Below are 57,671 nucleotides of genomic sequence, written 5' to 3' on the forward strand. Positions count from 1 at the left end.
CAAACGGGAACACTGAGTGAAGCCTGCCAAGCTCACTCTCATTAAAACTTTTGCGGTATTTTTCCAGAACATCAAATTCTGTGAAGCCCAAAGTTGGGTGAATTTCGGAAATATTTTGTATCTTAGCCATATCTTAGTCGGGGAATTTCCCCCGTTTTGGCCTTCAAACCTTATTTGCGGGGGAATACCTAAAGATACAAAAAAGCCAGCTAATTCGCAATATTTTGTGTATGAATTAGTTGGCTGATTTTATATTATTTACTGAATGTCCCTATTTACTGAATGTCCCTTTGCAGTCGGAAAGAAGGTGTGCCGGAATTCACCGCAGACTATACAGATTAGTACCGATTTTCTATCTCCGTAATCGGTTATTTAATTTCAGCCTGTGCTAATCTGTACTAATCTGTGCTGCTCTGTGTAATTCTGTGTGGTGAACTCTGATGCACTCCTTTCTGCTCGTGTTTACTTCTTTTTAAGTTGTTCGTTCATGGAAGCGGCAGCTTTCCGGCCGTCACCCATAGCGAGGATTACGGTTGCACCGCCGCGTACGATGTCGCCGCCTGCATAGATTGTCGGAATGGACGACTGCATGCTGTCGTTTACGGCAATCGTGCCTTTGCGTCCTAACTCCAAGCCTTCGATAGAGCTGGGAACGATAGGGTTCGGCGATACGCCTACGCTGACGATAGCAAGGTCTATGTCGATTGTTTCGGTGGCTCCCGGAATGGGGACGGGGCTGCGGCGTCCGGATGCGTCGGGTTCACCCAGCTTCATTTTCTGAAGGACTACCTGTTTTACTTTTCCCTGTTCGTCGGCAATGTACTCTATCGGGTTATGGAGTGTCAGGAATTCTACTCCTTCTTCTTTGGCGTGTTTCACTTCCTCGATACGGGCAGGTATTTCCTCTTCCGAACGGCGATAGATAATCATGGCGCGTTCTGCCCCCAGGCGGCGGGCTGTGCGGACAGAGTCCATAGCCGTGTTGCCGCCGCCGATAACGGCCACGCACTTGCCGAAAGGTACGGGGGTATCGGAATCTTCACTGGCGGCGTCCATGAGGTTGACACGTGTGAGGTACTCGTTGGAAGAGAGGATGTTGATAGAGTTCTCGCCGGGTATGTTCATAAAGTTCGGCAGTCCGGCGCCGGAAGCGACGAATATGCCTTTGAAGCCTTCTTCTTCCAGTTGCTTCACGCTTAATGTCTTGCCGATGATACAGTCTTTGATGAATTTCACACCCATTCGGACGAGGTTTTCAATCTCGACGTCCACCACTTTGTTGGGTAAACGGAATTCGGGAATACCGTATTTCAATACGCCGCCGATTTCGTGCAGCGCCTCGAATACAGTAACGTCGTATCCGTATTTCGCCATATCTCCGGCAAAAGACAGCCCGGCAGGACCCGAACCGATTACAGCAACTTTGATGCCGTTTTTCTCTTTGATTTCGGGAACGGAGATTTGTCCGCTTTCGCGTTCGTAATCTGCGGCAAAGCGTTCCAGGTAGCCGATAGCTACCGGCTTTTCGTTCATCTTCAGGTGGATACACTTGGATTCGCATTGTTTTTCCTGCGGGCAAACGCGGCCGCAAACAGCTGGTAGTGCACTGGTTTCTTTCAATGTCTTGGCAGCTTCCAGGAATTCGCCGCGTTCTATATTCTTGATGAAGCGGGGGATGTCTATACCTACGGGGCAACCTTCCGTACAACCCGGATTGGCACAGTCCAGGCAGCGTTTGGCTTCTGTGAGCGCCTGTTCTTCGGTCAGTCCCCGGTTCACTTCTTCTTTGCGGCTGTGCGAGCGGTATTCTGCATCCAGCTCGTTCATAACCACCCGTGGAATGGCGGCGCGTTCTTTGGCTTTCATGGATTTGCGCAGCTCTTGACGCCAAGCGGCATTGCGGCTCTTTTCGTCTGTTTGTTGGGTGTTTTCACCAGTTGCCTGGCAGGTTTGCGGTGTTTCCAGTTTATGCATTTCTTCGCGTTCGATGTTTTTGAATGCGCCCATGCGTTTCAGCATTTCATCGAAATCTACTTGATGTCCGTCGAATTCGGGGCCGTCTACGCATACGAATTTGGTTTTGCCGCCGATAGTGATACGGCAGGCGCCGCACATGCCTGTTCCGTCTACCATGATTGTATTCAGGGATACATCGGTGGGTATCTCGTATTTCTTTGTCAGCAGGCAAACGAATTTCATCATGATTGCCGGACCTATACAGAAGCATTTGTTTATTTTCTCGCGTTTGATAACTTCTTCTACCCCTTCCGTAACCAAGCCTTTGCGACCGTATGAGCCGTCGTCCGTCATGATAATGACTTCATCGGAGCTTTCCCGCATTTCTTTTTCGAGGATAATCAGTTCTTTGGTACGGCCTGCCAGTACCGTGATTACGCGGTTGCCGGCAGCTTTCAGTGCCTGTACGATAGGAAGCATCGGAGCTACGCCCACACCGCCGCCCGCACATACTACGGTTCCGAAATTCTCGATATGGGTAGCTTGTCCCAGCGGACCGACAACGTCGGTTATATAATCGCCTTCATTCAATTCGCACAAGCGGGTGGATGAGAGTCCCACTTCTTGTACGACCAAAGTGATAGTTCCTTTTACGGGGTCGGCAGAAGCGATAGTCAGCGGCATACGCTCGCCCTTTTCGCCTACACGTACTATTACAAAGTGCCCTGCCTTGCGTGATTTAGCAATTAACGGTGCTTCGATTACTAATTTGAAGACCTTTTCAGAGAAATGTTCTTTGCTAATGATTTTATTCATTATCTTATAATTTTGTTGGTATAATTACGTAATTTCTTTCAGATTGATAGATTTTGCAAAGATACGGCTTATTTGTTAATAACAAAGAATGTATCGGGAAAAAAGAGGGCAGGAGGAGGGGATAAGACGATTTTGAAGGTAGGGAATGGGGTTTGGAGGGAGGCTTTTTGGGGGGGGGGATAACTTTATGGGGTAAGGTTGTTTTTGAGAGGAGTAGCTTCTTAGGGTAAATTTGCTTTGAGGGAGAAAGTAACTTCTTGGAATAAATTTATTTTTGAGGGGAGCGGCTTTTTAGGTTAAATTTGTTTTGAGGGGGAGAGTAACTTCTTGAAATAAATTTGTTTTTGAGGGGAGTGGCTTCTTAGTGTAAATTTGCTTTGAGGGGGAGAGCAACTTCTTGAAACAATTTTGTTTTTGAGGGTAGTGGCTTCTTAGGTTAAATTTGTTTTGAGGGGGAGAGCAACTTCTTGGAACAAATTTGTTTTTGAGGGGAGCGGCTTCTTAGTGTAAATTTGCTTTGAGGGAGAGAGCAACTTCTTGGAATAAATTTGTTTTTTTGAGGGGAATGACTTTTGGGGTAAAATTGTTTTGGGAGAGAATAATTTTTTGAAGCAAGGTTATTTTGATAAAGAATAATTTTGGGGTAGTAAGGCTGAAAGCCTTATATCTTATAGCCCGGGGTAACACCCCGGGGAAACTATACATTTCCCATTTGCGCCCTGAAAGGGCATAAGCATTAACTCCATAGGTATTCTTCTTTATATTCAACTTGGTAACTTTTCAGGAATTCAACCAATTCTTCTTTAAAGTTTTTCTTTGTATGATGCTCTTTTTGGTTCCGGATGTAATTGGTGACGGTATCAACTTTTGATTGGCTGACTGAAAATGCGGCATAACCGCTTTGCCATGCAAAGTTGGAGTATTGGGGATATTTGCCTTTTATCCATTTGGAGGAACTTCTTTTGATTTCTTGTAATAGAATGGCAGTAGAAACTGTGCTTGTCAATTCACAGAGAATGTGTATGTGATTGGTAGTGCCACCTATGATGATGCTTTTGCATAGGTTTTGATTGATGATTCCCCCTATATAAGAGTGTATTTCATTCAGATTTTTTTCAGGTAATAGGTCTTCGCGATTTTTGGTGGAGAAGATGATGTGTATGTAGATTTTGTTTAAGGATTGTGACATGATGTGGGGTTTTGCCCTTTCAGGGCGTAAGAGGGGATAGGGGTGGATGATTACCCAGGGTGTTACCCTGGGCTGTAAGATATAAGGCTTTCAGCCTTCAGTTTTGCGTTTCATTCTTTAGCTTTGCATTTTAGTCTTTAGTTCAGTGTTTCAGCCTTCAGTTCTGCGTTTCAGTCTTCAACTTTGCATTTTGGTCTTCAACTCTGTGTTTCAGCTTTCGGTTCTGCGTTTCAGTCTTTAGCTTTGCATTTTGGTCTTCAGTTCAGTGTTTCAGCCTTCAGTTCAGTGTTTCAGCCTTCAGTTTTGCGTTTCATTCTTTAGCTTTGCATTTCGGTCTTCAGCTCTGTGTTTCAGCCTTCAGTTCTGCGTTTCAGTCTTCAACTTAGCATTTCGGTCTTTAGTTCAGTGTTTCAGCCTTCGGTTCTACGTTTTCAGTCTTAAACTTTGCATTTCCGTCTTCAGTTCTCTCTCTCAGCCTCCGATTCTGCATTTTCAGCCTTTAACTCTGTCTTTCAGCCTTCAGCTTTATATTCTTAGCCTTTAACCTCATAGCTTTTTGTTCTAATTTTCATGACTTTTATCTTTGTTGTTTTACATTTAAGCTCTTCAATCTTAGATTTTTATAAAAAAAGTGCATCAGAATACAAAATCCTTATTATTCTGATGCACCTTTTATTATTTTAGATAAGGAAGTGATTCCTTCCTTAATCAATCATCTCGAATCCTGTATACGGAATCAGGGCTTTCGGTATGCGGATACCTTCCGGGGTCTGGTTATTTTCCAATAAAGCGGCTACGATACGCGGTAGAGCCAGTGCGGAACCATTCAACGTATGGCAAAGCTCTGTTTTCTTTTCTGCCGTGCGGTAACGGCATTTCAAGCGATTGGCCTGATAGGTGTCGAAATTGGATACGGAGCTTACTTCCAGCCAGCGTTTCTGTGCTTCGGAATATACTTCGAAGTCAAAGCAGAGGGCGGCAGTAAAGCTCATGTCACCGCCACACAGACGGAGGATGCGGTAAGGCAATTCGAGCTTCTGAAGCAACCCTTCTACGTGGTTCAGCATTTCTTGGTGGGATTCTTGAGAATGTTCCGGCTTGTCGATGCGCACTAACTCTACTTTGGAGAATTCGTGCAGGCGGTTCAAGCCGCGCACATCTTTACCGTAAGAACCGGCTTCGCGGCGGAAACATTGTGTGTATGCACAGTTCTTGATAGGCAATTGCTTTTCGTCGAGGATTACATCGCGGTAGATATTGGTTACGGGAACTTCGGCAGTAGGAATCAGGTATAAATCGTCTACTTCGCAGTGGTACATCTGGCCTTCTTTGTCGGGCAACTGACCTGTGCCGTAGCCGGAAGCGGCGTTGACCACTGTCGGCGGCATTATTTCCGTATAGCCCGATTTGCGTGCTTCGTCCAGAAAGAAGTTGATGAGCGCACGTTGGAGTTGTGCACCTTTGCCTTTGTAGACCGGGAATCCTGCGCCTGTAATCTTAACACCCAGGTCGAAGTCTATCAGGTCGTATTTCTTTGCCAGTTCCCAATGGGGAAGCGCGTCTTTGGGAAGTTCGGTTTCCATGCCGCCCATTTTCTCGACTACGTTGTCGTCGGCGTTCACTCCTTCGGGTACGCTGTCGTAAGGGATATTGGGAATTGTATAAAGCAGATTTTGTAGGTCGGTTGCCGCCTGCTCCATTTCTTCCTGTAATGTTTTGTTGGCTTCTTTCAGTTCGGCTACGCGTTGTTTGGCGGTTTCCGCATCGTCTTTCTTGCCTTCTTTCATTAACAGCCCGATAGATTTGGAAAGGGTGTTGACTTCCGACAGGTTTTTATCTAAAATGGTTTGAGTGTTGCGTCGTTTGTTGTTGGTTGCCAGCACTTGTTCAATCGTTTCTTTGGCATTCTTGAAGTGCTTTTTCTCCAGGCCGCGTATTACCGCGTCGGTGTTGTCTGTAATTTGTTTAATGGTAAGCATATCTTATACTTGTTTTATGATATTCCGGGTTTGAGAGAGCAAAGATAGTGCAAATCGAAAGTAATACAAAAAAGATGCTTGCTTATTTTTACGTTTAAAAAGAAAGGGATGCAATCTGAAAAGATTGCATCCCTTTGCTTTATTTCTGTCGGAAACTTATGCTTCTGCGTTTTCAGCAGGAACGACAGAAACGAATCTTCTGTCTGCTTTACCTACTTTGAACTGTACAGTTCCGTCTATCAAAGCGAAAAGAGTGTGGTCTTTACCCATACCGATGTTGTTACCCGGGTGGAATTCAGTACCTCTTTGACGAACGATGATGTTACCTGCTTTGCAAGCTTCGCCACCAAATATCTTAACGCCTAATCTCTTACTCTGCGATTCGCGGCCGTTCTTAGAACTACCGACACCTTTTTTATGTGCCATTTCTTCTTACTTTTTTAATTGATTAAGCTACTACTTCCTTAATTGTTAACTCTGTAAATTGCTGACGGTGACCGTTCAGTTTGCGATATCCTTTTCTTCTTTTCTTGTGGAAAACAAGAACTTTGTCGCCTTTTACCAAACCGGAAACAACTTCGCAAACTACTTTTGCGCCTTCTACCGTAGGAGCGCCTACAGTGATGTTACCGTCTTTGTCTACCAAAAGAACTTTTTCAAATTCTACTGTCGCACCGGCTTCTGCATTTTGCATGTGGTGTACAAACAGCTTTTTGCCAGCTTCTGCTTTGAATTGCTGACCGTTGATTTCTACAATTGCGTACATTTCTTATATATAATGTATAAGTTAGCTCCGTCGGGTGGTTTCTAATCACTTAGAAAGCACTTGATTGAACCCGGTGCGGAATAATCGGGCACAAAATTACATCTTTTATTTGGAACGGGCAAATCTTTCTTTCTCTTTTTTAAGAGAATTGGTGTTTTATGCTTAAGCAAATTCTTCTCCATAGGCCGGAGTGTTCCGGAGGCGGCGCTAAGGGGTGGAGATGCGGATATTTATTCGTTCTACCGTGGGGAATATTTTGTTCCACCGTGAGGGAAGTTTTGTTCCACCACGGTGGAACGAAACTTTCTCCCTGGTGGAACGATTTAATTATAGCAAGGAATTTCCTTGAACGTTATATAAAGGTGAGGAGGCAAAAGAGGAGGGCGAGTGCAGCAAAAAGGACTGACAGAAGTACGATACGACGTACGCTTATCTTCTTCGGGGATGAGGCGGAGGGCAATGGCTCCCGTTCTAACAATTCTTCCAGGCTGCTCATTATTTTCTTGTGCGGATACTGTTGCAGTTCTTCGGCTGTTGTCATGCCATGCGTTATGCCGGCAAAATCGACCCCTGCTTTTTGTGCGGTCTCTGCATCTACCGTGCTGTCGCCGATATACAGTGTTTCGGCTTTGGTGGTGTGCAGTTGCTTGATTGCGAGCAGGAGCCCTTCGGGAGAGGGTTTAGGGGTTTTTACATCTTCACCGCCGATGATGATGTCCAGGAAGTCGTCGGGAAAATGTTGGTTCAGCAGTTCTTTGATACGGTAGCGGTATTTGGTGGAGATAATTCCGATGCGGGCGCCGGAGTCTTTCAATGCAACCAAAACCGATTTGGTTTCGAGAAAGAGTACTGTATTGACGGTCATATGCGTATCGGCCTCTTTTACGTATTCTTTTTTGAATTCGGCAAGTTGGCGGGCATCGGTGACGCCGGAAAGAATGGAGAAGGAATCTTCCAGGGTTTTACCGATAGTACGCTTTATGTCGTCGTCGGTGGGGCGGGTGTATCCGTGGCGGTTCAGGACGTTGCGAAAGCAGGTAACGATGCCTTGTGAGGAATCGGCAAGTGTGTAGTCGAAATCGAAGAGGTAGGTTGTGTAGTTCATTATGCCTTTTTGCGGCAAAGTTATGAATAAATCGGTATTTTATGTTCTATTTGTTTGCCGGATTTTACGGATGTGTTGGGAATAGTGTTTTTGGGGTTGGGTTGTGTGTCTTGCTTCTTTGTTATCCTCTTGCTTTTTGCTATTTCACCCTTCCGCCGCAGAGCCAGTGTTGTGTGTAGTATTTTTCTTTAAGGTTGCTTACAATGACTCCTCGGCTGGTGCTGGCGTGGATAAATTTACCGTCTTTTAGGTAGATGCCTACATGGGCTACTTTTTTGCGGGAGGTACGGCTGGTGAAGAATACCAAATCGCCTTCACGCAGGTTACGGCGGGATATTTTGTTGCTTTCTTTTAATTGGCTGCTCGTATTGCGCGACAAATGTATATGGTAGGTTTTCTTATAGATTTGGTACACCAGGCCGGAGCAGTCTGTTCCGTGTTTGCTGTTGCCTCCCGACCGGTAGGGAGTGCCTATCCATTGGGCGGCATTGATATAGAGTTTGTGGTTGTCTGTTAAACCGATGTCCATACCCAGGCGTACGGAGGCTTGTGCCAATGCTTTATAATCGAGGCGCGGGGCGGAGGTATGGCAGGAGCTTAGGCCGGATGCTAATCCGGCAAGGACGATTATATAAAAAAGGTAGTGTTTCATGCTTGTTCTTCTACGGTCGTTTCTTCGTCGGTGTTATTGTCTGTTTCCGGATTCTCGTCTACGCTGACATTGAAATAGGCTTCTAATTCTTTTTCTGCCGAGTTGTCTTCGTTTTGTATGTCACGGATAATGACTCCGTGTTCCAATAAGGCGATGCGCGGGCATACGCCTACCGTGTGGTTGAGGTTGTGGCTGGAGATGATGACGGTTGCCTTGTGTTCTTCGTTGTATTTTTTCAGCAGTTGTTTGATGATAGACTGCGAGCTCGGGTCGAGGAAGTTGAAGGGTTCGTCCAGTATCAATAGTTGCGGGTGATGCAACATGGCGGAGATAATGCCTATTTTTTGTTTGTTACCGGCGGAGAAATTGCGTATGAATTTCTTTTGTCCCATGACTTCGCCGTTCATGAAGCGTTCGAAAGGGGTGATACGCTCGTCTACTTCTTCTTTTTTCAATCCGTACATTTTGCCGATGAAGTAGAAGTATTCTTCCGGGGTGAGGTAGTCTATCAGGAAACCGTCGTCTATAAAAGCGCCGGTGAAGTTTTTCCAGTCTTCGCTTTTGCATACGTCTATATCGTTAATGGTAACGTTTCCGCGGTCTGCCTGCAACAAATCCAGTATTAACCGGAAAAGCGTTGTCTTACCGGCTCCGTTATTGCCTACCAAGCCTAACATGTCGCCTTGGTTGATGAAGTAGTTTTCGATATTTACGGCAATCTTTGTGCCGAAGTGTTTTTGTAGGTTGTTTATCCGAATCATATCTCTGTAAGTCTAAAATCTGAAATCATGAATTTGAAATCTATAAAATCTTATTGCCTGCTGTCCCTGAATCCTTCCATGTTCTTGTAACGCCGTTTCATAAAACGGTGGTATACGTTTTTCAGCCAGAAACGCGAGGTCAGTATAAATCCTGCACCGATAGCAATCAATATCCAGGCTGTAACTGTGGGGCCGAAGAAGGTGGTCAGCACAAAGTTTATGAGCAGGGGTACGCCGAATGCTGCTCCGGAAATCAGGTTCTGTAATCCGCTTCCCATATTTTGCCGGTTGGTCATTTTGGCATTCAAATCTACTGTTTTGTTATTATATACAGCCAGTTGGAACAGGCAGAAGTAAACGCCGCCGGCCACGAATATAGCCCAGGCGATACAGCTCAATACGGATAATTTTCCGGTTGCCATAGCGGGTATCATCAGGATTAGGGGTATGAGTATGGCAATGCTGTATAGGATATATTTGGCGCGGAGCAGTGTGTAGATAGACTCTTTGCGGCTCATCAATCCGTCGATGTAATTGCCTTCGTAACTCATCAGGCTGGATAGAAATAAGATACCGAAGATGACGAAGTTATAGACCATGATGAAGCTTTTCATACTTTGACCGTCGTATGCTTCGGTAAAGCTCAGGATGCAGGTAAAGGCGACGACTACCAGGAAAACTGTACGCAAGGCGGTTTTGCAGACTTTATTACGCAGCAGCATTTTCAGCTCCAACCGCATGTATTCGCCGATTTCTCCGTAACGGTCTAAGAACTTGTATTCTGACACATGTTTTACCTTGGTATCTTCTACTTTGTTGATTTCATTATAAATCAGTTTAATCATCAGTTTATGATTGATGAACCATAGCGATACAATCGCTATGAGAACTCCGGTAAAGGTGAGCGGATTTCCGGTAATGAATCCTTCTCCTAAGTCGATAGACCAATCGAATAGGGGACTGTCTTCCGGTATGAACAGGCCGGCAGCTATCCCTCCGTATATCGATACCGGTAGGGCTACCCACCAGATGCGTTCGTTCATCAGCGTACGGCATAGCAGGAACCAGTAATTGTTGAATACTATCAGCAGCCATATTCCGATGCTGTATGTCAGTACGCCCGTTATGCCGTAGAATTTGGTAATGGTAATGATAGCGAACGGGACGAAGAAAAATAACCATATCAGGTTGAAACCGTTCAGCCCGGAGCGTATCAATAGAAAATCGATAAGCCGGTTACGCTTTACCGGTAGGAGCAGGTAGGGTTTTACTTCTTGGGCGGGTGTTTTTTGAAAAGGAAAACGCATCAGGAAATCCATGGTAAGGACGAATATCAGTCCGCTATTGAGGACATGGTATGCTTCTGTTGCCCCATCACCGAAAGCAAAAGCGAAGGTTGTTCCGAAGAACATCAGATAGCCGGCCCAGAATACTGCCATGAAGTACATCCAGAATTTTCCGAACTTATTCTTCTCGTACATCGGATTTCGCTTGGCGGCCAACTTTCCGTGTTTGCGTAGTTCTATAAAGAGGTTCATAATGGATAGGTGGTGGTTAATGTATATGAAAAGGCTGCGCTGCTTTGCAGACAACGCAGCCTTTTGGATAAGCTCTGTTTTATTTCTTTTCAGGACTAATCATTGAAACAGTGATTTGATTTTTCTGTTTCAGCAGCTCGTCGGCAAATTGTTGGACTTCTTTTGCTGTGATGCTGTCGATGATTTGTTCGTAGTCTTTTATCGGATTGACGCCGGTATATAGGTATTCGTCTATGCTGTTCAGCCAGTAGGCATTTTCTTTCAGGTCTTCATTATGTTTTTTCAGCATGTATTCTTTTACTTTGTTCAGGCTGGCTTCATCGGGACCGTTCTTGGCAAAGGCTTCTGCTTCGGCATAGATAATCTTCATCAGTTTGTCTTGCTTTTCGGGAGCTGTGTTGAAGAAGATTTGAAGAACTGCTCTTTCTGTGGGGTATTTAACGAGTTGTCCTATCGGATATACACCGTAAGTTCCGCCTTCGTCTTCACGCACTTTCTCTGTATAAATCAGGTTGAGAAGCTGGTCGGTCATGCTCATTAGAATGTCGTTGCGGAGGCTGTATTGGCAAGTGCCGCTATAACAGATAAAGTTATTTACTTTCGGAGTTTCCTGCTGGCGGATGAACTCGTTTTTGTAAATGCCTTTGCGCATTGTTATATGGTTGTCTTTGAATGTTTCCTTGCGGTTGATAGAGGGTAATGAGCCTAGGTAGGATTCAATCAGCGGTTTTACTGTTTCTACATCGATGTTCCCTACGAAGATGAAGGTGAAGTCGCTGGCGTCTTTAAAGCGGTCTTGATACATGGACAGTATCTTGTCGTAATTCATCTTATCCACCATGTCGGCTTTCATTCTCAGGGTTCTGGGATGTTTCATGTAGAGAGTGGATGTGACGGAGTCGCTGAAAGATGAATTGGGATTCAGGTCCATATTCTGCAATTGGGCTTTGCTACGGTTTTTGTATGATGCAAAAGCTTCGTCGTCGCGTCTGGGGGAAGTGAAAGTGAGGTAGGTGAGTTGCATCATCGTTTCAAAGTCTTTAGGAGAGCAACTGCCGGTCACTGCTTCTGTTTTATCGCCGATGCCGTAGTTTACGGCTGCTTTTTTGCCTGCTAACACTTTTTCCAGTTCGATAGCGCTGAAATTGCCCAAACCGCCTACCGCTACGGCATCCAGCCCGTTGATATTGATTATCTCGGAGTCGGGGAAGAGTGAGCTACCGCCCATACTTACGCCTTTCATACGGATTTCATCGGCTTTGAAGTCGGTCTTTTTAATTATAACCTTGGCTCCGTTGGATAGTGTCAACATGGTAGTACCGAAAATATCGTCTTTCTTTTCAGAAACGATTTTGCCGCCTTTCGGGGCTTCTTTCATCAGAGGTTCGTTGGAGACTTTATCTACATACGGGGTCAGCTTTTCTGCCTTTACGTCTTTCAAAAGTTTCTTGACTGCGTCTTCGCTCGGCAGTTGCAGGCCTTCTTTTTCAGGACCGAAAATGGCTACTACCTGGTTGCTGTCTGTAACCAGCTCTTGCATCATCTGATTCAGGGCGTTTACCGGAATGGCGGGTGCTATCTGGTTGATAATAGTATATTCATTGGCGATTCCCGGAATAGGCTCGTTATCGAGGAAGTGGCGGACGTATTCTTTTACGTAATTTTCATTTTTACGTTTGTCGCGTTCCTGGAAAGCCGATTCCAACTGGCGCAGGTATTCTGCACGGGCACGGGTGTATTCTGTTTCGGTGAAACCGAATTGACGGGCGCGTTCTATCTCACGGAGAACGGTTGAGATGCCGTTTTCAATGTTATCTTCTTTGCAGACGACTATACCGGTGAAAGCGTCTTTTGTCTTGGCAACGAAGAAGTTATCGTCATATGCCGCTGCGTAGATATAGGGTGGGTTGGCTACTTGAACCAGTTCGTTCAAACGTGCATTCAGCATATTGGTAATCAGGGTAACTGCGTAGTCTTGCATCAGGTAACCTACGTTGTTCTTTTCTTCTCTGGGAGTGGTTTCGTGTTTGTTGAAGATAAAGGTTTGTACGTATGGTTGTTCCTTATCGCGTGCAATCAGTACGATAGGTTCTTTGTTGTCATTTACGGGGTAGTATTCGCGCTTGGCGCCGTTGGGTTGTGCCGGTATGTCGGCAAACATTTTTTTGATTTGAGCTTCGACAGCGTCTACGTCGATGTCGCCTACTACTATTACGCCTTGCAGGTCGGGACGATACCATTTCTCATAGTAATCTCTTAATGTTTGAGGTTTGAAGTTCATTACGACGTCCATTGTTCCGATAGGGAAGCAGTTGGCGTATTTGGTTCCGGCAAACATAACCGGAAGCATCTTTTCTTGAAAACGTTGCATGGCGCTCATGCGGGTACGCCATTCTTCGTTGATAACACCGCGTTCTTTGTCGATTTCTTTCGGGTCCAGAGTCAGGTCGTTACTCCAGTCGTGCAGAATCAACAGGCAGGAGTCGATAGCTCCCGGGGTGTTGACCGGTACGTTGGAGATGTTGTAAACCGTTTCGTCTACGGAAGTGTATGCGTTCAGGTTTTCACCGAATTTTACGCCGATGCGTTCCAGGTATTGTTTCAAGGCATCTCCGGGAAAATGGGTCGTTCCGTTGAAACACATGTGTTCGAGGAAGTGGGCAAGACCGCGCTGGTTATCTTCTTCTTGTATGGAACCTACTTTCTGGGCGATATAGAAGTCGGCACGGTTGGCGGGAAGGCTGTTTTTACGGATGTAATAGGTTAATCCGTTATCCAACTTACCGATACGGACGTCTTTGTCGATAGGGATGGGTGGTAGTTGTTGTGCAAATACCTGTTGGAAGTTACAGCATACGATGAGTGCAACAATCCATAAATTACGTAATAAGTGTTTCATCATTATTTGATTTTAAAATGTTTTTCCTTATCTGTCGAAGCAATAGATAATAAATCACATGGGGGCTACTTTTTTATTTAATTGCTTCCCGGATGCGTACTAATTTGGTTAGAAGATTTTCCAGCAGGTCTAATTTCAACATATTGGCGCCGTCGCTTTTGGCTACAGCCGGATTTTCGTGTGTCTCGATGAACAGGCCGTCTGCGCCTACGGCGATACCGGCTTTGGCTACGGTTTCAATCAGTTGCGGCATCCCGCCTGTAACGCCACTGGTTTGGTTGGGTTGTTGGAGGGAGTGGGTAACGTCCAGTATAACAGGAAAACCGAAAGTTTGCATTTCCGGTATTCCCCGATAATCCACTACCAAGTCTTGATAGCCGAAAGTTGTTCCGCGTTCTGTAATCATAACATTCTTATTGCCGGCTTCTACTACTTTATCTGCTGCAAAGCGCATGGCGAGCGGAGAGAGGAACTGTCCTTTCTTTATATTGATTATTTTACCGGTTTTGGCGGCAGCTACCAGTAAATCGGTTTGTCGGCAAAGGAAAGCGGGAATTTGCAGGATGTCCACATATTGGGCTGCCATGGTAGCTTCTTCTGCTGCATGGATATCCGTTACGGTAGGTACTCCGAATGTGTCGTGTACTTTTTTAAGGATTTTCAATGCTTTTTCATCGCCTATGCCCATAAATGAGTCCAGGCGCGAACGGTTGGCTTTACGGTAGGAGCCTTTGAATACGTAGGGTATTTGCAGTTTGTCGGTAATGGTAACTACACGTTCGGCAATGCGCATTGCCATTTCTTCTCCTTCAATGACGCAAGGACCTGCTAATAGGAAGAAATTCCCGGCAGGATTATTTTTCAGTTCAATCATATCTTTTTGAGTTATCGGTTATTCTTTGATTGCGGGTTATGGGTGATTGGTTATAAGATTTTGGCTCTGAATCGTTGGGAACGAATGGTTAAACCGTATTTTTCAGTTCGGTATAATCAGTGTTATCGCCTCATGCAGTACTCCGATGTCTAACGGGAAATGACGGGCAAGGATACGTCCGTCCAGGTCGACGGAGGCGTTTTGTGCACGTAATACTTTTATCTTTTGGGTACGGTAGGGCTTCACTACTTTGTGATTGAGGATTCTTCCTTCCATAAGCATCCATATTCCCGAGAAAAGCTGTAATAGTTCGGGGCGGTAGATAACCGAGACATCCAGCCAGCCATTGTAGGGTACTGCGCTGGGGGCTTGTCCATATCCCCATGCACTACCTATGCAGACGGTCATAATGCGTCCGCGTATGTGTTCTCCGTTTATTTTGAGGTGCATGCGGTATAGTTTCCGTTCGAAAATCAATGAGATGAATGCCATAAAATATGACAGGAATTTTACGCCCCAGAAACGTTTGCATTGGTCGGTGATTTTTACGATACTGGCTCCGAGCCCGATGTTAATGGCATTCAGGAAGTAACGGGTCAGGTGTTTCTCGCCGTCATAATAATAACAGGTTCCTACATCGATTTTACGGCGGCGATTATTTATGATGCAATCTACCGCTTCTTTGTATTCGGAGCTCATTTCCCAATATTTGGCAAAGTCGTTTCCTATGCCATTGGGGATAATGCCGATAGCGATATTTTCTTTATCTTCTGCGTTGGAATGCATAATGCCGTTGATTGCATCGTTCAGTGCACCGTCACCTCCTACAACGACGATAGTGCGATAGCCGTTATTAGCGAGAATGCCTGCCAAGCGTTCTACCGAACCGAATCCTTCGGACTGTACGTAGTCATAAGACACGCCTTTGCTGTCCATATATTCTTTGATTTCTTTCCACCGCTTTTGCACCTTGCGTGTTCCGGCTTTGGGGTTATAGATTACTCCCCATTTATCGGGTTCTACACTCATATGTACATTCCTTTTATTAAGTCTAACATTCTCTATGTATCGCTTTGCCAACGTTGCCGTCAAAGATACTAAATCTCTTTGAGTTTTGACTTTACAAAAGCTATCTTTTCTTGCATAGGACACCGGGCATCTATCCAGTGAATGGTAAAGCCTCGCCTTTCCATTCCCCGGAACCATGTCATTTGGCGTTTGGCGAACTGGTGGATAGCTATTTCCAATTGGCTGAACATTTCGTCGTAGGTCAGTTTTCCGATAATGTAAAGTGTCAGGTACTTGTATTCTAATCCGTAATAGATGAGGTCGTCCGGCTGGATACCTCGCTCTATCAACAGGCGTACTTCGTCTACCATTCCTTCATTCAGCCGTTGGCGTAGTCGGCGGGTAATTTTCTCGCGTCGTAATTCCCGGTCTATGTCTATACCGATGATGAGGCTGTTCAATTGTGGGAATGAACGCTCTTCTACCGGGGTATGGGCGTAAAATTCTTCGATTTCGATAGCACGGATAGCACGTTTCACCGTGTCTACATCTGTTATATTGTGCAGGCTTTTATAAGTTTTCAGTATCTCAGTCAGGGTTTCCAACGATTTATCTGACAGGCGGGTGCGTAATTCTTGGTTTTCGGGCACAGGGAGCAGTCTATACCCTTTCAGTACCGATTCCAGATACATTCCTGTTCCGCCACATACAATGGGTAGGCAGCCTTTTTGCCTGATACTTTCGTAAGCAGCCAAAAAATCGCGCTGATATTCGAATACATTGTATTTGTATCCCGGGTCGGCTATATCGATAAGGTGGTAAGGTATTTGTTTACCGTTTACGATGTAATCGGCAAGGTCTTTGCCTGTACCGAGAGTCATGTCCCGATAAATTTGCCGGGAATCGGCACTGATGATTTCTGTGTTGAGCTCTGCTGCTAATGCGGCGGCAAATGGGGTCTTGCCGGATGCTGTTGGACCTAATATGGCGATTAAATCATAGTCAGGCATATTGAGTATTCATTAATTTGAATACAAAGATAATGCAAACCGAGAGCAGAATAAAATGAACTTGTTCATTTTTTATGCCGAGGTGCAGCTTATCTTCGCTTTTCTTGCAAAGATAATGTAATTTGCGGGCAGAAAAAATGAAACGGTTTATTTTATGAATAAAAAGTGCCCTCCTTTCTATCTTTTTGAGATGTATTCTTGAAAAAGGAAGTAAAAAATAGAGTATCGCTTCTTAAAATGTGTTATAAAGCATATTTTTTCTCTTGAATAATTTGCAGAAATACCAGAAGTACGTACATTTGCAATGTGTTTTTCATAGTATTAGATTTAAGGTTAACAAAGGTTGGAGTACAGCGGTACTCCTTTTTTTATTTTATACTTTTCTCTACTCATCTGGGTTTTCCATATTTCTTTTTTGATAATAAAATATGTTGTTCTGTATAAGTTGTTGATATATAGAATTATATGTCACGATATGTTACATATAAGACAAAGAATGTAACGTGAAAAGGAAAGATGCAATATTAGCAAAGAAACGTGTAACATGATTTTTTTTAGCTGTACAGGTGTGTTTGTACATTTGTTGCGGATAAGCCAGTTCTGATATAAAGAATTATTCATATTATGAAATACATAGGTATGAAAACGCATTTCTTTATATGGCTCGGAAATATTTGTTAATTATAAAATCGAGTTTTGATGAATAGAAAGTCTTTTTTCGCAATTTTATCGGCTTTGTTGATTGCTGCCGGCATGGGAGTGTTATGTTCTTGCAGTTTATCCCGGGCAAATGAGAAAACACCTGTTATCAAGGATTCTACAGCTCTTTTCGATTACTTTACCTATAAAGGTGATGATGATTTTTATAAAGAGAATCCGTTACCCGACGATGAATCTTTTTATAATCCGATTTTACCGGGGTGGTATTCGGACCCCAGTATATGTACTAATGGTGAAGGCGATTATTTCTTGGTAACTTCTACTTTTACTTATTTCCCGGGTGTGCCTATTTTTCACAGTAGGGATTTAGTCAATTGGAAGCAGGTGGGATATGTTCTCAATCGCCCTTCGCAGTTGGTTAACATGAAGGGACAACATGTGAGTGGTGGTATTTTTGCACCGGCTATTTCTTATAATCCGCATAATAAGACTTATTATATGGTAACGACCAATGTGGGAGCGGGGAATTTCTTTGTAAAAACTCAAGACCCTTTCGGAGAATGGTCTGAACCTATCATGTTGCCTGAAGTGGGCGGAATAGACCCGTCTTTTTTCTTTGACGAAGACGGAAAAGCTTATATCGTGAATAATGATGATGCTCCGGATAATAAACCGGAATATAGCGGACATCGTACAATTCGTATACAAGAGTTCGACGTAAAGTCGGATAGAACGGTTGGTCTCCGTAAAATATTGGTGAATAAAGGTGTACATCCGGAAGAAAAGCCTATTTGGATAGAAGGTCCTCATATGTATAAGATTAATGGAAAGTATTTCCTTATGGATGCAGAAGGCGGTACGAGTAATTGGCACTCTGAGGTTATTTTCCATGGGGATTCTCCAATGGGAACTTTCGTTCCTTGGACGAAAAATCCGATTCTGACGCAAAGGCATCTCAGTGCGGAGCGCCCTAATCCGGTTACTTGCGCCGGACATGCGGATTTGGTGCAGACAAAAGAGGGGGATTGGTGGGTTGTGTTTTTGGCATGTCGCCCTATTAGTAATAAGTTTGAGAATTTGGGACGTGAAACTTTCTTGATGCCGGTAAGGTGGAGTGAAGACGGTTTCCCTTACATAACGCAGGGGGATGAAACTGTTCCTATGATTTTGAAACGGGCGGGCGTGAAGCGTAATCCCGATGTTACTTTTGGTAATTTCGAAGAGGTTGAGAATTTTGACGATACTTCTTTAGGCATGCAGTGGATGACGTTGCGTGCTCCTGCCACAGATTTGTATTCTTTGTCTGACGCTCCGGGTTTTTTAACGTTGAAGTGTGCGAATGTCAGTGCTACGGAAAAAGATACTCCTGCTTTAGTGTGTCGCCGTATGCAACACCATAAGTTTGAATCTGCTACCCGTATGTTGTTCAATCCTTCTAATGATAGGGAGACAGCCGGTATGCTGTTGTTTAAAGATGAGACACATCAATATTTCCTCGGTATGGGTAAGGAAGGGGAAGGCAAATCGGTTTTCCTGAAACGGATTGGGGAATCTGAACAGGTGTTGGCATCTGATACTATTCCTGGAGATATAAAGGATATTCATTTGAAAGTCGTATCCGAAGGTACGTATTACGATTTCTATTATTCTTTAAAGGGAGGAGAAGACTGGGTATTGCTGTGTAAGAATGTTGATGCCAATTATTTATCTACGGCCACTGCTGGCGGATTTACCGGCAGTATGATAGGGTTGTATGCTACTTGTAATTAATGAATTTTTAATTAATGTAATATAAAGAATACTTTTTGTTACATGTGAAAAAGGTATGTAACATCTATGTGTAGTATAGGAAATGCTCCTATAAATTATTTTGTGTTTCATTGAATATATTTGTAAAAACGAAGGCAAATATATATAACTGTTAGCATTTATTAATCTAATACTAATAAAAATGAAATGTATGTACGATGATAGCTGAAGCTATTGAAAAACGACTGATGATTAGAGAACAATGTAGTTAATTAACATCTTAAACTAATGGTAATGAAAAATGTAACAAAAAAAAATCAAAAGATTCCTTATCTGTTTCTGCTTATGCTGTTCAGTTGTCTGACGGTGTCGGCACAAAGAGGAACAACGGTAAGGGGAACTGTTTTCGACAGTAACGGTGAGACAATCATTGGAGCCTCGGTAGTTTTAAAAGGTAATAATTCAATAGGTACAATTTCAGATATAGATGGTAATTTTATGTTGACTGTGCCCAATGAAAACTCTACTCTTATCGTTTCGTTTGTGGGAATGAAGTCCAAAGAGGTGAAAGCGACAAAAGGATTAATCAGGGTGACATTGGAGGACGACTCCCAGCAGTTGGAAGAAGTAGTGGTAGTAGGTTACGGTCAGCAGAAGAAGGCATCGGTGGTAGGTGCTATTACACAGACTACGGGTAAAGTGTTGGAACGTGCAGCAGGTATCTCGGACATTGGTGCAGCTTTGACCGGTAATCTGCCAGGCGTTGTTACTACTCAAGGTACCGGTATGCCTGGTGAAGAAGAACCGAAAATAACCATTCGCGGTGCAAGTTCATGGAATGACAATGAAGACCCGTTGGTTTTGGTGGACGGTATCGAGCGTCCTATGAATTCTGTAGATATTAGTTCGGTACAATCTATTTCTGTTTTAAAGGATGCATCGGCAACTGCTGTTTACGGTGTAAAAGGAGCCAATGGCGTAATTCTGGTAACGACAAAACGCGGTACGGAGGGTAGTGCAAAAATAGATGTTGGTTTCAACGCTACGCTGAAATCTCCTTCTAAATTGCCCAATAAGTATGATTCTTATGATGCATTGATGTTCCGTAATACGGCTATTGAACACGAGTTGGCTTTACGGCCTGATTCATGGGAGTATATTCGCCCCCAATCCTTCATCGAGAACTACCGTAATCAGACTACTGTTGAACAGAGGGAGCGTTATCCTAACGTAGACTGGCAAAAAGCCTTGTTTAAAGACAACACGATGTCTTATAATGCCAATATAAACATTAGCGGCGGTACGAAGTTTGTGAAGTATTTCGCTTCGGCCGATTACGTGCACGAAGGAGACCTCTTTAGAATTTACGATAACGGGCGTGATTATAATTCGGGTTATGGATACGACCGTATCAACGTACGTAGTAACTTGGACTTCAATATAACAAAGACCACTGTGTTGAAGGTGAATTTAGCCGGTTCTAATGCCATTCGTAAGGCTCCGTGGAGTAATACTGTAAATTCGGAGTGGCAGATTGGCCAGCAATGGTCAGGTGCATACAATATTGCTCCGGACGTATTCCTTCCACAATATTCTGACGGTAGCTGGGGTATGTATCCGCTTGTTTCCAACACTACCAATTCGGCGGAAAATATTTCTTTGGGCGGTACGATGCAGCTTACAACGATCCGCATTAATACCGACTTTACGTTGGAGCAAGATTTGAAGTTTATCACCAAAGGCCTTTCTGCCCGGGCTACAGTTTCCTGGGATAATGTTTTTGTAGAAAATAACCGTGGTATAAATGACTTGTATAATAGTGCACAGCACAAATGGATAGACCCGGATACCGGTCAGGAAAGATATGAACAATCCTATGATACCAATAATGGTTTCGACTGGACACAGGGAGTCAATTGGACTACTTCTCCCGGTGCTGTGGACAACAGCCAAACTGTTCGTAACCTTTATTATCAAGCACAATTGAACTGGGTTCGTAGTTTTGGCAACCACAATGTAACAGCCATGGGATTGTTCAGCCGTCAGGAGAATGCCCGAGGAAGCGTGATGCCTACTTATCGTGAAGACTGGGCTTTCCGTACTACATATAATTATGCCGACCGTTATTTTATTGAATATAACGGCGCATACAACGGTTCTGAGAAATTCAGTCCGGAGAACCGTTTCGCTTTTTTCAATTCCGGAGCTATCGGCTGGATGATTAGCGAAGAACCTTTCATGAAATTCTTCCGCGAGAAAAAGATAATAGACATGTTGAAAGTGCGTGCTTCTTATGGTGAAATCGGTTCCGACCAATTAGGTCCCGACCCGTTTGATTCGAGCCGTCGTTGGCTCTATATGAACCAGTGGGCATATGGCGGACATACGACGATGGACCTCAATCATACGGAAAGTATCTATACATGGTATCGGGAATCTGCTATTGGCAATAAAGACATTCAATGGGAAGTTGTGAAAAAGTTGAATATAGGTATAGACTATTCGCTCCTTGAAGGATTGTTTGCCGGTAGCGTAGAGTTTTTCCGCGATGTACGTTCCAATATCTTTGTTTATGGTGGCGACCGTTCTATCCCTTCTTATTTTGGTGGAACGCCCCCGTCGGTTAATAAAGGTAAGATTCGCACAAGCGGATATGAGCTGGAATTGCGTGTCAATAAAACTTTTGCTAACAATTTACGTGTTTGGGGAAATTTCAGTATGACACATGCCAAGAATAAGGTGCTTGTGAAAGACGACCAGGCTCTGCGCCCTGCATATCAAAAAGCAGCCGGACATGGCGTCAATCAGTACACCTCTTATATCGATGCCGGTTTTATCCAGAATTATGACCAGTTGTACGGTGCACCCGCTCACGATGCCAATGATTCGCAGAAACTGGTAGGCGACTACTATATTGTCGACTTCAACGGTGACGGTGTGGTGGACAACAAAGACCAGGCGCCTTATGGCTATACCAGCTCTCCTGAGAATACGTTTAATGCGACGGTTGGATTCGAATGGAAAGGCTTCAGTGCTTTTGCACAATTCTACGGTGTAACGAACGTAACCCGTGATGTTGCCCTCAATAGTTTTGGAAGCAAATTAAATACCGTGTTCGATAATGGTACATGGTGGTCGAAAGCTACTCCCAATGCAGATGTAGTTGTACCCCGTTGGAATTCTACACCGAGTTATAATGACGGAACTCAGTTCTTGTATGACGGTTCCTACATTCGTTTGAAGAATGTAGAGTTGGCCTATACCTGGAACAAAGGCTGGATTAAAAAGCTCGGATTAAGTAATTTAAAGATTTATATCAACGGCAATAATCTATGGTTATGGACGCGTATGCCGGACGACCGTGAAGCAAATCTCTCCGGAGCCGGTTATCTGGGTGCTTACCCTACGGTGAAGCGTTATAATTTAGGTATCAAATTCACATTATAATAATGAACAAGATGAAATATAATACATATAAAACTCTTTTTTATGCAGGCCTCTTGTCTTTCTCGGTAGGATTCTGTATGACATCTTGCGAGGATTATCTGGACAAAAGTCCGGAATCGACAGTGTCCGAGGACGATGCGTTCAAGAATTTCCGTAACTTTCAAGGGTTCATAGAGGAAATATACAACTGTATACCTGACAAAGAAAAGTGCAATTACTGTACATCCTGGAATTGGGGCGATGATGAAGTTTTCAATTCTATGGGCGATGCGCACATGACACATCAAGCCGATTTAGGCAACTTCCGTGCTTGGCAAACCAATGGTCAGTGCTGGTTGTATAGAGACCCCAGTACTCCGTCGTCTACCGATAAGTTCCAGCATTCTTTATGGCCTCATTCCTGGTATTGTATCCGTAAGGCCAATGTAGGTCTTGCCAATTTGGATAAATTAGTCGGTACTCAGGAAGAAAAAGACCTGATTGCCGGTCAACTTTATTTTTTCCGTGCATGGTGGCACTTTGAGTTGATGACCTATTGGGGCGGTTTGCCTTATATCGATTCGGTGCTCGATGCTACTCAGGAGCTGACCTTGCCCCGATTGAGTTATCAGGAATGTGCAGATAAAGCTGCGGCTGATTTCCGTCAGGCCGCCGACTTGTTGCCGATTGATTGGGATAAGACATCCACAGGTAAAGCTACGGAAGGCAAGAACCAGTTGCGCATTAATAAAATTATGGCATTGGGTTACCTCGGCAAAAACTATTTGTGGGCAGGGAGTCCTTTGATGAAGAACGGCGCGCAACTCGGAGGCGCCAATACATACAATTATGATGAAGAATATTGTAAAAAGGCTGCGGAAGCATTCGGTGAATTGCTTGCACTGGTAGAGAGCGGACAAACGCAATATGCACTTGCCGAGTTCAACTATACGAATGTTTACGACCATGAGAAAGCAAGCGATGCCAAAACCTGTTATTCCGATATTTTCTATACACGCCGCCAAGGTTGGCTGATGCCCGGTTCGGTCGAGGCAATATTCCGTGGACCTTCCGCCGATTACAATGGCAGTAACTGGAATATGACGAAACTCTGGGGACCGAAAGTCGCAGGTCTTGTTGCCCATGATAAGATTATACATTTGCCTACAGCGAATCTTGTAGAAATGTATGGCATGGCAAATGGCCTTCCGATTGACGACCCGAATTCCGGTTTCGATAAGAGATTTCCGTTCAAAAACAGAGACCCGCGTTTTTATCATGACATTGTATTCGACGGCTTCCATTATGTACTGGCGGAAGACAAACTGTCTGATGCACAAAAGCCCTATGCTTACTGTGACCTTTCCACAGGTTCGGATATGCGCTCGATAGACCTCGGCAGCCGTACCGGTTATTTCTTCCAGAAACTTGTTCCCCACACTTGTAATGAAGGCGACAAGGAATACGACTGGGGCAGTAACTTACATACCTATTTGCCGTATATGCGTTTGGCAGATATTTATTTGATGTATGCTGAAAGTTGTGCAGCCATTGGCGGTGCATCTGCCAAGTCCGATAATTGCACGCTTACCGCTCTCGATGCAATCAATAAGATTCGTGAGCGCTGCGGTGCGGAAGGTGTTCATACTTCCTATATAGCAGACAATAATAAGTTCATGGATGAAATTCGTCGCGAGCGTGCAGTGGAACTCTCTATGGAGGGCTTCCGTTTCAATGACCTCCAACGCTGGCTGTTGCTTTCCGAATCTCCTTACACAGAGAAATATTCTGTAGAATTCGACCGTGTAGAGAGCCCGGAATTCTATAAAACAAACGACCCAGCAGATGCAGAAGTTGCCAACTACCGCCATGAACTGATTGTGAAGCGCGTGTTCGGTACGAAGCATTACTGGTTCCCCTTACCCGACGATGATGTTTATCTGTATCCGGAGTTCGAACAAAATCCCGGTTGGTAATCGTGGAAAGCTACAAAGTATGTTTAACAATAAATGAATAAACAATGAAATATATACAAGCAAGATTCATTCTCTGTGCCATGCTGGCTGCCTCTCCGGTGTTTGCCAGTGCTCAGGCTGCAGATTGGAATGAAACCGATTCATTGACAAACAAAGAAGACCGGATGGTACAGGTCGCTTTCCGCAAGGTGGCTCAGAAAGACCTCTTGGGCGGTGTCTCTGTGGTCGATGTAGAGGAACTTACGAAAAAGAATTATAACACCTACAGTTTGGACAATATGCAAGGATACATCGGCGGTTGGAATGGAAACTCACTGTGGGGCATGGACGGAGATAACGCCGGTTATCTGGTACTGGTCGATGGCGTACCCCGTGATGCGGATAATGTGATGCCTTCCGAGATAGCCCAGATTTCATTCTTGAAAGGTGCGCAGGCCGTAGTCCTTTACGGTAGCAAGGCTGCTAAAGGTGCGATAGTAATTACTACCAAACGCGGCAATGTGGAGGGGTTGAACGTGAGTGTCAGGGCCAATACCGGGGTTCATGTAGCTAAGGCATATCCTGAATATCTGGGCTCTGCCGAATATATGACCCTTTACAACGAGGCGCTTTTGAATGACGACCCTACTGCAAAGCCCCTTTATACGGCAGAGCAGATTTACAATCACGGTTCGGGATTGAATCCTTACCGTTATCCTAATATCAATTACTATTCTTCGGATTATGTAAAGAAAGTATATAACCGTTCGGAAGTAACGGCAGAGATTACCGGTGGCGGTAAACGTGCACGTTTTTACAGCAATGTGAGCTACTACCGCAATGGTGATTTCCTGAACTTCGGCGAGGCCAAAAATAATATGACAGACCGTTTCAACGTGCGCGGTAATGTAGATGTGGATATCAATAGCTTTATCAGCGCTTACATCAATGCTAATGCCACATTCTATAATTCGAAAAGCGCAAAGGGCGATTTCTGGAATGCTGCGGCAACGATGCGTCCTAACTTCCCGCAAAATGCGGCTCCGCTTATTCCGCTGGACATGGTTGACCCCAATGCTTCGGCTGCGTGGGATTTGTTGAGTACAACTTCCAATATCATCGACGGTAAGTACTTCTTATCCGGTAGCCAGGCCAATCCTACCAATGCGTTCGCTGACAGCTATGCAGCAGGAAGCAGTAAATGGACAAGCCGCCAGTTCCAATTCGATACGGGTGTGAATGTCAACCTGGACAAAGTTTTGAAAGGCCTTTCTTTCAATGCGATGTTTGCGGTAGACTATGCTACTTCCTATTCAACCTCTTTTGACAACAACTATGCGGTATTCATCCCTACATGGGCTAATTATGGTGGAAAAGATGTCATTGTAGCGCTTACCAAAGAAGGTAATGATGAAAAGCCGGGAACCCAGAACGTAGGCGGAAGCGCTGATAAGCAGACGATTGCATTCTCCGGACAATTCAATTATCAGAATACATTCAAGAAGCGTCATAACGTATCGGCTATGCTTATAGCCAATGGTTATCAGCAGACAATCTCCGCCCAATACCACCGTATCAGTAATGCTAATCTGGCATTACAGCTCGGATATAATTACCAACAGCGCTATTATGCGGATTTCGGTGCGGCATTGATTCATTCGGCAAAACTTGCCGAAGGACATCGCCAGGCTCTTTCCCCTTCGCTGACATTGGGGTGGCGTCTGAGTAGCGAGAGCTTCCTGAAAGACTCTCCCGTTGTTGATGATTTGTTGTTCAGCGTATCGGGTAGTATCCTCAATCAGGATATCGACTTGGTAATGGGCGAAAACGAGTTCTACCTTTACGAATCGGTGTGGACTCAAAATGACGGTTATTCGTGGTACGATGGTCCGTCGGGTAAATACACAATCTCCACCAGAGGGCAGAACGACGACCTTTCTTTTATCAAGCGCAAAGAGTTTTCTGCAAACTTGAGGACATCGCTTTGGAACAAGCTGATTACGGCGGACGCATCATTCTTCATTAACTCCACCGAGGGATACCTGATTAATCAGCCCACATTCTTCCCGTCTCATCTCAACACCGGTTATCCTGCAGCGTCATTCATGGCTATTATGAATTATAACAATAACCGCCGCATAGGATTTGATTTCAGTGTGAATGCCAACAAACGTTTCGGAGAGGTCGATTTGTCGCTTGGCGTATCGGGAACATACTATGACACTAAAATTACCAAACGCGATGAAATTTACGATGATGCTTACCGGTATCGCGAAGGCAAACCCGTTGACGGTATCTGGGGGCTTCAGAGTGCAGGATTGTTCCAAAGCAAAGAAGAAATCGCAGATAGCCCTGAACAAAAACTGGGTAGCACAGTCCAACCGGGCGATATTAAATATGTCGACCAGAACGGAGACGGTGTGATTGATGATAAAGACGAGGTTTATTTAGGCAAGGGAGGTTGGTACGGTTCACCCTTCACGCTCGGTATCAACTTTACGGCTAAGTGGAAGAACTTTACATTTTTTGCGTTGGGAACAGGCGGTTTCGGTGCTTACGGCATGAAGGACAGTTCTTATTATTGGGTGGATGGCGACGACAAATACTCGGCTGTGGTACGTAACCGTTGGACCGAGGCAACTGCCGCTACCGCAACTTATCCGCGTTTGTCGGCTAAAAGCTCCAGCAATAATTTCCGTACTTCGGACTATTGGATGTATAAAGCCAACCGTTTCGATTTGGCGAAGGTACAGATTACCTACGATTTGCCCAAACGCATATTGCGCAACACCTTCATCAGAGAATTCTCTGCTTACGTAAGCGGTGCAAACCTGCTTACAATCTCGAAGGAGCGCAAACATATGGAAATGAACGTGGGTAGTGCTCCACAAACCAGATTCTACAATATTGGTGTAAAAGCAGTATTTTAATTTAAAAAGACGGAACAAATGAAACTAAGAAATATCATATTATCTACAGTTCTATTGGCTACCCTTTCTGCTTGCGAGGACCTTTTCGAACCTGCCAAGGAGAACAACCGCGGTGTCGAGGAGATGCTTACGGACCCTAATTATGCAGCCGGTCTGTTAGGTTACGGCTATGCCATGCTGCCGTATGACAACTTCAGCGTGAGCGATGTAGCTACGGACGATGCGGTGACCAATGACAAGGAAAGCAGTTATTCCAAAATGGCTCTCGGTGCATGGGCTTCAAACAATAACCCTATGGAACAATGGCAGGCACGCAAAGCTGCCATACAATACCTCAATACATTTTTAGGAATTGTAGACCAGGTAAGTTGGGCAAAAAACGAGGTGACGAATAAGATGTTCATCGACAAACTCAGCGGAGAAGCTTATGCGCTCCGTGCCCTGAACTATTACTATCTGCTAATGGCACATGGCGGTTGGACGGAAGACGGCGAATTGCTGGGTGTACCGATACTTCTCGAACCCGAAAACACCAATTCCGACTTTAACCAGGCGCGTGCACCTTTCAGCGAATGCGTAGAACAAATATTCGAAGATTTGGAACTGGCCTCCGAACTTCTGCCGTTGGATTATGAAAATATCAACAGCGATGCGGAAGTGCCTGCCAAATACAAGGAAATCGGCGCCCAGTTGGGAAATTACAATCTTGTCTTCGGCACTTATCAGCGGGGACGTCTTACGGCAAGAATTGCCGAGGCTATCAAGGCACAGGTAGCATTGCTTGCAGCCAGCCCTGCTTACAGAGAAGGCTCTGGGGTTACCTCGGAAACCGCAGCGAACTATGCAGCTACGGTACTGAACCGTATTGGCGGAGTATCGGGACTCGACCCTGTTGGCAATACTTGGTACATGAATACGGCCGAACTCGACGGTTTGGGTTCGGGCGAAGTTACTGCCGAGATACTTTGGAGGGGAAACAAGAGTATCGGAACAGAGGACTGGGATATAGGTATCAAGCAGGAAAAAGACAATTTCCCCCCTACATTTTATGGCAGCGGGCGTATCAACCCCACCCAGAATCTGGTAGATGCTTTCCCTATGGTAAACGGTTACCCCATTGACGATAAAGCCAATAGCGGTTATTCGGCCAACGACCCTTACGTAGACCGTGACCCTCGCCTGGAGAAATACATCCTGTTCAACGGTTCCGAGTTTAAAGACAAGACCATTATTACCGGCCTTTATCCTGATGCGGACAATAAGCAGGATAACGGTCTGAACCAGTTGAGCACTTCCACACGTACAGGCTATTACATGCGTAAGTTGTTGCGCGAAGATTGCAATGCCAATCCCAGTTCGCTCAATGCCAAATATCATATTCCCGTCCGTATCCGCTACACGGAAATATTCCTGGCCTATGCCGAAGCAGCGAACGATGCTTGGGGGCCGACAGGTATAGGTGGCAATACGTATAGCGCTTACGATGTGATAAAAGCTATCCGTGCCCGTGGCGGAGTAGGAACAGGTAATGGAGATGCCTACTTGGAGAGCATCAAAGGAGACAAGGACAAAATGACCCAGCTTATCCGTAACGAACGCCGCATAGAACTTTGTTTCGAGAACAAGCGCTTTTGGGACATCCGTCGCTGGAAGATGCCTTTGGACGAGAAAGCCAAGGGCATGCAGATAGAGAAAACGGGTGAAAGTTTGAGCTACAAAGTGATTGATGTAGAAGAGAGAAACTACAAAGATTATATGTACTATGGTCCTATTCCTTACAATGAAGTATTGAAATGGAGCAATCTGCAACAAAATAAAGGCTGGTAATCTCATAATTATAAAATGCAAAAAACAATGGAAATGAAACTATATAAATTTTTATCTATAATGGCTTTGGGGAGCGTAGCATTTGCTTTTTCTTCATGCGAGAATGGCGACAGGTCTTTCCCCGACTACGAAGGCGGCACTTCAGTGTATTTCGCCTACCAGTATCCGGTACGTACGATAGTGCTTGGCAATGACGAAATTGTGGATAACTCCCTCGACCGCCAGCACAAATGCGCAATCTATGCTACCATGGGAGGAGCCTATGGCGGCAGGGATATTACGATAGACATTGCTGTGGACAATACGCTTTGCGACAACCTCTTTTTCGAAGACGGTTCGCCGGTATTGGCTATGCCTTCTACGCATTACACACTTGCCGGCGATAAAATCAATTACAATGGCGAACATTGGGGCAATGTAGAGGTACAACTCACAGATGCTTTCTTTGCCGATGAAAAATCGTTGGAGTGCAACTATGTTATTCCCGTAGTAATGAAGGGACAAACCGGGGCAGACCGTATCCTTACCGGTACTCCTCTGATTGAGAATGATGAGCCGGCACGTACCAATTCGGATTATTGGAGTGTGCTGCCTATGGATTACGTCCTTTATTGCGTGAAATATATGAATCCGTGGCATGCCTCCTATCTGCGCCGCGGAGTAGACAAGATTACAGAAAACGGAGAGGTGACAACCTCGGTACGTCATGCCGAATCGGTAGAAAAAGACGAAGTATGCAGTATTACTACCCGTTCATTGGATACGGCTGTATTCCCCGTCAGTACGACCGATGTTAACGGTACGACCGTGAGCTGCGATTTGTTGTTGACATTCAATGATAAGAATGAATGTACCATAACTTCGGGTACGACAGGAATTTCGGCCACAGGTTCCGGTAAGTTCGTGGAGGACGGCGAGAAGAAAGCATGGGGCAACAAAGACCGCGACGCTATCTACCTCGAGTACAACGTAGATTTCGGCATCAAGCAGGTTGTTACGAAAGACACATTGGTGCTGCAAACGCGCGGAACTAATAAGTTGGAGGTGTTTACCCCTAAGTATATAGCTAATTAAATTTTGGAGATATGATTATGAAAAATAGCATAAGTAAATATATAGGTTTGGTTTTGCTGTTTGTTTTAGCCTCTTGTGCCGACGATAAGTTTGTCGAATTTAAGACGGATAAACCGGAAAGCATTGCCCAATACGAATATCTCAATGCATACGATGCATTGAAAACATATATAGACCGCAGCACCCATCCCAACTTCAAGTTGGGAGCGGGTATCACGGCGAGCGAGTTCCTGAAAGGAGAAATGGTCCGTAGCATGGCCATTGCCAACTTCGATGAAATGGTGGCGGGCAATGCCATGAAATATGCGTCGTGCGTGGCAGATGACGGTACGCTGGACTTTTCAACGGTAACGAAATTTGTGGATGCAGCCAAAACGGCAGGTTTGACGGTTTACGGGCATACGCTTTGCTGGCACTCGCAACAGAACAATAAGTATCTGAATAGCCTGATTGCAGATGAGGAAATAGAAGTCGACCCGGATGCGAAAGAAGAAGTCGAAGATGCTTTTGTAGACTACTCAACTCTTACTAACTATACGTACTGGAGCCAAGGTACTGACAGGATTGGAATCGAAAACGGGGCATTGAGTGTGGTTAACAATTCGGTAAGGCCGAATTTCTATGAAGTACAATACCATATCGCTGACGGCGTTCCCACCGTAGAAGGAACAACCTATAAGATAACATTGAACATTAAGGGTACATCCGCAGCTCAGATTACTTTGGTCTTTGGAGATTGGAGCAACCAATCCAGCACGAAAATAAACATTACCGATGAATACCAGGAAGTCCCCGTCGAGTTAGTCGGCAAAAGCTCTTCGAGCTTCGTAATGTTACAGTCCGGCGATTTTGTAGGGACTATAGATATAAAAAGCGTGAAAGTATCCCATATGGAAGCAGTGGGAGGCGTGATGACAAATGTATATGTAGTAGAAGACGATTTCTCCAGCGATAATATGATTGGTTGGGGTAATAATTCCACCCGGGTGGTAAATAATGGAGTAATGGGACTGACGAATCCCTCTGCCGTAAATGCATGGGAGACACAGGCTGGTTATGATTTCTCGTCCGCGTTAACCGAAGGGACTACCTATTTCCTGAAAATGAAGATTAAAGGCAGTGTGGCAGGTAGCATCGGAGCGGCTTTCCAGAAAGTCGAAGGATATGAAGGGCGGGGAGACTTCCCTTCCATATCGATTACGACAGACTGGCAGGAAATTACGGTAAGTACAAACTGTACGGGTGATGCCGCTACCCGTTTCCTCTTCAACTATGGTACATATGTCGGTACTATCTATCTTGACGAATTGTCCATTTACTGGCAGAAATCAAGTAATAGTATTCCTTTGACTCCGGAAGAAAAGAAAGAAAACCTCACCAATGAACTCGAACGCTGGATTAAAGGCATGATGGAAGCCTGCGGCGGTTATGTAACCGCATGGGATGTCGTAAACGAGCCTGTCTCCGGCGGCGGAAACGACGGCAACGGCAATTATGCCCTCCAGTCGGCTACCAATCCGGACGACAACGGAGTAGGAGGAGAGAACTTCTACTGGCAAGATTTCTTGGGAGACGATTATGCCCGGATTCCGATTAAGTTCGCCCGTAAATATTTTGCGGAATACGGCGGCAATCCCGGAGACTTGAAACTCTTCGTCAATGATTATAATCTGGAGTCCTGGTGGGATGATAATAAGAAAGTAAAGAGCTTGATTAATTGGATTGAACGTTGGGAGTCCGACGGTGAAACCAAGATTGACGGTATCGGCACACAGATGCATGTCAGCTATATCCTGAACGAGGATGACCAGAAGAAGCAGGAAGAATCCATAGTCAAGATGTTCGAATTGCTGGCAGCAAGCGGCAAGCTGATTAAGATAACGGAACTGGATATGGGTATTGTAGAGAAAGCATTCGGCGAAGGTATCAAGACGGAACTTGTTACTTTTGAACAACAGTTGAAGATGTCCGAATTCTACAAATTCATTATTCAGAAATACTTTGAAATCATTCCGGTTGCACAGCAGTATGGCATTACACAGTGGTCTACCACGGATAGTCCTGCCGATTCAGGGTGGAGAAAGGGAGAACCTATCGGTCTTTGGGATGCAAACTATAACCGTAAGCCTACTTATGAAGGATTCTTGGAGGGACTCTCTGGAAAATAATCCGGTGTTCTTGCCATAGGTTACACGGATTTTCACAGATTATCTACTTTGACAATCGTAAATTGTATAAACAAAGAATGACATGAAAAACAGAAAGATACTATTGGTATTGCTGGTAAGCCTTGCCTTAAACTCCTGCACCTCCCGTGTTGCAACGGAGACGGAAGCCTCCTTGAAAGGCGTACTGGGCGACAAGTTCCTTATCGGCGCAGCCTTGAACACCCGCCAGTCGTCCGGCCTCGACACGGCCGCCGTACGGATTGTAAAGAGGCATTTCAACTCTATCGTTGCCGAGAACTGCATGAAGTGCCAGACTATTCATCCCGAGGAAGACCGTTATGACTTCCGCCAGGCCGACGAGTTCGTTAAGTTCGGCGAAGATAACGGGATGTACATCATCGGGCATTGCCTTATCTGGCATTCGCAGCTCGCCCCGTGGTTCTGTGTAGACAAGGAAGGCAAGAATGTTTCGCCCGAAGTCCTCAAACAACGGATGAAGGAGCACATCACGACTATCGTCAGCCGCTATAAAGGGCGCATCAAGGGTTGGGATGTCGTGAACGAGGCTATTCTGGACGACGGTTCTTACCGTAAGAGCAAGTTCTACGAAATATTGGGCGAGGATTTTATTCCCCTTGCTTTCCAGTACGCCCACGAAGCCGACCCCGATGCCGAGCTGTACTACAACGATTATAACATGCATTCCCCCGGCAAACGCGATGCTGTGGTGAAGCTGGTTAAGGATATGAAGTCTAAGGGGTTGCGTGTGGATGCAGTCGGTATGCAAGGTCATGTGGGTCTCGACTATCCTTCCATGAAAGATTTCGAGTCCAGCATGCTCGCTTTCGGTTCTACAGGTGTCAAGGTAATGATAACTGAGTGGGATATGAGTGCCCTTCCTACCTTGAACCGTACTGCCAATATCTCCGATACGGTGGCTTATAAGCAGATGCTCAACCCTTATCCCGATTCGTTGCCCGACAGTATTTCCCGGCAATGGAACGAGCGTATGTCGGGTTTTCTCAATCTCTTTATCAAGCATTCTGATATCGTGAGCCGTGTTACTGCCTGGGGTGTTAGCGACGGTGATTCCTGGAAGAACGATTTCCCTGTACGTGGTCGGAAAGATTACGCTTTGCTGTTCGACCGCGACTATCAGCCCAAGGACTTTATCAAAGATTTACTTAAGAAAGAAAAAACATTCAGTTCCGAGAAACTGGATTAATTTGTGCATTTTATAATGAGAATCCTGCATTTTCTGTGAAGAAAGTGCAGGAGCACAAAACAAAACTTCATATTTCCTCCCCGTAGATGCGGCTGCTATTATAATGACATGTGTAAGGCATCCGATACGTTTTCCTCGTTAACCCTACTTTCCGCCGGCATACGGCATTGCCTTGCATAGACTGTTTATACTTCCTTGTTTGCCGCCTTTGCACACAACCCTGTACAATCCTACTCTCTGCTGCAATAAAACCGGTATGTCCTTGTGATAAAACCGGTACACCCCATATCCCTCCCTGAAAAGCCGAAAGGCAAATACCGGCATGTACCGTTATTTTCTTTCTTTTAGCCCATATAAAATGTCGTTATGCTTATGGTAAAACCTCGTTTTGCAGTTGTGAACCCGAGGGGGCGCAACTGCAAAACGAAGTTTTGATACCGGTAAAAGCACGAAATATATGGGGTACGGTAAGGTTTACAACGGTCTGTTTCCCGTTTTTCCTCGTTTGCCGGCCGGAATAAGCTTGGGGAATGGTTGCCGGAACAGAGGGGACGTATCCGCTTATGAAGTGAACTTTAAAAGTTTTTTGTTTGACTTTTATGGTTCGCTTTACTTTCTCCCGCTCTGTTCTGCACATACCATGCAGGACAGGGGAGAGAATGCCTTAAAGATGTAACATAGGGAAAAGCATCTGTAACAAGTTTTGGGTAAGGATTGAGACAAGATGTTTTTCTTTGTAATACGATTTAACCAGTTTACGATTTAATCAGCTTATAGTATAGAAATGAAAAAGATTATTATCTTGTTCGGTATCCTTGTATGTATCGGTATGCATAGTTACAGTTTTAGATGAAAATGTTTTAGAGACACGGGCTTATCCGTTCTTATACGACGGTTACGGGCTTGTTTTAATCCGGAATAATAATTTAATGAGAATATATGAAAACACAGAAAACTCTTTTACTCTTATGCGGCCTGCTTTGTTACATGTTGCCGCTGGCGGCGCAGAAGCCCGCAACTAATCCGGTGATTTATGCCGATGTGCCGGACATGTCGATGCTGCGTGTGGGCGATACCTATTACATGAGCAGCACCACAATGCATATGTCTCCGGGCGTTCCTATCATGAAGTCGAAAGACCTGGTGAACTGGGAGATAGTGAATTATGCCTACGACACGCTTGCAGATATACCCGTGATGAACCTGGACAACGGCGAAAACACCTATGGCCGTGGTTCGTGGGCGAGCTGCCTCCGCTATCACAAAGGGCTTTATTACCTCTCCACATTTGCGCAAACCACGGGCAAGACGTATTTCTATACCACGGAAAACCTGGAGAAGGGGTCGTGGAAACGTACGGAGTTCTCGCCCGCCTACCATGACCACTCTTTCTTCTTCGATGACGACGGGCATATCTACATGATATACGGTAACGGAAAACTCTTTCTGGCGGAGCTGGAGCCGAACCTTTCGGGGGTGAAACCCGGTACGGAACGGGTGCTGATAGAGAATGCCAGTGCGCCGGCAGGAGATAATATCATGCTGGGAGCAGAGGGCTCGCAACTTTTCAAGGTGAACGGCAAGTATTACCTTTTCAATATTGCCTGGCCGCACGGCGGGGTGCGTACCGTGATTGTGCATCGCGCAGACAAGATAACGGGACCCTACGAGGGACGTGTCGTCTTTCAAGACCGCGGCATCGCGCAAGGCGGGCTGGTGGATACGCCGGACGGACGCTGGTTTGCCTACCTGTTCGAAGATTGCGGGTCGGTAGGGCGTATTCCTTACCTCGTTCCGGTGGAGTGGAAAGACGGCTGGCCGGTGCTTGGCGTAGAGGGGCTCGCCCCTGCCGGGTTGGAGTTGCCTGACAGCCGCGGGCTGATTCCGGGTATTGTAAACTCCGACGGTTTCAGCCGTAAGAAGGGCGAACGCGCGTTGCCTCTGGTATGGCAGTGGAATCATAATCCGGATAACTCCCTTTGGTCTCTTTCCGCCCGCAAGGGATATCTGCGGCTGACGACGGGACGGGTGGAGACTTCTTTGATGCAGGCCAGGAATACGCTGACGCAGCGCACTATCGGCCCAGTCTGTTCGGGTTCGGTAGGCATGGATGTTTCGGGGATGAAAGAGGGAGACTTTGCGGGTCTTGCCCTTTTCCAGCGTAAGTACGGTCAAGTCGGCGTCAAAGTTATCGAAGGCAAGAAGTATATCGTAATGGTGAATGGTGCGGCCGAGCAGCCGGTGGAAGTGGAGAAACTTCCGTTGGAGCAGCAGGTAGTGTACCTGAAAGCGGCCTGTGACTTCCGCGGGCGGGCGGATAAAGGTTACTTTTATTACAGCCTCGACGGAAAGGAGTGGAAGGCGATAGGCAATGTCCTGGGAATGGAATACACCCTTCCGCATTTCATGGGTTACCGTTTTGCCCTGTTCAACTACGCTACGAAGGAGACGGGCGGCTATGCGGACTTCGATTACTTCGAGATAACAGACCGGTTTCCGGAGCTTTCCGGAGCCTCGGAACTTCGGGCAGAATGCCGTGACAAGCAGCGGCTTATCGTCACTACCGACCTCGGAGGGACGGATCCCGACGATGTGCAGTCCATGATTCATCTGTTGCTCTGTTCTAATATGATTGATATAGAAGGGCTTATCAGTTCCCAGGTTTGGGTGGACAATTCGGATAAAACGGATAAGATAAGGAAAGTCGTTGAAACATTCGGGCAGGTACTGCCGCGTTTGAAGAAGCACGCAGACGGGTATCCGGATATCGATTACCTCAGGTCGGTTATCAGGAGGGGACAAGAGAAATCGAATATGTCGGGAGTGGGAGAGGGAAAAGATTCTCCCGGGTCGGAACTCATTATCGAGACGGTCGATAGGGAAAACGACGGACGTCCTGTCTGGATTGCAGCCTGGGGAGGGATGAACACCGTGGCGCAGGCGCTGTGGAAGGTAAGGAACTCGCGGAGCGGGCAGGCTTTCCGCAAGTTTGCCGGTAAGATACGTATCTACGATGTATTGGGACAGGATGACGCGGGTGCATGGATTGCCAAGGAGTTTCCGGAGATAATGTATATCCGTAATAAGGAAGTGTATGGCTGGGCGCCTTCCGACGAATGGATTAAGAGAAATATCCAGTCCTGCAAGCCTTTGGGTGAGGCGTATCCTGACCGGATGTGGGCTACGGAAGGAGATTCGCCTTCTTTCTTATATGTATATGCCAATGGTCTGAATGTTCCGGAGTATATAGACTACGGAGGCTGGGGAGGCCGGTTCTCTACGGAGAAGGCAAGCGGGGTACGCGGTATGGATTTCATTGTGAAAAGCGGGAAGGACGAAACGCAGTACGACCCGTATTATATGTATGCGAGTTCGGAAGAAGGCATCGGGGCTATAAACAGGTGGAAGCAACATATATGGAATAATTTTGCCGCCCGGATACTTTGGACTACCACCGATGATTATTCTGTCGTGAATCATCATCCTGTGGCGGCCGTTGACGGCGACCGGTCTTTGCAATGCATCTATAAGAGGGTAAAGGCGGGTAGCAGCTTCTGCCTGGATGCTTCGATGTCGGCAGACCCCGACGGAGATTCGTTGGATTATAATTGGTCTGTGTACCGTGAGCCGGGTACTTATAAAGGAACGGTGGGCATCGAAGGAAAGAGTACGCCCTTATGTAAGGTTACTGTCCCCTCGGACGCTTCGGGGAAGTCTTTCCATATCATCCTGGAACTGACGGATAAGGGTGTACCGGCTCTGACTGCATATAGGAGGATTGTGGTGGATGTGGATTAGTATTTCTGCTTTTATGAAAAACGCTTTTATTATATGAAAACGATAGGGAGACTGGTAATGGTTATGGCCCTGTGGTGTCTCTTTTTAAAAGGAGGCATTACCGCCGGAGCGGCTACGGGGCGGGAGACTGTTAATCTGAACCGTGAATGGGTGTATAAGATTGGCGATTGTGACAAGGCGGAACAGCCGCTATATGATGATACGTCATGGGAGCCGGTAGGGTTACCGCATTCGTTTAGCATCCCTTATTTTCTGTCCAAGGATTTTTATGTGGGATACGGTTGGTACCGGAGGCATCTGGAGCTGGACGAAGCCGATATGGATAAGCGGCTGTTTTTAGAGTTCGACGGGGTGTTTCAGGAAGCCGAAGTGTATGTCAACGGGCATTTGGCAGGAAAGCATGTAGGGGGATATACGGGGTTCAGTGTCGATTTTACGCCGTATGTTACAGAGGGCGATAATGTAGTGGCGGTAAGAGTCAATAACCTGTGGCGCCCTACGGTGGCTCCCAGAGGGGGCGAGCATGTTTTCAGCGGTGGGATATACCGCAATGTACGCTTGGTGAAGAAGCATCCGGTGCATTTGGACTGGTACGGTACGGCGATAACTACTCCTTCGCTGGAGAAGAACAGAGGAAAGGCGTCAGACGTGAGGGTGAAGGCTTGCGTGAAGAATACCGGCGGCAAAGGCGGTACTTATACATTGACGATAATGGTGAAAGACAGGTTCGGTCGTGTGGTGGCGGAAAGTTCCGGAACGGAAAGGATTAATGCGGGCGGTGCTTGTGTCTATGATTTGAGAACCGATGAAATCGGTTCTCCCGAGCTTTGGTCACCTCGAAGCCCGTCGCTTTACACGCTGGAGAGCAGGCTTTATGCGGGTAAGCATCTGCTGGATTCTGAAGAAATTACGTTCGGCTTCCGCTGGTTCGGGTGGACTGCCGACAAAGGTTTTTTCCTTAACGGAGAGCATTACTATTTTCGGGGAGCCAATGTATATCAGGACCAGGCGGGCTGGGGGGATGCCGTAACCGATGCAGCCGCACGCCGTGATGTATGCCAGATGAAAGAAGCCGGTTTTGATATGATTCGGGGGGCGCACTATCCCCATTCTCCGGCTTTCTCCGATGCTTGCGACCGTGAAGGCATGTTACTATGGTCGGAAACTCCTTTCTGGGGCACGGCAGGCCCGAAGGTAGACGGTGGATGGACTGCCGGGGCTTATCCGGTGATTGCCGCCGATACGGCGGCGTTCGAAGCGAATGTGCTGCAACAGTTGGAAGAGATGATACGTATCCACCGTAATCACCCCTCGGTGTTTGTGTGGAGCCTTTGCAATGAGCCCTTCTTTACCGAAAGTGCTTCGCTTCCCGGCGTGAAACGATTGTTGGGACGTATGGCAGACTTGGCGCATCGGCTGGACTCTACCCGCAGGGTGGCTGTCGGAGGTGCGCAACGCCCGTTGGGGGCCGAACGCATAGACCTGATAGGCGATGTGGCGGGGTATAACGGCGACGGGGCTAATATTGCTGATTTTCAGGAACCCGGTATTCCGTCGGTGGTGTCGGAGTATGGCAGTGTTACGTCTGACCGTCCGGGACAATATATGGCGGGTTGGGGCGACCTTGCCCGCAACGAAGGTTGGAAAGGCCGTGAATGGAGAAGCGGGCAGGCTATTTGGTGCGGCTTCGACCACGGCAGCATCTTTGGTAATGATATGGCAAAAATGGGGATTGTAGATTATTTCCGTTTGCCGAAACGTTCCTGGTACTGGTATCGCAATACATATGCAAAGACTGCTCCGCCCCGGTGGCCGGTGGAGGGAAAGGCCGCGCGCCTGCGGCTGGTTGCTTCGAAATCCGACGGGATAAAAGCGGACGGTACAGACGATACGCATCTTACGGTTATTGTGCTCGATGCGGATGGCCGTGAGCTGAGCAATAGCCCCGCTGTCGAGCTGCGTGTACTTTCGGGGCCGGGCGAGTTCCCTACAGGAAAGTCTATATTGTTTGCTCCGGGCAGCGACATCCGTATTCAAGACGGAAAGGCGGCTATAACCTTGCGCTCATATTATGCAGGGCATACATTGGTCGAGGCTTCTTCGCCGGGGCTTGAGTCGGCTCGCGTTACATTGGACTTTGTGGGTGCTCCTGTTTATAGAAAAGGCGAAAGCAGGGAAGTGGAAGCCCGTCCGTACATACGGTATGAGAATAGGGTGAGGAAGGATTCTTTGCAGACTTATGGCATTGACAATCCTACATTTGCTTCCAGCTCGTTGGAGGGGCATTCGCCCGGGCTGGCTGCCGACGGAGATAAGGACAGTTATTGGCAGCCTTCGGGCGATGACCGTTCGGTCTATTGGATGTTGGATACCGAGCGCGGATTGCGGTTGCATAGCATAACTGTGGAGTTTGCCGAGAGTGTCGGTTGTAGCTTTAGAGTCGAGGTTTCTGCCGACAAGACCGTATGGCAGACGGTTGGCAACTACGATTATATTGCCCGAAAACAGAGAATGGAGATTATCCCTGAACAGCCGTTGAAGATGCGTTTTGTGCGTTTCTCCTTTATGGACCGGATAGGATTGGCGACTCCGAAACTGGTGGAAGTCCGGGTAACGGGATGTCTGGTGGAGTGATGATACGCTACTGTGAGATTGTTATTGAAAATACACATTTAAAATAGAGATATATTATGAACACAAAACAATTTTCATTTGCCGGGCTTCTCTTCATTGGAAGTATGTTACCGGCGTTGTCATGTCATTTGTCGGCACAAAATCCGATTATACAAACTAAGTTTACGGCCGATCCGGCGCCGTTGGTGTATAACGATACGGTTTATCTTTATACCACGCATGATGATGATGAAGCGGTGGGATTTCTTATGAAAGAATGGCTGTTGTATACTTCTACCGATATGGTAAACTGGACGGACTGTGGTCCTGTGGCCTCCTTGAAGGATTTTATCTGGACAAAACGCGAAAATGGGGCATGGGCCCCCCAGGTTATTGAACGTGATGGCAAGTTTTACATGTATTGTCCGGTTCATGGGAACGGTATCGGGGTGTTGGTGTCTGATTCTCCTTACGGGCCATTTAAAGACCCGATAGGAAAGCCACTTGTATGGCAAAAGGAGCATTGGGAGGATATTGACCCCACTGTGTTTATCGACGACGACGGACAAGCTTACCTTTATTGGGGTAATCCAAATCTTTATTATGTGAAATTGAATAAGGATATGGTTTCTTATTCGGGCGATGTCGTAAAATGCGACGTAAAGCCGGAAGACTATCAGGAGGGGCCCTGGTTTTATAAGCGGGAGGGTAAATATTATATGGCTTATGCATCAACTTGTTGCCCTGAAGGAATAGGCTACGCCATGAGTGATTCTCCTACGGGGCCTTGGCGTAAGACCGGTACCATTATGGACCATAATCCCAGGAGTAACGGCAATCATCCGGGGATTATAGATTTTAAGGGGAAATCTTATCTTTTCGGTTTTAATTATGATATACACAAAGCACAGAGCGATATACATTGTGAACGCCGTTCTATCTGTGTAGCTGAATTCAAGTATAATACCGACGGAACTATAGATGAATTGGCCTTTTGGGACAAACAAAAAGTAACTCCTGTGACCCCACTGAACCCTTATCGCAGGGTGGAGGCAGAAACTATGGCATGGAGCGACGGGGTGAAAACTGCCAAGGATGAAAAGACAGGTGTCTATGTTACTGACATTCATAATACAGATTATATAAAAGTGCGGAGTGTGGATTTCGGAAAAGGAGCAAGCAGCTTTGAGGCTTGTGTGGCATCCATGTATAGGGAGGGAAGCATAGAGCTACGTCTGGATAGTCCTAAAGGAAAATTGATTGGTGTCTGCCAGGTGGGATGTACCGGAGGAAAAAAGAACTGGAAGCTAAAGACTTGTACTATAGAGGGGGCTACTGGTGTTCACGACCTTTATTTAATATTTGTCGGTAAAGGGAAATATCCTTTCTTCTATTTCGATTGGTGGCAATTCAAACAATAATACCAGATAATCCCGGCTTTATACAGCATGCCCCATGACAACCGATACATTGTTGTCATGGGGCAATTCATTTGTCTGTGTAGGATAACTACAACTTAACTTTTATTTTCTTTCCCGTATAGGTAACTGTCTTGCTGTTGCCGTCTATTGTTTTCACTGTAAAGCGGCGTTGTTCCAGCATGCCATTGTATGCTCCCTTCCGTGTACCGATAGTGAGGGTCTTGCTGGCATTGTTCCATGTCATCGGGATTTCGGTGTAAGCTCCCTTTTCGTAGTTGTAATTGTCTCCCTCGTCTTCGTAAAGGGTGAAGCTGCCGTTTTCGCCGGGATATATGCACAGGGTCAGGTTGTCCCATTTCTTTTCACCGGTGTACTGCACATCCGGGCCGAACGGAACGATGCTGCCGGCACGTACAAAGAGGGGGATACGGTTGAACGTGGTGGAAACAGTGAGTTTCTGTCCGCCCTCTACGGCTTCGTTCGTCCAGAAGTTATACCAGCGTGTGTCGGCGGGCAGGTAGACTTCCATGCTCTTGGGCTGGGTAAAGTCGGCAAGTACGGGCGTATCGACGGTCGCCTTATGGTCGCGGTTCCAACCTTCGTTTTCTTTCAGGCTCTTTTGCTGCACTTCCGGAGTGTATTGGGCATGGAGTACCGGCGCTACGAGGAATGATTTGCCGAACATGTATTCATTGTTTATATCCCATGTCTGCTTGTCGTTCAGGAAATCCATGAAAAGCGCACGCATAAAGGTGGAGCGGTTGTGCGTTACGTCCCATGAAGTGGAATAGATGTATGGCAACAGGGTATAGCGCAACTTGACTGCATCGACCAGGGCGTCGTACACGGGTTCGCCCGCTTTGCCGTACCAGTAGAATTCGCGCGGAACGTCGGCGCCGTGGCTGCGCATCATGGGGCAGAAAACACCGAACTGCAACCAGCGCACGTAGAGCTCCTGGTACATCGGGTTGCGGGTGGCGCTGTTGTCTGCCCAGCTCTTGTTGTACGAACCGGCGAAGAAGCCGCCGAGGTCAGTGTTCCAGTGGGGCATGCCGGTCAGCGAGAAGTTCAACCCTGCCGTTATCTGCTTGCGGAACATGTCCCAGGAGGATTGTACGTCGCCCGACCAGACGTTGGAACCGTAACGCTGCTGTCCCAGGAAGCCGGAACGGGTCAGGATGATAACACGCTTGTCTTGGGTCAACGCACGTTGATGTTCGGAAACACCGCCTACGCTAATGAGCGGATAGGCATTGCGCACGCTGCGGTAAGAGCCGAGGAAGGTCTGGCGGTCGAAGTCGCTTTCTTTATGATTGAAATGGTCCGGTTCCGTAGAGTCCATCCACCAGCCGTCCATACCGAGCTGGAAGATGCCTTTGTTGAGGTGTTCCCAATAAATGTCGCGGGCTTTGGGACTGTAAGCATCGTACACGCGTACTCCGGAGGGGTATTCCAGGTTGGGCGGCCAGCCTTCGACACCGGATTGCGGCCAGGTTTCGATGTCGAAAAGCAGTCCTTCCTTGTCCAGTGCCCTGTAAGGCTTGGTGGCAGGACCGAACGACGACCAAATGGAAATCATCATGCGGGCGTTCATGGCGTGTACTTCGTCAATCATTTCTTTGGGGCGGCTGAAGGCGGGATTCTGGAAGTCCATGGCATTCCAGAGATAGTTGTGTCCCCAGTATTGCCAGTCTTGAATGATGCAGTCCAGCGGAATGCCCAGTTCGCGGTATTTCTTCACTACTCCTACTGTTTCTTCCTGGCTTTTGTACCGTTCTTTGCTCTGCATGAATCCGTAGCTCCAAAGCGGCATCATCGGTACATCGCCGGTCAGTGCGCGTACTTCGGCTATGACTCCGTCGGCAGAGCCGCCGTACATGAAGTAGTAGTCTATGCAGTCGCCCACTTCGGAGCGGAAGGAGGTTTCCTGCTCGTTGTCGGTGTATGTGGTTCCCGAATAGTTGTCCCAGAACAGACCGTAGCCTTTGGTAGACTGGAAGAAGGGGGAAACATCCTCTACATTGCCCTGAACCAGATGTTTGGTCATATCGCGTTGCATCATCTGTCCGTTTTGTAATTGCCCGAGTCCGTAAATGCCTTCTTCTTTGTCGGTGGTGAAACCTTGATAAACGGCATAGGTGGCACGTCCGGCATCGCTGACGGGTGTAAAAGCTTTGCTGTTTTCCTGTTCGCTGAGCAATGTACCGCCGTTGGCTCCGGTATAGCTGATAATACCTGTTTGGGTATTGAGTGTTACCGTGAGCGACTGGCTTTTCATAACGATGCGGCCGTTTCCGGGAGTGGTGATTTTGATACTCGGATTTCCGGGTCGTGCAATGACGGACAGGCTTTTCTTGTCCACACTCTTGCCCTGGGGCGTTTTTAATACGCGGAGGGTACGGGGACCGAACCACTGGATTTCTACGTCGGTCTGCTTGCCGGGAATTGTGGTTTTAATGCCCGATGCGGTTTTTTGATACTCTTGTGCCCATGTCCATGAGGCGAGCAGGCACAAGGCCATGATTGCGATACTTCTTTTCATGTTGCTTAAAGTTTCTTTTCGTATGTATGTTATTTATCTGATTTCTTGAATTCCCACCAGTCCAGCATGAACAGGTTCTTCTTCTGTAACCGGTTGCCTTTGAATACGAAATACAGGTCGTGTATTCCTTCGATTTCTTTTATGCCGGTTTCGAATTCCTTTAATTTATCTTTAGTGTTGGCTATATGGACGGTTCCTATACATTCCCCTTCTTCCGAATCTATACGGATTTCGATGTAGCCGCCATAAAGGTGGCAGGCGGCGGATACTTTGAACCGGCTTGCTCCTTGTTTGAAGTCCACCCCTTTTACCATTAGATATTCGCCTTCGTCTATGCCGGTTACCAATTGGTTGCACCGGTCGCTGCCCCATACGTTCTTAGGAGTGGTTTTCAGCCCATATCCCCATGCCATGGTTTCGGCCTCTACTTTGCGGTAAGGGTTGAAGTGCTCGATTTGTTCCAGTTTGCAGTCAAGGAAGTAGGGGAGCTCGCGGATAGTTCCGTCCGGGTTGTATTGCATCTCGGCCACGGAAACCGAACGGCGTTCTGCGTGGCGGCTGGTTTCGAGGCGGAAAATGTCATAGTTCAGTCCGAAGCAGTAGGACTTGCCTTTATAGTCGATAATGCCGGGATGATTGCCGCGGGTGCTGGGGGTGTGGTCCATGATGTGGCCTTTGTATTGCCAGGGTCCCGTAGGGCTGTCGCTCATGGCATAACCGATACCTTCGGGGCAACAGGTCGAGGCGAATGCCATGTAGTAATGCTTACCGCGTTTGTAGAACCAGGGACCTTCCTGGTAGTCCTCAATCTTCGGAGTCTTTACGATGTTGCCCGTATAGGAAATCATGTCTTTGTTGAGTTTGACATAGTAGAGGTTCGGATTTCCCCAATACATATATGCTTGCCCGTCGTCGTCGATGAATACGGTAGGGTCGATGTCATCCCAATGCTCTTTTTGCCATACGAGCGGTTTGCCTATCGGGTCTTTGAAAGGCCCATAAGGGGAGTCTGCAACCAGTACGCCGATGCCGTTTCCATGAATGGGGCAGTACATATAAAACTTACCGTCGCGTTCGATGACCTGGGGAGCCCATGCTCCGTTATCGCCTTTGTACCATTCGAAGTCTTTGAGCGATGCCACGGCTCCGCGGTCTTGCCAATTCACCATGTCGGTGGAAGTGTATAACAGCCATTCCCGCATCTTGAAACCCTCTGCATCGTCCTCGTCGTGGGTTGTATAGAGATAAACCGTGTCGTTGTGTACTATCGGGGCCGGGTCGGCCGTGTACTTTGTCTGGATAACGGGCATGTTCAAGTCGGGGAGTATCCCTTCTGTGTTCTGTGCCGTTAACCAACCGGATATAAGAAGCGATATTCCGGCAATTCCTACTTTTGCATTTTTCATGATACTTTGTTCTTTTATGTTTGAATGATGTTGCAAAAGTAGTCTGAAACCGCTTGAATGCCGGTTACAAATGTTGCAGAAAGCAACACTCTCGTTGAAAAAGGGGAGTTTTTACCGCTTTTTCCATTGGTTTACGTATTGCGAAGGGCGCATGCCGAATTCCTCCTGGAAACACTTGCTCAGGTAGCTGGAAGTGCTGAACCCGACGAGGTCGGCTACTTCGGCTACGGTGTAACCTTCTTTCAAGAGCCGGGCTGCCCGTTTCAGACGAATGGAACGGATGAAGTTGGTGGGCGTTTTCCCCACTACCGAAATGAGTTTACGGTAAAGTCCCGTGCGGTCCATGCCCATGTCGCGGCTCAGAACTTCCACCGAATAGGCGGGATTGTCGAGGTTCTGCTCTACGTATTGCAGCACTTTACGGAGAAAAGCTTCATCGGCAGCCGATAAAAGGGAGTCGTCCGGCAGGGGTTTACGGGTGTTTTTTAACTGTTCTTTCCGCTTTTCCTGCTGTTCTAACAACTGGCGCATGTTAAGTAGCAGTTCTTCCTGTGTCCATTCGTTTTCGCCGGGCGACAGAGGAGACAATATACCTTCCGAAAGCTGCTCAACCAGCTCTTTCAGCGCTGCGGCATTGTTCCGGATTTCCTCGAGTTGCAGTTTGTCTTTTCCTTCGTCCGCATATTGCAGCAGGTTGTCCAAAGGGGCGATAATCCGGTCGACAGGCTCTTTCAGTTCCTCATTGACGTTTTGCAGGAAAACGGTTTTCATCTCGTCCAGTTTCTGTTTCTGTTCGCGCAGCAGTTTCCGGCGTTTGCGCCGTATATATATAAGGATAAGGAAGATGATGCTTCCTGTCGTGAACAGAGCGTAAAAGAGATAGGCATAGGGCGTTTTCCAGAACGGAGCCTTTATCGTGATGTTCATTTCCGCATATTTGTCCGGCCATACTTCGCTGTTATCGGCGGCCTGTACCCGGAATGTGTAGGTTCTGGGAGGCAGGTTGGTGTAGGTGGCGTACCCCTTGCCGGCAGAGGAACGGATTTCTCTCTCCGAATGGTCGATGCCTGTCAATCGATAACGGTAATATGTCTGTGTGGGGTTGATGTAATTCAAGGCGGAGAATTCTAAGGTAAAGAAATTCTGGTCGTGTTCCAGGACGATTTCTTTAGTCTGGGTGATAGGCCGGGACAGTATCCGGTTGCCGTTGTAGCTTTTACCGTTCTCCACCTGCTCTCCCAGCAATTCAAGGCCGGTGAACAGAGGGGGAGAGTATGCTTTATCCGTTACGGCGGGAGAGGTTCCGATTGTGTTGAAGCCGTTGATACCGCCCCAATACAATGTTCCGTCGGTTGCCGCGAAAGCGGAACGTTCGCAAAATTCATCTGTGATTACGCCGTCGTACCGGTTGAAGTTGGCGAATGAATAGGGTGTCTGCTCCTTGTTTCTGCCGGTCGTAATGCGTGTTATCCCGTTGGAGGTGGATACCCAGACAGTATTGTCCCCGGCCTGGATTATAGAGCGTATGGAATTGTTGACTAATCCGTCGGTGGTGTAGAATGTTTTCTGCTGTCCGGTATCGGGGTTCCATAGCAGTAATCCGTCTTCCAGGCCAACCCAGATTTGTTTCCGGTTGTCTACCATAATGGCGTTGCAGGTGTGGGAGGTGGGATTGAAGCGGTATTCTTTCTTTTGGCGGTTATAGATAAACCACCCTTTCCGCCCGATACCTGCCAGGCTGTCTTTTCCATAAGGAACCAGTTGGTAAACGGTGGAATTGTTTGTACCGGGTATTTCCGCTTCTTTTTCGAATTTCCCGGTTTCGGGGGTAAATGTTCCGAAGCCTTGCTTGTCGATACATACCTGGAATGTTCCGTCGGGCAGTTCCATAATGGAACGGATGTTGTATCCGGGCAACAGGTATTGTTCGGTCTTTCCGTTCGGCAGGATACAGAATAGGCCTTCTCCGGTGGTCCCCAGCCAGATTCGTTGCCGGCTGTCTTTGAATAAGGCGTTGCAGCAAGTGGCGGACAGTGCTTGCGAATACGGGGTTAAGCTGCCGCCGGAAGGAGTATAGTAGAACAATCCTTTCTTTGTACCTACCAATATATTCTCCTCTTTATCCGTGGCAAAGCAGGTAACAGACAGATTGGCGTTTTTGGAAACCGGGAATAAGCTGCTACCGATATTCTGGAAACGGAAACGGTTGGGGTGGTAATAGAGTATACCTCGGTTCAGGGTTCCTAACCATAGTCCTCCCTGATTATCGTTATAAAGAGTACTTACCTCCGTATGGATAGTGCGCCCGTCTACCAGTTTGAGGTTGGGTATGTGTTGCTTCTTTTCCAGTCCGGCGTCGATGTTCCATAAACCCATATGGCCGCTGACCCATATGCTGCCGTCTTTATCAACGGAAAGGCTGTTGAGCCATTGCCCGGTCTGGAGCACGATGTTCCACTTCCTTCTTGTTATGTCGTAGTTCAGCATCACCCCGCCTCTGTTGCCGTTGCGCAATTGATAGAAAGTGTCGTTGCCGGGTACTACGTAGGAGGTGTTTTCATATTTTCCTTCGGGAAGCTCATCGGGTAATTTCTGCCTGTAAATTTCGTTACGCGATTCAAGATTATAGCAAACCAGCAAGCCGGAACGGTAAAAAAGGTACAGGCGGTCTTTCACTACGCCGAGGTCGTACACCTGGTCGGCGGTATCGCCAGTCAGGGATATATGGGGCAGGAAAGTTTCTGCTTTCAGGCTTTCCCTGTCTATACGTACCAGTTCGTCTTTTTCGCTTATGACCCACAGGCTTTTAGTCCTGTCTATAAAGAAGTCCTTCATGGGCGAGCTGATACCCCATGAGGCAAGCAGGCTGTCCGGCCGCTCTACGAAACATTCGCGTCCTATGTCCACGACCATTAACTGGTGCTGGTTCTTAAGCCACATGTATCCGTGAGAATCTATGTATTCGTGATGAAAGCCCGAATAGGCCGACAGTGGGCAGATATGTTTCCGGTTGTAATGCAGGTAACTGAAATCGGTTCCGTCGTACAAGTTCAACAACCCCTCGGTAATAATCATCATGCGCCCGTCCGGTAATTGGGTAATGTTGCGCACCCTGTTTCCGGCCAGTCCGTCCGTTCCGTTAATCGGAGTGAATACACAGTATTTCTCCGCGGCGAGGGGTAATGAAAAAAGTAGAAATAGTAGATTGATTATGTATTTCATATGATATGTTTTTCATCGAAGACAAAATTATGGAAACTTTCGTTACGCCCGATGAATTCTGTGAAGTTTTTAATGAAATATGGTTCAATGATGATTTTGGAGGAAATAGGTGTATAAAAGAAACTAATTTGTAACATAGGCGAAAGTTTATGAAACGTGGTTTGAATGCAATTTGATAAAGGATGCTTTCCTTTGCAATATGTCGTTCACTAAGGAAAAGAAAATGAAAACACGCTTGTCTACTTATCGGTTTATGTTTTTTGCCTTGAAAGGATATTGTTATTTTAATGCGGAGGCCATTCGGAAAATTTTATTATGGGTGGCGGTATTGTTGCCGGCATCTTCTTTAAGAGCGGCTGATACGTTTGTAGCATTCGGTCCGCAGGATACCGGTTTTGCGTTGGTTACTCCGCAAAACAGGTCATTTGCCGTCTGGTGCGATAAGGCGGAACATAAGGGAGTATTGACTGCTGTCCGGAATTTGCAAACGGATTTTGAAAAAGTTACTGCCGTACGTCCGGAACTGGTACATGATGCCGGCAAAGGGATACGCATCATAGTCGGTTCTTATGATAAAAGCCCGTTGGTTCGCCGGCTGGTGAAAGCCGGTAAGCTGGATGCCGGGCTGCTGGAAGATAAAAACGAGAAGTTTATCATAACCACGCTTCATGCGCCGTTGGAAGGAGTGGAAGGAGATGTTTTGCTCATTGCCGGAAGTGACAAGCGGGGTACGATTTATGGCGTTTACGAGCTTTCGCGCCAGATAGGGATATCACCGTGGTATTGGTGGGCGGATGTTCCGGTAACGCGCCGGGATGCTGTTTATATAAAAGGCGGTATCTATACGGACGGAGAACCGGCAGTACGGTATCGCGGCATTTTTATCAATGACGAATGGCCGTGTATGGGAGGATGGACTACCGAAAAGTTCGGTGGATTCAACAGTAAGATGTACGTGCATGTGTATGAGCTTCTGCTTCGCCTGAAAGCAAATTTTTTGTGGCCTGCCATGTGGAGTGCGGCGTTCTATGCCGACGACTCGATGAATAGTCCCTTGGCCGACGAAATGGGAATCATAATCGGCACTTCGCATCACGAACCGATGGCAAGGAACCACCAGGAATATGCACGCAAGCGCAAGGAGTACGGCCCGTGGAATTATCAGACGAATAAGGAGAATATAGACCGTTTCTTCCGTGAGGGGATTGAACGTATGAAAGGCAAGGAAGAAGTAGTGACCATAGCCATGAGGGGCGACGGAGATGCTCCGATGGGCCCTGACACGGATACGCGGCTTCTGGAAAATATTGTAAAAGAACAGCGTAAAATCATTGCGGACGTTACCGGTAAGCCGGCTTCCGAAACTCCCCAGCTTTGGGCACTTTACAGCGAAGTGCTGGAGTATTATGATAAGGGAATGAAAATCCCGGATGATGTGATGATTTTGCTTTGCGATGACAATTGGGGCGATGTACGCCGTTTGCCGGATTTGAATGCCAAGCGGCATCCCGGCGGATACGGTATGTATTATCATGTAGACTTGCATGGTGCGCCGCGCGCTTATCAATGGCTGAACATGACACAGATTCAGCATATGTGGGAACAGTTGTACCTGACATATACTTATGGGGTGGATGAAATGTGGATTCTGAACGTGGGCGATTTGAAGCCGAATGAGTTCCCCACCGATTTCTTCTTGACTATGGCTTGGAATCCGGAACGGTTCACTGCCGGTAACTTGTCGGATTATACCCGTAACTTTTGCAGGCAGCAATTTGGAGACGAATATGCAGCAGAGGCCGCCCGCATCTTGAATCTGTATTGCAAATATGCCGCCCGGGTAACCGCCGAGATGCTCGACAGCCGGACGTATAATCTTTCCAATGGAGAGTTCAAGGCCGTAACGGATGAGTTTCTTGCCTTGGAGGCTTATGCTTATCGCCAGTTCCGGGTATTGCCCGACAAGCTGAAAGATGCTTATAAGGAACTGATACTTTTTCCGGTACAGGCCATGGCCAATCTTTATGAGCTATATTATGCCGTGGCTGTAAACCGCAAATATGCTGCCGACGGCGACCCGCGTGCCAATGAGTGGGCGGATAGGGCGGAATATTGTTTTAAGCGGGATGCAGAGCTCTGTTATGACTACAATCACAATATCGCAGGGGGAAAATGGAATCATTTAATGGACCAGACCCACATCGGATATACCAGTTGGGACGAGCCTAAAGAGGGAAATATAATGCCCGAAGTGAAACGGGTGGATGCCGATGCTTACCGGCCGGGAGGTTATGTGTACGAAGAGGCGAGAGGGGTAGTTGTTATGGAGGCCGAGCATTTTGTAGAAAGCACGCAAAGTGCCGACACCCGCTGGACGGTTATTCCAGATTTAGGCCGTACACTGTCGGGGTTGGCATTGATGCCGTATGATAAGCCGGTGGAGGGTGCTTCGCTGACATATCGGATGAAGCTTAAATCCGAATTGAAAGGAGTTCGCCTGCGGTTGATTCTGGATAGTACATTACCTTTTATTAAAGGCGGACATAGTTATGCCATTAGCCTGGACGGTGGAAAGGAACGGATTATCAACTATAATTCGGAGATGACCTGGGCTAATTGCTATACCAAGATGTATCCTGCCGGTGCAGCCCGGATTATAGAATCAGCGGTTTATTTTCCGGAGGTCGACTGGGGTAAGGGCGTACATACATTGACAATCCGTCCATTGGCGCCTGCTATGGTGTTGCATAAAATAATAGTGGATTGCGGCGGAGATGAGGCGAGCCGCCTGAATCTTGTGGAAAGCCCTTATCGGAAAGGCGACGGACTGTAAACTAAGAAGGTAATAAAATAAAAACGACAAAATAAATGTAATGAAATGAACATGAAAACCGCATTGAATTTATCGAGTATCAAGAAAGGTATAATGGGTGGAGTGGCTTTGCTGCTGGCCGGTGTCGTGCAGGGACAGAACCCGATAGTACAAACCTGTTATACTACCGACCCGGCTCCTATGGTGCACGACGGTACGCTGTATGTCTATACTGGGCATGACGAAGATAAAGCTGACTTCTTCTGGATGCAGGAGTGGCGCGTTTATTCCACAAAAGATATGGTAAACTGGACTGACCACGGTTCTCCGCTTGCTATCGAGTCGTTCGACTGGGCAGACGACCGTGCCTGGGCGGCGCAATGCATCGAGCGTAATGGAAAGTTCTATTGGTACGTTTGCCTGCATTCCAAGCTGACTAATGCCATGGCGATAGGCGTGGCGGTGGGAGATTCTCCGCTCGGCCCTTTTAAAGATGCTATCGGTAAGCCGCTTTACGACGGCAATTGGGATTTCATCGACCCTACCGTTTTCATCGATGATGACGGACAGGCCTATCTGTATTGGGGAAATCCCAACATCTATTATGCGGAACTGAACGAGGATATGGTTTCATTGAAGGGTGAAGTCCGTAAAATGGAACAGACTGTCGAAAGCTTCGGAGCTCCTAACCCGGACAAACGCGTGAAGGGTAAAAAATATAAGGATACCTATACGGAGGGACCGTGGCTTCACAAACGCAACGGGAAGTATTATTTGCTTTATGCTGCCGGAGGCGTACCCGAACATATTGCATATTCGATGGGAGACACCCCCCTGGGACCGTGGAAATATATGGGAGAGATTATGCCGTTGCAAGATACGGGCTCATTTACGAACCATTGCGGGGTGACGGATTATAAAGGAAATTCCTACTTCTTCTACCATACCGGGAAGCTGCCCGGCGGGGGCGGCTTCGGACGCAGTGTGGCGGTGGAACAGTTTACGTATAATGCAGACGGGACTTTTCCTATTATCAATGCCACGCGCGAGGGAGTGAAACCGGTTGGCAAGCTCAGCCCTTACGGAAGGATAGAGGCCGAAACCATCGCCTTCTCGGAAGGGGTAAAGTCGGAGCCTAATGCACAAACAGGCATATACATATCTGAAATCCATAATGGCGATTATATCAAAGTGCGTGAGGTAGACTTCGGCAACTGGTCGCCGAAACGGTTCTCCGCATCGGTTGCGAGCGCACTGCGCGGCGGGCGGATAGAAGTGCGTACCGACAGTATCGGCGGAGCCCTGATAGCGGAAATCGCAGTTCCCCATACCGGTGGCTGGGAGTGCTGGACAACGATGCAGGCTGCCGTAGCGAATCCGGTGACGGGAGTACACGATGTTTATTTCGTATTCAAAGGAAGGAAAGGATGCAAACTGTTTAATTTCGACTGGTGGAAATTCGATAAAGAAGATACGGTGGCACAGGACGTAAAAAACGCTACGCAGGCCGCATCCACCAATATTCCCGGTTATGAATATCCTCGCCTGGATGCCGACCGCTGTGCTTATTTCCGTTTCTATGCTCCGCAGGCAAGCAAGCTCCAGGTAGATTGCGGCGGAAAGAAATATGATATGCAGAAAGATGCGGAGGGTTTCTGGACAGTGAAAACCGACCCGCTCGTTGTGGGCTTCCATTATTACTTCCTGATAGCGGACGGCGTGTCCGTAGCTGCCCCGTCCAGTTACACATTCTTCGGATGTTGCCGTATGGCAAGCGGGATAGAAGTTCCCGAAGGAAAAGAAGGCGATTATTACCGCCCGCAGCAGGGAGTACCTCATGGGCAAGTACGTTCTTGCATCTACTATTCGGAAACGAAGAAAGAATTCCGCCGTTGCATGGTGTACACACCGGCGGAGTATGAAACCAACGTAAAGAAACGCTATCCGGTACTCTATCTGCAACACGGTATGGGAGAAGATGAAACGGGCTGGTCTACGCAGGGATGTATGCAGCACATTATGGACAACCTGATAGCTTCCGACCAATGCGAGCCGATGCTTGTCGTAATGGACAGCGGCGATGTGGAGGCTCCGTTCGTTCCCCGGAAAGGCAAAGATGTGAACGAGGAAAGGGCTCTGTACGGTGCGTCCTTCTATGGCGTGATGCTGAACGACCTGATACCGATGATTGATAAGAATTTCCGTACCTGCAAAGACCGCGAACACCGTGCCATGGCAGGGTTGTCATGGGGCGGACATCAGACTTTCAGCACAGCTTTGCCCAACCTGGATAAGTTCTCTTATATCGGCGCTTTCAGCGGTGCTATCTTCGGCTTGGATGTAAAGACGTGTTATGACGGCGTGTTTGCCGATGCCGGCAAATTCAATAAAAAAGTCCATTACTTATTCCTGGGATGCGGAACGGAAGAACAGTTCGGCACGAAACAACTTGCGGACTCTTTGCACGAACTCGGCATCGACGTTACCTATTACGAGTCGCAGGGTACGGGGCATGAATGGCTGACGTGGCGGCGTTGCCTGCGCGAATTCGTTCCCCACTTATTCAAAAAGTAAACACATTGCACACCTTAAGACCCACATACCATGACGAATATAAAAAAGATAAGAATAGCTTTGATTACTTTATTACTGACGCAGACGGCGGCTTTCGGGCAAACGGAGATACCTTTGGTTTACGACAGGGAATGTATGGGCGGTAACTATCCCGTTCCCGAAATGCCCCCGATAGATAAATTACCGGAGATAACCGCTCTTCCCGACCCATTTGCATGGGCCGACGGGAGCGGACGCTCGACCGCTTTCGAAGATTGGGAACGCCGCCGCTTCGAGATAGCCCGGCAACTGCAACACTATGAGTTGGGAATGAACCCCATTGTTTCGAAGGACAGCATAGAAGCGGTTTTGCACAACGATACGTTGCGGGTTACAGTGCACGAAAACGGTGAGACATTGCTATTGACGGCGCCTGTAAAATATCCCGGCGGTAACGGGCCGTTTCCTGCCATTATCGGGATAGGCAGGCCTACCGGTTCCCTTCCGCCCCAATTGTTCGACAAGAGAGGAATCGCACAGATTACGTTCGACTTTACGCAAGTCATGTCCCATACGCAGAAACGTGGCGCCGAGCCAATAAATCGCTTGTATCCCGGCCAGACGGAAATGGGCGCCTATTGTGCATGGTCGTGGGGAGTAAGCCGGCTGATTGACGGGCTGGAAAAAGTAGGGAAGAAATCGCACATCGACCTTTCCCGCCTGGCTATATCCGGTTGCTCATTTGCAGGTAAAATGGCGTTGTTTGCCGGTGCTTTCGATGAACGCATCGCATTGACCATTGCCCAGGAGCCCGGCGGGGGAGGCGTCGATGCCTGGCGTGTTTCCGAAACCCTGGGAAATGTAGAAACCTTGGGACGCACTAACTACGCCTGGTTCCTGGAGAGCATGCGGCAGTTTGCCGGTAAAAACGTGAGCCGCTTGCCGGTAGACCACCACGAACTGGCTGCCTTGATTGCTCCCCGCGCATTGCTGGTACTGGGAAATACCGATTACGAATGGTTGGCGGAAGAGTCGGACTACGTTTCCTGCCAGGCGGCGCGGACGGTATGGAAAGCTTTCAGTATAGAAGACCGCATGGGATTTTCCTTTCAGGGAGGCCATATGCACTGTATGCTTCCCGAGAGCCAGTACCCGGAAGTAGAGGCGTTTATCGACAAATTCCTGCTGGGTAAGGCGGATGTGAACACCGCGGTAACCAAAGCCGAGATGTTTGCGGATGTGGACTATTTGAAATGGATGCCGTGGGCAGACCCAGAACCGGAATACCCGGGCGAGAACGGACGGCCTTATACTAAAGGTGCTTTCGAAACGAGACACTACCGCAACCTCTTTGCAGAGCTGGGTTATAAGCAGGAAGATATAGACGCGAAATTGAAATCGGTGTTCGAGAGTGTTTTTTACGGACCACACAAAGTCTATTTCGAAGTGGGCGATTCGTTGGCCTACATCAGCGATATAAAGAACCATGATGTACGCACGGAAGGAATGTCCTACGGGTTGATGATTGCAGTCCAGTTCGACAGGAAAGATATCTTTGACCGTTTATGGCGGTGGGGAAAGAAATACATGCAACATCAGGAAGGTCCCCTGAAAGGATATTTTGCATGGAGTTGCAAGACCGACGGTACACGCAATGCACAGGGACCGGCTTCCGACGGGGAACTTTATTACGTAACGGCGCTTATCTTCGCCTCCAACCGCTGGGGCAACGATACGGGTATCGATTACCTTGCCGAGGCGCAGCATATCCTGGACTGCTCCATGCAGAAAGCAGGCATGGACAGGGTTGCTCCCCTTATCAACCTGGAGCATCGGCTGATAACATTCACCCCAGACCGTTTCGGAGGACGGTTTACAGACCCTTCTTACCATGTTCCCGCATTTTATGAAGTATGGGCACGGTGGGCGAAAGACGGAAGAAGCGAATTCTGGCGGGAGTGTGCCCGCAAGAGCCGCGAATACCTGCATAAAAGCATTCATCCCGTGACCGGGCTTAATCCGGACTACAACAACTATGACGGTACATTGCTCGGCAGCAACCGGATTATAGGAGATGCTTTCCGTTTCGACTCCTGGCGCGTACCCATGAACATAGCACTGGATTACTCGTGGGCGTGTGCAGACAGGAAGTGGCAGCAAGAGTACGGAAACAAGATACAAAACTTCTTTTACGCCCAAGGCATAGATACTTTTGTAGACCAGTATAACGTGGACGGTACGCCGGTGGCGGAACTGCTGGGAGCCGGAGGCTATAAAAAGTTGAGACATTCCCTGGGGCTGGTTGCCACTACGGCTGCGGTATCGTTGGTGTGTACGCACGACAAGAGCCGCGAATTTGTAGACCGTTTATGGAATGCGGAACACGTTCCTTACGACGACGGATATTTCGACGCCTATTACGACGGGCTTCTCCGTTTGTTCGCTTTCATGCACCTGAGCGGAAACTACCGGATTATATTTCCAGAAAACCATTAACTATTGCAAACTTAAAAATAAGAATGAAAAACAGGGTGATTAATTTGTTGCTGGGCTGCCTGCTCCTGGGAAGCTGCCCGGCTATGTATGCCCAGGATAAGAACTTTCATATTTACCTGGCTTTCGGACAGTCGAATATGGAAGGTAATGCACGTGTGGAGCCGCAGGACAGTGTAGGAATCAGCGGACGCTTCCTGATGATGTCCGCAGTGGGCTGCCCCGAGCGGGGAAGGGTGAAAGGCGAATGGTATAAGGCCGTTCCGCCGTTGTCCCGTTGCCATACGGGGCTGACCCCGTGCGACTATTTCGGGCGTACTATGGTAGATAATCTGCCGCAGGATATAAAGGTGGGAGTTATCAACGTAGCTATCGGCGGTTGCCGTATCGAACTGTTCGATAAGGAGAATTATGCGGCACATATCGTTTCCCAGCCCGACTGGTTGAAAAACATGGCGAAGTCTTACGATAACAATCCCTACGGCCGGTTGGTGGACTTGGCGAGGAAAGCACAGAAAGACGGAGTGATAAAAGGCATTCTGGTACACCAGGGAGAGTCGAATACAGGCGACAAAGAGTGGCCGCAAAAGCTAAAAGAAGTATATGAGAACTTGCTGGCAGATTTGAACCTGAAAGCCGAAGAAGTTCCTTTGCTGGCGGGAGAGGTGGTACATGCCGACCAGAAAGGCGTCTGCGCAAGCATGAATGAAATAATAGATACGCTGCCGCAAGTAATCCCTACGGCGCATGTCGTTTCTTCCGCAGGCTGTCCGGCAGCCGGAGACAATCTGCATTTTACTGCCCGCGGATACCGTATGCTCGGAGCCCGCTATGCCGAAACCATGTTGCAACTGCTGGGTTACAAAGCATTGGTGAACAAGCAGGAAGCAACCCGGATGAAGCTGTGGTATTCTACACCGGCACGCCGTTGGGTGGAAGCGCTTCCTGTGGGCAACTCCCACCTGGGAGCTATGGTTTACGGCGGTACGGACAAAGAGGAAATACAGCTCAATGAAGAAACCTTCTGGGCAGGCGGACCTTATAGCAATGACAATCCGAAAGGAAAAGAAGTCCTGGCAAAAGTGCGCGAACTTGTGTTCGCCAACCGCCCGGCGGAAGCCCAGAAACTGATAGATGAGAACTTCTTTACCGGACAACACGGCATGCGCTTCCTTACAATGGGTAGTCTGTTCATTGAGCAGCCGGGGCATGGAAATGCCGGAAACTACTACCGTGAACTGGAT

Annotated in this window: 30 protein-coding genes and 1 pseudogene (1 of these 31 running past the window's edge); 15 read left to right on the top strand and 16 right to left on the bottom strand. The window is 47.2% G+C overall.

The window, feature by feature from the left end:
- Positions 1 to 462 precede the first annotated feature (462 nt).
- From C233_RS0109370 to miaA, 13 genes and pseudogenes are all read right to left on the bottom strand, one after another.
- Positions 463 to 2,772 (bottom strand): bifunctional dihydroorotate dehydrogenase B NAD binding subunit/NADPH-dependent glutamate synthase, encoded by a 2,310-nt coding sequence (locus tag C233_RS0109370; protein WP_018667344.1) that lies wholly within the window; start codon positions 2,770 to 2,772, stop codon positions 463 to 465.
- A 736-nt stretch (positions 2,773 to 3,508) separates the two neighbouring features.
- A complete protein-coding gene (gene tnpA, locus C233_RS0109380) occupies positions 3,509 to 3,961 on the bottom strand; it encodes an IS200/IS605 family transposase (protein WP_018667345.1) in 453 nt (150 codons plus the stop codon).
- A gap of 704 nt (positions 3,962 to 4,665) precedes the next feature.
- Entirely contained in the window at positions 4,666 to 5,940 is a 1,275-nt protein-coding gene (gene serS, locus C233_RS0109390; RefSeq protein WP_018667346.1) for a serine--tRNA ligase, read from the bottom strand.
- Positions 5,941 to 6,096: 156 nt separating this feature from the next.
- A complete protein-coding gene (rpmA, locus tag C233_RS0109395) occupies positions 6,097 to 6,366 on the bottom strand; it encodes a 50S ribosomal protein L27 (protein WP_018667347.1) in 270 nt (89 codons plus the stop codon).
- A gap of 22 nt (positions 6,367 to 6,388) precedes the next feature.
- A complete protein-coding gene (rplU, locus tag C233_RS0109400; protein WP_009122535.1) occupies positions 6,389 to 6,706 on the bottom strand; it encodes a 50S ribosomal protein L21 in 318 nt (105 codons plus the stop codon).
- A gap of 394 nt (positions 6,707 to 7,100) precedes the next feature.
- Positions 7,101 to 7,811, bottom strand: a pseudogene (locus C233_RS0109405) (HAD family hydrolase); the annotation flags it as partial.
- Positions 7,812 to 7,950: 139 nt separating this feature from the next.
- On the bottom strand, positions 7,951 to 8,463 hold the full coding sequence (locus C233_RS0109410; protein WP_018667349.1) for a C40 family peptidase: 513 nt from the start codon (positions 8,461 to 8,463) through the stop codon (positions 7,951 to 7,953).
- Complete coding sequence (locus C233_RS0109415; protein WP_018667350.1) at positions 8,460 to 9,224, bottom strand: ABC transporter ATP-binding protein; 765 nt, start codon at positions 9,222 to 9,224, stop codon at positions 8,460 to 8,462. Before C233_RS0109415 ends, C233_RS0109410 begins: the two co-directional genes overlap by 4 nt.
- 50 nt (positions 9,225 to 9,274) lie before the next feature.
- Positions 9,275 to 10,762 carry a DUF5687 family protein gene (locus C233_RS0109420; protein ID WP_025068709.1) on the bottom strand — a complete coding sequence of 496 codons (1,488 nt, stop codon included), beginning with the start codon at positions 10,760 to 10,762 and terminating at the stop codon, positions 9,275 to 9,277.
- Positions 10,763 to 10,841: 79 nt separating this feature from the next.
- Positions 10,842 to 13,661, bottom strand: coding sequence for a M16 family metallopeptidase (locus tag C233_RS0109425; RefSeq protein ID WP_026314807.1), 2,820 nt, complete (start codon positions 13,659 to 13,661; stop codon positions 10,842 to 10,844).
- Between the two features lie 73 nt (positions 13,662 to 13,734).
- Complete coding sequence (kdsA, locus tag C233_RS0109430; protein ID WP_018667353.1) at positions 13,735 to 14,535, bottom strand: 3-deoxy-8-phosphooctulonate synthase; 801 nt, start codon at positions 14,533 to 14,535, stop codon at positions 13,735 to 13,737.
- A 102-nt stretch (positions 14,536 to 14,637) separates the two neighbouring features.
- Positions 14,638 to 15,564, bottom strand: a complete 927-nt coding sequence (locus tag C233_RS0109435; RefSeq protein ID WP_018667354.1) for a diacylglycerol/lipid kinase family protein — start codon at positions 15,562 to 15,564, stop codon at positions 14,638 to 14,640.
- A 68-nt stretch (positions 15,565 to 15,632) separates the two neighbouring features.
- Positions 15,633 to 16,553, bottom strand: coding sequence for a tRNA (adenosine(37)-N6)-dimethylallyltransferase MiaA (gene miaA, locus C233_RS0109440; protein ID WP_025068710.1), 921 nt, complete (start codon positions 16,551 to 16,553; stop codon positions 15,633 to 15,635).
- A gap of 753 nt (positions 16,554 to 17,306) precedes the next feature.
- Here miaA and C233_RS0109445 point away from each other — a divergent pair.
- The 11 genes from C233_RS0109445 (at position 17,307) to C233_RS0109505 (ending at position 41,399) form a co-directional block, all read left to right on the top strand.
- Entirely contained in the window at positions 17,307 to 18,983 is a 1,677-nt protein-coding gene (locus C233_RS0109445) for a glycoside hydrolase family 43 protein (RefSeq protein ID WP_425248234.1), read from the top strand.
- Positions 18,984 to 19,250: 267 nt separating this feature from the next.
- Positions 19,251 to 22,409, top strand: coding sequence for a SusC/RagA family TonB-linked outer membrane protein (locus C233_RS0109450; RefSeq protein ID WP_025068711.1), 3,159 nt, complete (start codon positions 19,251 to 19,253; stop codon positions 22,407 to 22,409).
- Positions 22,410 to 22,411: 2 nt separating this feature from the next.
- Positions 22,412 to 24,364, top strand: coding sequence for a RagB/SusD family nutrient uptake outer membrane protein (locus C233_RS0109455; RefSeq protein ID WP_026314808.1), 1,953 nt, complete (start codon positions 22,412 to 22,414; stop codon positions 24,362 to 24,364).
- 44 nt (positions 24,365 to 24,408) lie between these two features.
- On the top strand, positions 24,409 to 27,273 hold the full coding sequence (locus C233_RS0109460) for a SusC/RagA family TonB-linked outer membrane protein (RefSeq protein WP_018667359.1): 2,865 nt from the start codon (positions 24,409 to 24,411) through the stop codon (positions 27,271 to 27,273).
- An 18-nt stretch (positions 27,274 to 27,291) separates the two neighbouring features.
- On the top strand, positions 27,292 to 29,100 hold the full coding sequence (locus C233_RS0109465; protein ID WP_025068716.1) for a RagB/SusD family nutrient uptake outer membrane protein: 1,809 nt from the start codon (positions 27,292 to 27,294) through the stop codon (positions 29,098 to 29,100).
- Between the two features lie 27 nt (positions 29,101 to 29,127).
- Entirely contained in the window at positions 29,128 to 30,174 is a 1,047-nt protein-coding gene (locus C233_RS0109470) for a DUF5627 domain-containing protein (protein WP_081626112.1), read from the top strand.
- Between the two features lie 11 nt (positions 30,175 to 30,185).
- Positions 30,186 to 32,342: an endo-1,4-beta-xylanase gene (locus C233_RS0109475; protein ID WP_018667362.1), complete on the top strand. Its 2,157-nt coding sequence runs from the start codon at positions 30,186 to 30,188 to the stop codon at positions 32,340 to 32,342.
- 82 nt (positions 32,343 to 32,424) lie between these two features.
- A complete protein-coding gene (locus C233_RS0109480; RefSeq protein ID WP_018667363.1) occupies positions 32,425 to 33,567 on the top strand; it encodes an endo-1,4-beta-xylanase in 1,143 nt (380 codons plus the stop codon).
- A gap of 939 nt (positions 33,568 to 34,506) precedes the next feature.
- Complete coding sequence (locus C233_RS24815) at positions 34,507 to 37,365, top strand: nucleoside hydrolase-like domain-containing protein (protein ID WP_244149065.1); 2,859 nt, start codon at positions 34,507 to 34,509, stop codon at positions 37,363 to 37,365.
- A gap of 33 nt (positions 37,366 to 37,398) precedes the next feature.
- On the top strand, positions 37,399 to 39,999 hold the full coding sequence (locus tag C233_RS0109500; protein ID WP_026314810.1) for a glycoside hydrolase family 2 protein: 2,601 nt from the start codon (positions 37,399 to 37,401) through the stop codon (positions 39,997 to 39,999).
- Between the two features lie 56 nt (positions 40,000 to 40,055).
- Positions 40,056 to 41,399, top strand: coding sequence for a glycoside hydrolase family 43 protein (locus C233_RS0109505; RefSeq protein ID WP_018667368.1), 1,344 nt, complete (start codon positions 40,056 to 40,058; stop codon positions 41,397 to 41,399).
- 88 nt (positions 41,400 to 41,487) lie between these two features.
- On the opposite strand, the gene C233_RS0109510 is transcribed toward C233_RS0109505, so the two are convergent.
- From C233_RS0109510 to C233_RS0109520, 3 genes are all read right to left on the bottom strand, one after another.
- Positions 41,488 to 43,941 (bottom strand): glycoside hydrolase family 31 protein, encoded by a 2,454-nt coding sequence (locus tag C233_RS0109510; RefSeq protein WP_018667369.1) that lies wholly within the window; start codon positions 43,939 to 43,941, stop codon positions 41,488 to 41,490.
- Positions 43,942 to 43,970: 29 nt separating this feature from the next.
- Positions 43,971 to 45,347 carry a glycoside hydrolase family 43 protein gene (locus C233_RS0109515; RefSeq protein WP_018667370.1) on the bottom strand — a complete coding sequence of 459 codons (1,377 nt, stop codon included), beginning with the start codon at positions 45,345 to 45,347 and terminating at the stop codon, positions 43,971 to 43,973.
- 111 nt (positions 45,348 to 45,458) lie between these two features.
- Positions 45,459 to 48,569, bottom strand: coding sequence for a two-component regulator propeller domain-containing protein (locus tag C233_RS0109520; RefSeq protein WP_025068717.1), 3,111 nt, complete (start codon positions 48,567 to 48,569; stop codon positions 45,459 to 45,461).
- Between the two features lie 253 nt (positions 48,570 to 48,822).
- On the opposite strand from C233_RS0109520, the gene C233_RS0109530 reads away from it, so the two are divergent.
- The 4 genes from C233_RS0109530 to C233_RS0109545 form a co-directional block, all read left to right on the top strand.
- Positions 48,823 to 51,402 (top strand): glycosyl hydrolase 115 family protein, encoded by a 2,580-nt coding sequence (locus tag C233_RS0109530; RefSeq protein ID WP_018667372.1) that lies wholly within the window; start codon positions 48,823 to 48,825, stop codon positions 51,400 to 51,402.
- Positions 51,403 to 51,447: 45 nt separating this feature from the next.
- On the top strand, positions 51,448 to 53,955 hold the full coding sequence (locus C233_RS0109535) for a family 43 glycosylhydrolase (protein ID WP_018667373.1): 2,508 nt from the start codon (positions 51,448 to 51,450) through the stop codon (positions 53,953 to 53,955).
- A gap of 30 nt (positions 53,956 to 53,985) precedes the next feature.
- The gene (locus tag C233_RS0109540) at positions 53,986 to 56,430 is read left to right on the top strand and encodes a family 8 glycosyl hydrolase (RefSeq protein ID WP_018667374.1); all 2,445 of its coding nucleotides are present in this window, start codon (positions 53,986 to 53,988) and stop codon (positions 56,428 to 56,430) included.
- A gap of 83 nt (positions 56,431 to 56,513) precedes the next feature.
- On the top strand, positions 56,514 to 57,671 hold the 5' end (the start) of the coding sequence (locus C233_RS0109545) for a glycosyl hydrolase family 95 catalytic domain-containing protein (RefSeq protein ID WP_039747434.1). 2,034 nt of this gene lie beyond the right edge of the window; the window shows 1,158 of its 3,192 coding nt (coding positions 1-1,158); it begins with the start codon at positions 56,514 to 56,516; its stop codon lies beyond the right edge, outside the window.

It is taken from the genome of Bacteroides gallinarum DSM 18171 = JCM 13658 (assembly GCF_000374365.1).
Classification (GTDB): Bacteria; Bacteroidota; Bacteroidia; order Bacteroidales; family Bacteroidaceae; genus Bacteroides; species Bacteroides gallinarum.

Bases quoted from the DNA above. Each gene is read 5' to 3' on its own strand.
- tnpA (WP_018667345.1), bottom strand. From the start codon at position 3,961: ATGTCACAATCCTTAAACAAAATCTACATACACATCATCTTCTCCACC.
- C233_RS0109510 (WP_018667369.1), bottom strand. From the start codon at position 43,941: ATGAAAAGAAGTATCGCAATCATGGCCTTGTGCCTGCTCGCCTCATGG.
- C233_RS0109455 (WP_026314808.1), top strand. From the start codon at position 22,412: ATGAACAAGATGAAATATAATACATATAAAACTCTTTTTTATGCAGGC.
- C233_RS0109460 (WP_018667359.1), top strand. From the start codon at position 24,409: ATGAAATATATACAAGCAAGATTCATTCTCTGTGCCATGCTGGCTGCC.
- C233_RS0109370 (WP_018667344.1), bottom strand. From the start codon at position 2,772: ATGAATAAAATCATTAGCAAAGAACATTTCTCTGAAAAGGTCTTCAAA.
- kdsA (WP_018667353.1), bottom strand. From the start codon at position 14,535: ATGATTGAACTGAAAAATAATCCTGCCGGGAATTTCTTCCTATTAGCA.
- rplU (WP_009122535.1), bottom strand. From the start codon at position 6,706: ATGTACGCAATTGTAGAAATCAACGGTCAGCAATTCAAAGCAGAAGCT.
- C233_RS0109435 (WP_018667354.1), bottom strand. From the start codon at position 15,564: ATGAGTGTAGAACCCGATAAATGGGGAGTAATCTATAACCCCAAAGCC.
- C233_RS0109520 (WP_025068717.1), bottom strand. From the start codon at position 48,569: ATGAAATACATAATCAATCTACTATTTCTACTTTTTTCATTACCCCTC.
- C233_RS0109450 (WP_025068711.1), top strand. From the start codon at position 19,251: ATGGTAATGAAAAATGTAACAAAAAAAAATCAAAAGATTCCTTATCTG.
- C233_RS0109415 (WP_018667350.1), bottom strand. From the start codon at position 9,224: ATGATTCGGATAAACAACCTACAAAAACACTTCGGCACAAAGATTGCC.
- C233_RS0109465 (WP_025068716.1), top strand. From the start codon at position 27,292: ATGAAACTAAGAAATATCATATTATCTACAGTTCTATTGGCTACCCTT.
- miaA (WP_025068710.1), bottom strand. From the start codon at position 16,553: ATGCCTGACTATGATTTAATCGCCATATTAGGTCCAACAGCATCCGGC.
- C233_RS0109410 (WP_018667349.1), bottom strand. From the start codon at position 8,463: ATGAAACACTACCTTTTTTATATAATCGTCCTTGCCGGATTAGCATCC.
- C233_RS0109505 (WP_018667368.1), top strand. From the start codon at position 40,056: ATGAACACAAAACAATTTTCATTTGCCGGGCTTCTCTTCATTGGAAGT.
- C233_RS0109500 (WP_026314810.1), top strand. From the start codon at position 37,399: ATGAAAACGATAGGGAGACTGGTAATGGTTATGGCCCTGTGGTGTCTC.
- C233_RS0109535 (WP_018667373.1), top strand. From the start codon at position 51,448: ATGAACATGAAAACCGCATTGAATTTATCGAGTATCAAGAAAGGTATA.
- rpmA (WP_018667347.1), bottom strand. From the start codon at position 6,366: ATGGCACATAAAAAAGGTGTCGGTAGTTCTAAGAACGGCCGCGAATCG.
- C233_RS0109530 (WP_018667372.1), top strand. From the start codon at position 48,823: ATGTTTTTTGCCTTGAAAGGATATTGTTATTTTAATGCGGAGGCCATT.
- C233_RS0109445 (WP_425248234.1), top strand. From the start codon at position 17,307: ATGGGAGTGTTATGTTCTTGCAGTTTATCCCGGGCAAATGAGAAAACA.
- C233_RS24815 (WP_244149065.1), top strand. From the start codon at position 34,507: ATGAAAACACAGAAAACTCTTTTACTCTTATGCGGCCTGCTTTGTTAC.
- C233_RS0109420 (WP_025068709.1), bottom strand. From the start codon at position 10,762: ATGAACCTCTTTATAGAACTACGCAAACACGGAAAGTTGGCCGCCAAG.
- C233_RS0109480 (WP_018667363.1), top strand. From the start codon at position 32,425: ATGAAAAACAGAAAGATACTATTGGTATTGCTGGTAAGCCTTGCCTTA.
- serS (WP_018667346.1), bottom strand. From the start codon at position 5,940: ATGCTTACCATTAAACAAATTACAGACAACACCGACGCGGTAATACGC.
- C233_RS0109515 (WP_018667370.1), bottom strand. From the start codon at position 45,347: ATGAAAAATGCAAAAGTAGGAATTGCCGGAATATCGCTTCTTATATCC.
- C233_RS0109425 (WP_026314807.1), bottom strand. From the start codon at position 13,661: ATGAAACACTTATTACGTAATTTATGGATTGTTGCACTCATCGTATGC.
- C233_RS0109475 (WP_018667362.1), top strand. From the start codon at position 30,186: ATGATTATGAAAAATAGCATAAGTAAATATATAGGTTTGGTTTTGCTG.
- C233_RS0109470 (WP_081626112.1), top strand. From the start codon at position 29,128: ATGGAAATGAAACTATATAAATTTTTATCTATAATGGCTTTGGGGAGC.
- C233_RS0109540 (WP_018667374.1), top strand. From the start codon at position 53,986: ATGACGAATATAAAAAAGATAAGAATAGCTTTGATTACTTTATTACTG.